This window comes from Kordia aestuariivivens, from assembly GCF_014397005.1.
GTDB classification, from domain to species: Bacteria; Bacteroidota; Bacteroidia; order Flavobacteriales; family Flavobacteriaceae; genus Kordia; species Kordia aestuariivivens.
In genome coordinates, this window is record NZ_JACGWS010000009.1 from 57,672 (window position 1) to 115,342 (window position 57,671).

Annotated in this window: 55 protein-coding genes and 1 other RNA gene (2 of these 56 cut by a window edge); 44 read left to right on the forward strand and 12 right to left on the reverse strand. The window is 30.5% G+C overall.

Annotated features, from left to right (window positions below; all coding sequences use genetic code 11):
- The 20 genes from H2O64_RS14820 to H2O64_RS14910 form a co-directional block, all read left to right on the forward strand.
- Positions 1–1,451, forward strand: partial view of a hypothetical protein gene (locus tag H2O64_RS14820; RefSeq protein ID WP_187562990.1) — the 3' portion only. Its footprint begins 7 nt before the window's first position; only the last 1,451 of its 1,458 coding nucleotides appear in the window; its start codon lies beyond the left edge, outside the window; it ends in the stop codon at positions 1,449–1,451.
- A gap of 172 nt (positions 1,452–1,623) precedes the next feature.
- Positions 1,624–2,085 carry a hypothetical protein gene (locus H2O64_RS14825; RefSeq protein ID WP_187562991.1) on the forward strand — a complete coding sequence of 154 codons (462 nt, stop codon included), beginning with the start codon at positions 1,624–1,626 and terminating at the stop codon, positions 2,083–2,085.
- Between the two features lie 12 nt (positions 2,086–2,097).
- Positions 2,098–2,304, forward strand: coding sequence for a helix-turn-helix transcriptional regulator (locus H2O64_RS14830; protein WP_187562992.1), 207 nt, complete (start codon positions 2,098–2,100; stop codon positions 2,302–2,304).
- A gap of 77 nt (positions 2,305–2,381) precedes the next feature.
- Positions 2,382–3,500 carry an alpha/beta hydrolase gene (locus H2O64_RS14835; protein WP_187562993.1) on the forward strand — a complete coding sequence of 373 codons (1,119 nt, stop codon included), beginning with the start codon at positions 2,382–2,384 and terminating at the stop codon, positions 3,498–3,500.
- Positions 3,501–3,860: 360 nt separating this feature from the next.
- A complete protein-coding gene (locus H2O64_RS14840) occupies positions 3,861–4,865 on the forward strand; it encodes an SMP-30/gluconolactonase/LRE family protein (protein ID WP_187562994.1) in 1,005 nt (334 codons plus the stop codon).
- Positions 4,866–4,882: 17 nt separating this feature from the next.
- Positions 4,883–5,182, forward strand: a complete 300-nt coding sequence (locus tag H2O64_RS14845) for a DUF1330 domain-containing protein (protein WP_187562995.1) — start codon at positions 4,883–4,885, stop codon at positions 5,180–5,182.
- 70 nt (positions 5,183–5,252) lie between these two features.
- Positions 5,253–6,026, forward strand: coding sequence for an SDR family NAD(P)-dependent oxidoreductase (locus H2O64_RS14850; RefSeq protein WP_187562996.1), 774 nt, complete (start codon positions 5,253–5,255; stop codon positions 6,024–6,026).
- A 317-nt stretch (positions 6,027–6,343) separates the two neighbouring features.
- Complete coding sequence (locus H2O64_RS14855) at positions 6,344–7,075, forward strand: DUF4386 domain-containing protein (protein WP_187562997.1); 732 nt, start codon at positions 6,344–6,346, stop codon at positions 7,073–7,075.
- Positions 7,076–7,133: 58 nt separating this feature from the next.
- Positions 7,134–8,006: a helix-turn-helix transcriptional regulator gene (locus tag H2O64_RS14860; protein ID WP_187562998.1), complete on the forward strand. Its 873-nt coding sequence runs from the start codon at positions 7,134–7,136 to the stop codon at positions 8,004–8,006.
- A 154-nt stretch (positions 8,007–8,160) separates the two neighbouring features.
- Complete coding sequence (locus H2O64_RS23965; RefSeq protein ID WP_215907175.1) at positions 8,161–8,304, forward strand: hypothetical protein; 144 nt, start codon at positions 8,161–8,163, stop codon at positions 8,302–8,304.
- 43 nt (positions 8,305–8,347) lie between these two features.
- Positions 8,348–8,716 carry a carboxymuconolactone decarboxylase family protein gene (locus tag H2O64_RS14865; RefSeq protein ID WP_317173835.1) on the forward strand — a complete coding sequence of 123 codons (369 nt, stop codon included), beginning with the start codon at positions 8,348–8,350 and terminating at the stop codon, positions 8,714–8,716.
- Positions 8,717–8,991: 275 nt separating this feature from the next.
- The gene (locus H2O64_RS14870) at positions 8,992–9,318 is read left to right on the forward strand and encodes a cupin domain-containing protein (protein ID WP_187562999.1); all 327 of its coding nucleotides are present in this window, start codon (positions 8,992–8,994) and stop codon (positions 9,316–9,318) included.
- A gap of 46 nt (positions 9,319–9,364) precedes the next feature.
- Positions 9,365–10,117, forward strand: a complete 753-nt coding sequence (locus H2O64_RS14875) for an HD domain-containing protein (RefSeq protein ID WP_187563000.1) — start codon at positions 9,365–9,367, stop codon at positions 10,115–10,117.
- Positions 10,118–10,299: 182 nt separating this feature from the next.
- Positions 10,300–10,869 carry a Crp/Fnr family transcriptional regulator gene (locus H2O64_RS14880; protein WP_187563001.1) on the forward strand — a complete coding sequence of 190 codons (570 nt, stop codon included), beginning with the start codon at positions 10,300–10,302 and terminating at the stop codon, positions 10,867–10,869.
- A gap of 10 nt (positions 10,870–10,879) precedes the next feature.
- On the forward strand, positions 10,880–11,767 hold the full coding sequence (locus H2O64_RS14885; RefSeq protein WP_187563002.1) for a DMT family transporter: 888 nt from the start codon (positions 10,880–10,882) through the stop codon (positions 11,765–11,767).
- An 82-nt stretch (positions 11,768–11,849) separates the two neighbouring features.
- Positions 11,850–12,266, forward strand: coding sequence for a 4-oxalocrotonate tautomerase (locus H2O64_RS14890; RefSeq protein WP_187563003.1), 417 nt, complete (start codon positions 11,850–11,852; stop codon positions 12,264–12,266).
- 69 nt (positions 12,267–12,335) lie between these two features.
- Entirely contained in the window at positions 12,336–13,136 is an 801-nt protein-coding gene (locus H2O64_RS14895; protein ID WP_187563004.1) for an alpha/beta fold hydrolase, read from the forward strand.
- Positions 13,137–13,237: 101 nt separating this feature from the next.
- Positions 13,238–13,921: a type 1 glutamine amidotransferase domain-containing protein gene (locus tag H2O64_RS14900; protein ID WP_187563005.1), complete on the forward strand. Its 684-nt coding sequence runs from the start codon at positions 13,238–13,240 to the stop codon at positions 13,919–13,921.
- A gap of 3 nt (positions 13,922–13,924) precedes the next feature.
- A complete protein-coding gene (locus H2O64_RS14905) occupies positions 13,925–14,617 on the forward strand; it encodes a type 1 glutamine amidotransferase domain-containing protein (RefSeq protein WP_187563006.1) in 693 nt (230 codons plus the stop codon).
- Between the two features lie 214 nt (positions 14,618–14,831).
- Positions 14,832–15,575, forward strand: coding sequence for an SDR family NAD(P)-dependent oxidoreductase (locus tag H2O64_RS14910; protein WP_187563007.1), 744 nt, complete (start codon positions 14,832–14,834; stop codon positions 15,573–15,575).
- Positions 15,576–15,760: 185 nt separating this feature from the next.
- On the opposite strand, the gene H2O64_RS14915 is transcribed toward H2O64_RS14910, so the two are convergent.
- From H2O64_RS14915 to H2O64_RS14930, 4 genes are read right to left on the reverse strand one after another with little or no spacing between them, the layout of a single operon-like run.
- Positions 15,761–16,603 carry a DUF2306 domain-containing protein gene (locus tag H2O64_RS14915; RefSeq protein WP_187563008.1) on the reverse strand — a complete coding sequence of 281 codons (843 nt, stop codon included), beginning with the start codon at positions 16,601–16,603 and terminating at the stop codon, positions 15,761–15,763.
- A 44-nt stretch (positions 16,604–16,647) separates the two neighbouring features.
- The gene (locus H2O64_RS14920) at positions 16,648–17,508 is read right to left on the reverse strand and encodes a helix-turn-helix domain-containing protein (RefSeq protein ID WP_187563009.1); all 861 of its coding nucleotides are present in this window, start codon (positions 17,506–17,508) and stop codon (positions 16,648–16,650) included.
- Between the two features lie 53 nt (positions 17,509–17,561).
- On the reverse strand, positions 17,562–18,044 hold the full coding sequence (locus tag H2O64_RS14925) for an acyl-CoA thioesterase (RefSeq protein WP_187563010.1): 483 nt from the start codon (positions 18,042–18,044) through the stop codon (positions 17,562–17,564).
- A 24-nt stretch (positions 18,045–18,068) separates the two neighbouring features.
- On the reverse strand, positions 18,069–18,848 hold the full coding sequence (locus H2O64_RS14930) for an MBL fold metallo-hydrolase (protein ID WP_187563011.1): 780 nt from the start codon (positions 18,846–18,848) through the stop codon (positions 18,069–18,071).
- A 91-nt stretch (positions 18,849–18,939) separates the two neighbouring features.
- Here H2O64_RS14930 and H2O64_RS14935 point away from each other — a divergent pair, with 91 nt between their 5' ends.
- The 6 genes from H2O64_RS14935 to H2O64_RS14960 all read left to right on the forward strand — a co-directional run bounded on the left by H2O64_RS14935 (position 18,940) and on the right by H2O64_RS14960 (position 27,014).
- Complete coding sequence (locus H2O64_RS14935) at positions 18,940–19,335, forward strand: winged helix-turn-helix transcriptional regulator (RefSeq protein WP_187563012.1); 396 nt, start codon at positions 18,940–18,942, stop codon at positions 19,333–19,335.
- 611 nt (positions 19,336–19,946) lie between these two features.
- Complete coding sequence (locus H2O64_RS14940; RefSeq protein ID WP_187563013.1) at positions 19,947–21,212, forward strand: tyrosine-type recombinase/integrase; 1,266 nt, start codon at positions 19,947–19,949, stop codon at positions 21,210–21,212.
- Positions 21,213–22,244, forward strand: a complete 1,032-nt coding sequence (locus H2O64_RS14945) for a hypothetical protein (RefSeq protein ID WP_187563014.1) — start codon at positions 21,213–21,215, stop codon at positions 22,242–22,244.
- A gap of 79 nt (positions 22,245–22,323) precedes the next feature.
- Positions 22,324–22,602: a helix-turn-helix domain-containing protein gene (locus H2O64_RS14950; protein ID WP_187563015.1), complete on the forward strand. Its 279-nt coding sequence runs from the start codon at positions 22,324–22,326 to the stop codon at positions 22,600–22,602.
- A 21-nt stretch (positions 22,603–22,623) separates the two neighbouring features.
- Entirely contained in the window at positions 22,624–23,676 is a 1,053-nt protein-coding gene (locus H2O64_RS14955) for a protein rep (protein ID WP_187563016.1), read from the forward strand.
- Between the two features lie 77 nt (positions 23,677–23,753).
- On the forward strand, positions 23,754–27,014 hold the full coding sequence (locus tag H2O64_RS14960) for an Eco57I restriction-modification methylase domain-containing protein (protein WP_187563017.1): 3,261 nt from the start codon (positions 23,754–23,756) through the stop codon (positions 27,012–27,014).
- Positions 27,015–27,028: 14 nt separating this feature from the next.
- Here H2O64_RS14960 and H2O64_RS14965 read toward each other — a convergent pair whose 3' ends face one another.
- The 4 genes from H2O64_RS14965 to H2O64_RS14980 all read right to left on the reverse strand — a co-directional run bounded on the left by H2O64_RS14965 (position 27,029) and on the right by H2O64_RS14980 (position 30,854).
- Complete coding sequence (locus H2O64_RS14965; RefSeq protein ID WP_187563018.1) at positions 27,029–27,649, reverse strand: JAB domain-containing protein; 621 nt, start codon at positions 27,647–27,649, stop codon at positions 27,029–27,031.
- A 272-nt stretch (positions 27,650–27,921) separates the two neighbouring features.
- A complete protein-coding gene (locus H2O64_RS14970; protein ID WP_187563019.1) occupies positions 27,922–28,596 on the reverse strand; it encodes a response regulator in 675 nt (224 codons plus the stop codon).
- A 33-nt stretch (positions 28,597–28,629) separates the two neighbouring features.
- Positions 28,630–30,579 (reverse strand): sensor histidine kinase, encoded by a 1,950-nt coding sequence (locus H2O64_RS14975; protein WP_187563020.1) that lies wholly within the window; start codon positions 30,577–30,579, stop codon positions 28,630–28,632.
- 86 nt (positions 30,580–30,665) lie between these two features.
- Positions 30,666–30,854 carry a hypothetical protein gene (locus H2O64_RS14980; RefSeq protein ID WP_187563021.1) on the reverse strand — a complete coding sequence of 63 codons (189 nt, stop codon included), beginning with the start codon at positions 30,852–30,854 and terminating at the stop codon, positions 30,666–30,668.
- 317 nt (positions 30,855–31,171) lie between these two features.
- Here H2O64_RS14980 and H2O64_RS14985 point away from each other — a divergent pair, with 317 nt between their 5' ends.
- The 16 genes from H2O64_RS14985 to H2O64_RS15060 all read left to right on the forward strand — a co-directional run bounded on the left by H2O64_RS14985 (position 31,172) and on the right by H2O64_RS15060 (position 50,328).
- Complete coding sequence (locus H2O64_RS14985; protein WP_187563022.1) at positions 31,172–32,113, forward strand: tetratricopeptide repeat protein; 942 nt, start codon at positions 31,172–31,174, stop codon at positions 32,111–32,113.
- Positions 32,114–32,723: 610 nt separating this feature from the next.
- Positions 32,724–33,689, forward strand: a complete 966-nt coding sequence (locus tag H2O64_RS14990; RefSeq protein WP_187563023.1) for a tetratricopeptide repeat protein — start codon at positions 32,724–32,726, stop codon at positions 33,687–33,689.
- A gap of 21 nt (positions 33,690–33,710) precedes the next feature.
- Positions 33,711–34,382 carry a hypothetical protein gene (locus tag H2O64_RS14995; protein WP_187563024.1) on the forward strand — a complete coding sequence of 224 codons (672 nt, stop codon included), beginning with the start codon at positions 33,711–33,713 and terminating at the stop codon, positions 34,380–34,382.
- A 168-nt stretch (positions 34,383–34,550) separates the two neighbouring features.
- Positions 34,551–35,453 carry a hypothetical protein gene (locus H2O64_RS15000; RefSeq protein WP_187563025.1) on the forward strand — a complete coding sequence of 301 codons (903 nt, stop codon included), beginning with the start codon at positions 34,551–34,553 and terminating at the stop codon, positions 35,451–35,453.
- A complete protein-coding gene (locus tag H2O64_RS15005) occupies positions 35,453–36,340 on the forward strand; it encodes a hypothetical protein (protein ID WP_187563026.1) in 888 nt (295 codons plus the stop codon). The genes H2O64_RS15000 and H2O64_RS15005 overlap by 1 nt, the downstream gene beginning before the upstream one ends.
- Positions 36,340–36,915 (forward strand): 4Fe-4S single cluster domain-containing protein, encoded by a 576-nt coding sequence (locus tag H2O64_RS15010; protein WP_187563027.1) that lies wholly within the window; start codon positions 36,340–36,342, stop codon positions 36,913–36,915. Before H2O64_RS15005 ends, H2O64_RS15010 begins: the two co-directional genes overlap by 1 nt.
- A gap of 10 nt (positions 36,916–36,925) precedes the next feature.
- Positions 36,926–38,350, forward strand: coding sequence for a hypothetical protein (locus tag H2O64_RS15015; protein ID WP_187563028.1), 1,425 nt, complete (start codon positions 36,926–36,928; stop codon positions 38,348–38,350).
- Between the two features lie 11 nt (positions 38,351–38,361).
- Positions 38,362–41,601, forward strand: coding sequence for an AAA family ATPase (locus H2O64_RS15020; RefSeq protein ID WP_187563029.1), 3,240 nt, complete (start codon positions 38,362–38,364; stop codon positions 41,599–41,601).
- A complete protein-coding gene (locus H2O64_RS15025) occupies positions 41,598–41,951 on the forward strand; it encodes a hypothetical protein (RefSeq protein ID WP_187563030.1) in 354 nt (117 codons plus the stop codon). Before H2O64_RS15020 ends, H2O64_RS15025 begins: the two co-directional genes overlap by 4 nt.
- On the forward strand, positions 41,944–43,167 hold the full coding sequence (locus tag H2O64_RS15030; protein WP_187563031.1) for a DUF4407 domain-containing protein: 1,224 nt from the start codon (positions 41,944–41,946) through the stop codon (positions 43,165–43,167). The genes H2O64_RS15025 and H2O64_RS15030 overlap by 8 nt, the downstream gene beginning before the upstream one ends.
- A 67-nt stretch (positions 43,168–43,234) precedes the next feature.
- Complete coding sequence (locus tag H2O64_RS15035; RefSeq protein WP_187563032.1) at positions 43,235–43,873, forward strand: hypothetical protein; 639 nt, start codon at positions 43,235–43,237, stop codon at positions 43,871–43,873.
- Positions 43,873–44,982: a TRAFAC clade GTPase domain-containing protein gene (locus H2O64_RS15040; protein ID WP_187563033.1), complete on the forward strand. Its 1,110-nt coding sequence runs from the start codon at positions 43,873–43,875 to the stop codon at positions 44,980–44,982. The genes H2O64_RS15035 and H2O64_RS15040 overlap by 1 nt, the downstream gene beginning before the upstream one ends.
- Positions 44,979–46,919: a GAP1-N2 domain-containing protein gene (locus tag H2O64_RS15045; RefSeq protein WP_187563034.1), complete on the forward strand. Its 1,941-nt coding sequence runs from the start codon at positions 44,979–44,981 to the stop codon at positions 46,917–46,919. The genes H2O64_RS15040 and H2O64_RS15045 overlap by 4 nt, the downstream gene beginning before the upstream one ends.
- Before the next feature lie 935 nt (positions 46,920–47,854).
- Positions 47,855–48,865, forward strand: coding sequence for a helix-turn-helix transcriptional regulator (locus H2O64_RS15050; RefSeq protein ID WP_187563035.1), 1,011 nt, complete (start codon positions 47,855–47,857; stop codon positions 48,863–48,865).
- Positions 48,866–49,133: 268 nt separating this feature from the next.
- Positions 49,134–50,138, forward strand: coding sequence for an N-6 DNA methylase (locus H2O64_RS15055; protein WP_187563036.1), 1,005 nt, complete (start codon positions 49,134–49,136; stop codon positions 50,136–50,138).
- Positions 50,104–50,328 carry a hypothetical protein gene (locus H2O64_RS15060; RefSeq protein WP_187563037.1) on the forward strand — a complete coding sequence of 75 codons (225 nt, stop codon included), beginning with the start codon at positions 50,104–50,106 and terminating at the stop codon, positions 50,326–50,328. Before H2O64_RS15055 ends, H2O64_RS15060 begins: the two co-directional genes overlap by 35 nt.
- Before the next feature lie 23 nt (positions 50,329–50,351).
- Here H2O64_RS15060 and H2O64_RS15065 read toward each other — a convergent pair whose 3' ends face one another.
- Both H2O64_RS15065 and ssrA read right to left on the reverse strand, forming a co-directional pair.
- Positions 50,352–50,972, reverse strand: coding sequence for a JAB domain-containing protein (locus H2O64_RS15065; RefSeq protein WP_187563038.1), 621 nt, complete (start codon positions 50,970–50,972; stop codon positions 50,352–50,354).
- A 138-nt stretch (positions 50,973–51,110) separates the two neighbouring features.
- Positions 51,111–51,508, reverse strand: a transfer-messenger RNA (tmRNA) gene (ssrA, locus tag H2O64_RS15070).
- 340 nt (positions 51,509–51,848) lie between these two features.
- On the opposite strand from ssrA, the gene H2O64_RS15075 reads away from it, so the two are divergent.
- Entirely contained in the window at positions 51,849–53,051 is a 1,203-nt protein-coding gene (locus H2O64_RS15075) for an NAD(P)-dependent oxidoreductase (protein ID WP_187563039.1), read from the forward strand.
- 90 nt (positions 53,052–53,141) lie between these two features.
- Positions 53,142–56,054 carry a Calx-beta domain-containing protein gene (locus H2O64_RS15080; protein ID WP_187563040.1) on the forward strand — a complete coding sequence of 971 codons (2,913 nt, stop codon included), beginning with the start codon at positions 53,142–53,144 and terminating at the stop codon, positions 56,052–56,054.
- A 31-nt stretch (positions 56,055–56,085) separates the two neighbouring features.
- Here H2O64_RS15080 and H2O64_RS15085 read toward each other — a convergent pair whose 3' ends face one another.
- Positions 56,086–56,748 (reverse strand): DUF1361 domain-containing protein, encoded by a 663-nt coding sequence (locus tag H2O64_RS15085; RefSeq protein WP_187563041.1) that lies wholly within the window; start codon positions 56,746–56,748, stop codon positions 56,086–56,088.
- Positions 56,745–57,671 carry the 3' portion of an MSEP-CTERM sorting domain-containing protein gene (locus H2O64_RS15090; RefSeq protein ID WP_187563042.1) on the reverse strand. The gene runs 1,743 nt beyond the window's last position, so the window shows 927 of its 2,670 coding nt (coding positions 1,744–2,670); its start codon lies beyond the right edge, outside the window; it ends in the stop codon at positions 56,745–56,747. Before H2O64_RS15090 ends, H2O64_RS15085 begins: the two co-directional genes overlap by 4 nt.

The window sequence follows — 57,671 nt, forward strand, 5'->3', positions numbered from 1 at the left end:
AAATAAATCTATTTGTCATTTTCATTATAGGTATTGCGCTTACCTCTTGTGAGAAGGAAAACTTTATACCTGAAAATCAAACCAGGTTAGCTAAAGTACTACCTACAGAAGTATACGGTTACTCAATTGAGCAGCATGGTATTACTTGGAGTTTTGCTAGTGAACAACAATATGGACAATTCGCTAATGGAGACTATTGGGTTGTAGGTCCAGTTAAAATTATAAACATCAGTAATACCTATCATAACGAAGGGTTTACTCCATCTAAAAAGCAAGATGGATCTATGATTAACCCTGGTACAAATAGCAATCAAGGATATGATGGAACATTAAATTCATATAATTCAGTTCTAAATGTGAATTACCCAAATGATCAAATTATTTCCAGAGATAATGTCTTGCTTTTAGGAGTAAATGAATCTTTGGTTACTTCAGTGAGTTGGCTTTATAATTCTGAAACAGATAAAGAAACTGGTACTCCAAGATTTAATAGAGGTACCAATACACCAAGACCTGTTTTAAGAACTGCAGCTATACTAACGTGCTTGAGTGAAGCTCCTCCTGAAGGAAGTTTTAGACCTCCATATTGTGGTTCTGATAAATCAATTAAGTATAATAAGAATAAGATCAAAATGTCTTTGTTGAAGAACTTAAGTCCTTCAAATATTACAAGTATTCCTGATGTAGTACAAATTGAAAGGCAATTTCAACGAGTGTGGTTAGATCATGTTTATCAATCATTTGGAGCTTACTTACATCCTAGTGAAAACATGAGGCATTATGGACGAGATCTTGCAAAGGAAATAGGTGATGCTGCCTTAATTTTAAACCTTGACTTTTCATCTTTACCAGGAAGTCCGTCTAAAGATGTATTATTATATGAATTCATACAATTGGGTATTGATTTTGCAGGAATTGCAGACAATGGAGGAAGTTGGCCACCGAATGGAGGATTTCATATGGGAAGAAAATGGCCTATCCTTTTTGCTGGAATAATACTTGAAGATGACCACATGAAAAATGTTGGAAATTGGTCAACAGTATTTCAAGAAGATGCACAAACCTTTTATATATCGCAAGCAGAAATAGATATTACCAATAGCAATTCATGGAACCCTGATTCACGAATTAATAACCCTCAGCCATATTCACAGTTAAACTTAGATTTGCCTGAATGGGGAATTAGACATGCTACACAGCCTACACGCGATGCGCTTAATTGGGATGCAACCTATAGACATATTAATGGAGTCGCAAACAGTGGTTTTGTATTAGCAGCACATATAATGGAGCAAACTCCTACTTGGAATCATCAACCTTTATTTGATTATATGGATCGTTGGTGGGAACTAACCAATGGAACTTACACTTCACAGAGAACAACTCCTTTTACGAAAAGTATGTGGGAAGAATATAGATCAACCTATACTCCAATTTGGGTTTCTGAATAAAACAAAAGTATGAAATCATAAGAGCGAGCAAATTTATCTTTTGTTCGCTCTTATTTTTTTAAATAATACTGGAAATCATTTTTTTTTGATATATTTGTAACCTAAAGGTATCAAAAAGATAGCTTAAGGTTTCTTTTTGATAAACAAAAGTTTCAATTAAATTTAGATAAATATGAAAAAAGTATCAGGAGCTAACCAAATAGATAACCATAGAATTCTTCTTTTTGTATCTATGTTTCTATTGTCATTAGTTTTTTTAGTCAAATCAAGCTATCATTTATTAAGTGAGGAGTTTAGAAGTTATTTACCAATAATTGGGAATGTTGTATTCGTATTGTTTTTAATAGTTTTGGTAGTTTTAATTTTTTGGAGGATTAAGTATGTTCCAAAAGGGAAACAATATCAACTACTTTCTATGGGAAGTTTCGTTAATGAGAAATTTGATCAAGCATGTAGAACTTCATGGGTTTTAACTTTTTTATTGCTTCTGTTTGTTACGAATATAAAAGATGGTAACGACAATCTCTTTCCAGTACGATTTTATATCGATTTAACATTGTTCTGTATGCTTGCTGTATTTAGTGTAAGCTTCTTTTATTATTTCCGATTGTGGGAAAAGGAATCTAATATATAAAACTTTTAAGTTATGAATCCATTATTAGAGAACCGCATCCGTGTGCTGAGAGCAGAGCATAGGTTAAGTCAAAGTGATTTAGCTGAGTTAATAGGTGTATCAAGAAAAACGATTAGTACAATAGAAGTTGGGAAATTTATTCCTTCTACTGTTATTGCTTTGAGAATTGCACGTCATTTTAAAGTTCCTGTTGAAGACATCTTCATGTTAACGGACTAAATTAATTGGTTGTTACAAACATGGAGCAATCATTCTGTATTTCATATAAAAGCAATTAATTATCAAAAACTATTCTAATGAAAAACTATTCATTCATTTTATATGTTACATTTTTATTATTTTCATTTAATAAATCTATTGCCCAAGAGTTTGATTATAGCGATCAAATTACGGCAATTGAGCAAGCATTTCATGCAAAGAAAGTCGGTGGTTTGCTTAAGTTTTTAAGTGATGACTTAAAATTTCCGCCTTTACCAGCTAATAAGACACAATTTTTACTATCTAAAGTTTTTGAAAACTTCCCTAAACTCAATTCACTTCAAACTATTAAAATGAAGGAAAAATATGCGCTAGTAAAATACTATTTTGAAGGTTCTAGAGGAACAGAATCAAAACTTTATTTTGATACAGCAGGAAAAATCACTAGAATCGAATTAATTGAAAAAGTCCTTGAGAGAGAAATGGAGAATGGGCGCAGTGTGCCAAAACCAAGCCTAGGAGTTCTAGCCGAAAAATTTCCTTTTAAACCTGTAACAATTATAGCTAAAGATGGTTTAACGATTTATGGTAACTTATTTGAGGTTGATCCTGAACTTCTTGTAATATTACTTTGCCATCAAGGCTCGTTTAATAAATTTGAGTATGCAGATATAGCACCAAAGTTGAATAAGTTAGGTTTTAATTGTTTGGCAATTGATCAAAGATCTGGCGGTTTTTTTGCAAATCATAATAATGAAACTCATAATCTTGCAGTCAAAAAGAATTTTGACACTGATTTTTTAGAAGCTGAACAAGATATAGAAGCTGCTATAAATTACCTCAACAAACTATATAACAAAAAAGTCACTTTATGGGGAAGTTCTTACTCATCAATTCTCGCTTTATTTTTAGCAAATAATCCAAATGTAAATGCAGTAATAGCTTTTAGTCCGAGTGATTTTTTTAAAGACGAAAGACCAATGATTAGTGAAGTTATTTCGAAAATCGTAAAACCGTATTTCATAACTTCATCTAAAAGTGAAAGTAAAGTATTGATTGATATTATGAAAACAATTGAGCAAGAGAGTAATCAAGTTCACTTTGTTCCTAAGGCATTAGGTTTTCACGGTTCTCGTTCTTTATGGCAAAATCAATTGGGAGCAGAAGAATACTGGGGAAGTCTAAAAATATTTCTTGATAATATTAAGCAATTATAATAATATAATCAGTTCTGGATAACTTGTATTATAGTTATAGTATTCGCAAACCTGTAATAGTTTCTTTATTACAGGTTTTAGTATTGACAACTTTATTACCGAAGCAATTCGACTAAAAAGCTGCAAAAATATAGTTTAGAGCTCCGTTTTATCATTGCAACATGTAGTGTATTCTTTTTATACAACCTTCCATTAAACACTTAATTTCCAACTATTATCCTAACAATGAGAAATTAAATCTCAATATCTTCCAATTAGACTTTTCAGAATGTTTTTTGAACTTAATGAAATAGCAGCGTTGTGTGTTTGCGGGTATTTTTGTGCCATACAAATTATATAGATAATACAAATTTTAATGTTATGAAAATCGTGAAAAATGCGGGAAGAATGGTTCTTCTTTATTCAATTATTGGTTTATTGTCAACGAATGTCTTTGCTCAATTACCAAAAGAAGTATTAGTTAAAAGTCCTGGTTTATACCCTGAAGGTCTCGTTTATGATGCTACAACAGAAAGTTTCTTCACAACATCTGTTAGTCAAGGTAAAATTGTTAAGGTATCCAAAAAAGGTAAAGTAACTGTTTTTGCAGATGATGAAGATTTAGTTTCAACCATTGGGCTTGAAATTGATGTCAAAAGAAATCGTTTAATTGTCTGTAATAGTGATCCAGGTGCTAGTATAAAAAGTACTGAAGCTACAAAAGGAAAACTAGCAGCAATCGTTTTTTATAATCTTAAAACGGGAAAACGAGAAAAATATATTGACTTAGCGGCTATTGCACCACTAGGTGGTCATATGGCAAATGATGTGGTAGTTGATAACAAGGGCAATTTTTACATTACGGATAGTTTCTCTTCAATTATCTATAAAGTTACTAAAAGAGGTAAAGCTACTATATTAATAAATGATAAAAGGTTGGCTTCTCCCGCTGGAACGTTTGGACTTAATGGGTTAGCTTATCATCCTGACGGGTTTTTAATCGTTGCATTATACAATGGCGGAAGATTATTTAAAATTCCATTAAAAAAGCCTTCTAATTTTACAGAAATTAATCTGGGTAACAAACCATTTCCTACCATTGATGGCGTATTACTTTTAGATGATAATACTATTGCAGTGGCGTGTAACAATCTTACTGGAGCAAAATACCCAAGTGCGGTTTATAAAGTAAAGAGCACTAATAATTGGCAATCTGCTAATACTATTGGAGTTTTTGAAACAGGTGACACGTTTCCCACAACTTTAACTAAAGCAGATAATGATGTATTTGTAGTGTATGCTAAACTTCCAATGCTTTTTGGAGGTGTAAAACCAGTAGCTCAAGAATTTGAAATTACAAAAGTTGAATTCCAAAAAAAAAAGTAACTCAAAACAAGAATATTATGTTAGAAAAATCAATAATGATTGTTAATGCGGTGTTAGACCCAAATGAAAAAGAAGCATTTGCTTTATACTCTGAGCGTTCTGGACCCTTATTTAAAAATGTTGGAGCAAAACCTATTTCAAAATATAAGGTAGCGCAAAATATTGTTGGTGATAAAAAACTTCAAGTAGTTGCGATTATGGAATTTCCAAGCAAGAAAGCTATTTTGGATGTTTTTGAATCAGAAGCATATAAAGAATTACTTCCATTGAGAGCTAAGGCTTTTACTGAATTAGAAGTTTTTATAGGAAAGGAATAAATAAGAAATAATATGTTAATGTGTAGTCATCTTTTTGAAAAGGATTGCTACACATTTTTTAATTGATGTCATGGAATTATTAAAAGGAATTAAAGCGGTAATAACTGGAGGAAGTGAAGGAATCGGATTTGCTATAGCAATGGCATTTGTAAAGAATGGTGCAGATGTTATTATCATTTCAAGAAATAAAGATAAGCTTCAAAATGCCAAGGAAAAATTGTCTGTTAGTGGTCAAAATATCTATCCTATTTGTTATGACTTATCAAACCTTTCAGAAATACCAAATCTAGTTAAGGAAATACATTTAATTTTTGAGGAAGTAGATGTTTTGGTGAACAATGCAGCCATGACTTTATTTGATAAAGTAGAAAATATTAAGCCACAGGATTTAGCTAAAATTATTGAATTGAATGTACAATCTCCCTATGTATTAACTCAACAGTTACTTCCGTCTCTAGTTAATACAAAAGGAAATATTATTAATATATCATCCTACTTTTCTCATAGAATGATACCAGGAAGATACAGTACAGCTTATTCATTGACTAAAGGCGCCATAGATGCATTTACTAAGTCTTTAGCCTGTGAATTAGGTCCAAAAGGAGTACGAGTTAATGCAATTGCTCCGGGAAGCGTAAAAACGCCTCTTTTTAATGCAGCCATGAGAAAAATGAAAAAAGAGGAAAGGATAAAATTTGAGGAATCAGTAAAAACAATCTATCCTATTGGACATGTAGGAGAGCCGGATGATTTAGGTGGAATAGCCGTGTTTTTGGCTTCTAATCAAGCTAAATGGGTAACTGGTTCGATAATGAGTATTGATGGCGGACTGACAACTAATTGATTAACGTATATATAAATCACTATTTCATCTAATATAACTTCTTTCTGATGGCGTGAGGTAAAAGGTTAAGGTTGAAAAAAATGAACTAAATAGAACATTATTTGAACTAATATCTATAAACTAATAAATCTGACTTTTTTACTTTTGAACAGTAGTTTTATTGTGTGTTAAAACACACTATTTCAGTGCGCTAATATAATATTTCTGCTCTTAGCTGAGTAAAATTAATATAGGTTTAGGTGTAATTGAATTATTGCAAATTTAGAATTCTTAGGTGCAAATTGATGGTGACTTGCCTAATGTTAATTCTTAAAAATATGTTTAAAATTGAAAATAGTAATATGAATAAAAATAGTGATATGAAACAAAAAAAATTAGCGAGGCTAGCAGGCTTTTATTATTTAATTAATGTGATTTTAAGTGTTTTTTATATGGAATACTTACCATCTCAAATTGTAGTTTGGGGAGATGCAGAGGCAACTATGAGCAACTTGTTAAATAATGAAATGTTGTATAGATTTGGGGTTATAGCGGGTATTTTTGTCCATATAAGTTTTATTATGTTGCCCTTAACACTCTATAGGTTATTAAACCACATCAATAAGCAATATGCTATTGTAATGGTTCTATTTGCATTAATCAGTGTACCTATTTCCTTTACACTTTTAATTGATCAGATAGAATTGATTGGGATAGTAACCGATTATAGTTCTTTGGATATTACCGGACAGACAGGTGCAAATTTAAAGGCGATAACATTTTTTGAAAGACTAACAAATGGTTTTTTTCTATGTCAAACGTTTTGGGGACTTTGGTTATTTCCTTTTGGTTATTTAGTATTTAAGTCTGGCTTTCTTCCAAAATTTTTGGGTGTTGCCTTAATGCTGGGTTGTATTACATATATGATTGATGTTGTTGGAGGTGTTATGTTCTCAAACTATTATGAGTACTTCAATACAAGAATACTTATCATTCCGGCTGCAATAGGAGAAATTGGTATGTGTCTTTGGCTTTTAATTGTTGGCGTAAAGGCGAATATAAAATTTTAAAAATTGTACTGCTCGATTTTTATAAAGCAGGTTTTTCGAGGATAACAAAATAAAAGTGATGATAACAATTCCAAAATATTTTTCTGAATCGAATCTTAATAAAGATGTTGTACATAAAATGGGCGGTAATACTGTTGTTTTACTTAATAGACAAAACGAAACCGAAAGATCAAGAATTAACCTAACACAGCATTTGATAGCTTTTGGAATTGAAGGAAAAAAATACTTTCACTCTCTTTCGGATGATACGATACTATATAGAAATGAAGCTATTTTTCTGAAAAAAGGATTGTTTTTAACGACCGAGAAAGTTCTGGAAAGTAATAATTATAAAAGTATTTTATTTTTTGTAGATGATAATCTACTTCTTAATTTTTTCAACAAGAATGGTAAATATTTCCTACATCCAAGTTCTAATGAAGATTTACCCAATTATTTTAAATTTGAAAACACTCCAAATTTAAGCGCATATATAAATTCTTTATTACCTTATTTTGAAAATAGGAATGTCTTAAATGAACCGCTGTTTAAAGTGAAGTTTGAGGAGTTATTATTGAATTTTATACTGAATGATAGACAGCACTTCTTCAAAAAATTTCTAGTAAATTTAAATAAAAAGAACAGCTATAATCTGCGTGAATTTATGTTTCAAAATTATACAAGAAACTTAAGAATAGAAGATTTTGCTTATTTAAACGGAATGAGTCTCTCTTCTTTTAAAAGAAATTTTGAAAAAACTTTTGATTTGACTCCCGCAAAATGGTTAAAAGGAAAACGTTTAGAAAAAGCAGAATTTTTGCTTCAAACTTCTGATCATAATGTGGGTGAAATTGCATTGGAAGTAGGGTATGAAAACCTGTCTCATTTCATTAGAGTGTTTAAATCTCATTTTAATATAACACCAAAGAAGTACCAAGAAAAATTCACTTGATTGCTTTTGCCTTTTTTCGGAAGAAAATGTGTTTAAAACTTTAACTGACTCATAATAAATGTTAGTTGGTTTTTATCATAAATTAATTGGACTTTATTAAATATATAAATCTTAAAAAGATCTAGATATTAGAAATTAACAAAAAACGAACAGAATGAGTAAATTAAAATTAGGGAATGCAGTAGATTCTGTGGTTGCTAAGAAAATATTAGATAAGGCCAAAAAATCACTTGGTTTTGTTCCTAATATGTATAATAACATGGCACACAGCCCTGCTTTATTAGATATATATATATAATTATGCTTATGATAGCTTTAGATCCAACTCAGGATTTTCTCCTATTGAGCAAGAAGTTGTATTTCTATCAATTGCCTATCAAAATAATTGTGAGTATTGTATGGCAGCCCACAGTTTTGTTGCAGATGCTATGTCTAAAGTTCCAAAAGAGATTACACATTTAATTCGAATTGGAGGAACGATCCCTGTTTATAGACTTAATGAACTTTCAATACTAAGTCGATTGCTTACAGAAAACCGAGGTCATGCTACCCAAAAAGAAATAGATGATTTTTTATCAGCGGGATATGATGAATCTCATGTTTTAGATATAATAGCGGCGATTGGTGTTAAGACGATGAGTAACTATTCAAACCATTTAACACACCCAGAAGTTGACCCTGCTTTTGAAGGAAGAAGGTGGTCAAAATAAGGAATAGATTTAATTTAGTCCCGCACTAACCATAGTCGAGACTTTGTGCATAATTCTATTACAAAATCATATAATAAAACAACAAATTATGATTGGAATTAATCAATTAGTAATGCCAGAAATGAAATTAGAAATTGAAATAACTGGAGCACGCTAAAGGAAAAAACTATGCTCAACAACGCATAACGATTATAATGGTAGAAAAATCACAATGGAGCGGATTGTAAAATAAAAGACTTGGTAAAAAGTAAACTTTAAAAAAATAAGTTTTACGAATGAAAAATATAGTAAAAAAAGAAAATGCAACAAGAAGACGATTTTCAGGGGTTGACTTTGTAGTGCTCTCTATAGGAAAGGACACTATGGTTACTAAAATGTTATATAAATTGACTGATTTTGTTCCTTTTCACAAACATCCTAACGAACAAAGCGGTTATGTCATTTCAGGAAAATATAAATTGAAATTTGGTGGAAAAGAATATGACTTAAAGGAAGGAGATACCTATTCTATTCCAGCAGATATTAAACATTCAATAGAAATAATTGAGGCTGGAGAAGTTGTTGATGTGTTTTCACCAATTAGACAAGACTATCTACTATAAGAAAATGTTCAGCAAATTTTAATAAAGAACTAATTGAAAAAATAGTATGGAAAATAATAACATTCTGGGGAGTTACGCTTGGGGAATTAGAACCAAAGGAAATTTGAATACCCTCAATAAATTAAATTTATCCTTGAAAGCAATAGCAATGAAAATCAAGGGAAGGAAATCAGATTTAAAAATTGACTTTGATGTTGACCATTTGAGATTACCTGACAGTTCATTAGTTCAGCAGACGCTTGAATATATTAACGATGTTCATAAGGAACCTTTAAAAAATCATTGTTTGAGGTCCTTTGCATTCGGAGATATTTTTGGAAATGCAGAAAAAATAAAATACGATAGAGAATTGTATGCTCTTTCAGCACTTCTGCACGATTTAGGATTAGAGGATTCCCACTGCTGCCTGCACGATGATATTGATTGTTTTGCGATTGAAGGAGCGAAAGAAGCTGGATTTTTTCTAAGTAAGAATGGGTTGAACGAACAGAAAATTGCAATTGTACAAGATTCAATCGCCTTTCATTTGAACCTAAACATTCCAAAACCAATTGGAGAAGCTTATTTACTTAATAAAGCATCTGCAACAGATACTATAGGTCTTTATAAGCACGAATTATCTGAGAAAACAGTAAATCAAATTTTGGAAAAATACCCGAGGCTGAGCTTTAATTTAGATATTCATGAAATGTTAAAAAAACAATGCAAAATTAGGCCCAAATCGAGAATTACATTTCTTTATAAAAATGGTTTTGGAGGAATGTTAAAAGAGAATAGATTTAGTGAAAATGTGCTGTAATACTTTATATAAATTACGACTAAGGTATATCTCATTTTGAGAGGTTTATGTCAAACTGAAAAGGATATAATCATTAACTATATACAACTTAAGTATTTAAAAAATAAAAACCATTGTCATAAGACAATGATCATCTAACGTGATAATAATAACTTTGTGACTATCTCAATAAACTAATAAATATGTTTACCCAACTAGAAAATTACATTGAAAAACACGGAGAGATTGATCAAAAAGACTTGAAGAAAATCATTTCAAAATTCAAATCAAGAACTACGGTTAGAAAGGAAATGCTATGCAATATTGATCAGACATGTAAGCACTTTTATTTCATAAATAAAGGATGTTTAAGACTCTATGAAATCGACGATAAAGGAAATGAGGTTACGGGCTTCTTTGCTTTAGAAGATAGTATTATTTCGGCCAACACTAGTTTCATACTACAAAAACCATCTAGAGACTGTTTGGTATCATTAGAACCTTCCGAATTATTAGTAATACATCATAGTGATTTTTATGACTTGATTAAAACAGTTCCAGAGTTTGCGGCTGTTTTTCATAAATTTTTAGAATTTGCTTTCATTCACTCTCAAATGCGCATTTACAGCTTTTTGGGAATGGAAGGGATAGATAAATTGAGATGGGTTATGGAACATGAGCCTAAATTATTATCTCGTATTTCAAGTAAAGCTGTTGCTTCCTATTTAGGCATGACAAATTCTACGCTTAGTAAATTAAGAGCAAAGTTGTAGGCTAGTTTATATGAAAGCCACAAATTATTTGATAATTTCCGCCGTATTTTTGGGATTGAACTTTCACTTAGCTAAAATAATATTAAAAGAAGTTGATTTTTTAGAAGCTGGCTTTTGGAGATTCTTGTTTGGAGTTTTAACGTTAATTGTTTTTGGTTTTAAGAACTTACCGAAATTTAAAATCATTAGACTTAATTTAAAAGGTATTTTACTAACTGGTTTTATTGGTCTTTTCGGGTTTAATTTCTTTTTCTTTTTAGGATTGCTACATACGTCCGCATTAAACGCAGCACTTATTGTTAGTCTTAACCCTGCACTAACAATTGTATTTTCAAAACTGATCTTAAAAACGTCAATAGAAAAGATTCAAATAATTGGTATAATCATAGCACTTTTTGGAGTTACTTATTTGATCTTAAAGGGCAATATTATCAATCTTATTGACATCCAATTTAATTCAGGAGACATTCTAATTCTTATAGCAAATGTCTTTTTTGCATTGCATCATGTTTGGGTGAGAAAATATAATTCAACTATTTCAAATTTAAATTTTACGTTTTTAACTAGTTTATGCTGCCTCATAGGTTTTATCTTTTTATTGCCAATAAATGGTGTTCCTAAGGTAACGGTATATACTTCTAATTTTTGGTTGGCCGCAATTGGAATAGGAATTTTAGGGACAGCTTTAGCCTATTTTTTATGGCAAAAAGGAGTTCAGATTAAAGGTGCAGATAAAGCAGGTGTTTTTACAAATATTATTCCTTTATCTACAGCTTTATTTGCTGTTGTGTTTGGAGAGAATTTACATCAATTTCACTTAATAGGAGGTTTATGTATTGGATTTGGTTTACTTATTAGTAAAAAAACGTCTTCAAAATTATCTAAAGCGTTGTCATAGGACAACTTTTAAATCGTCTTCATATCTAATATTTGTGGTGTTGTATTGAACAATGATGTTCACAACTTAAAACACATATATTATGCCATTAACATTAACATTAACTGAGGGTGTTTTGCCTATCGGAAAGGAAAAAGATGCCGTTCAACAAATTACAGCATCACTATTAAAAACGCATGGTTTAACTGGGAATTCAGTTATGACGCCAAACGTAACTGCAAATGTACATATCGTTCAAAAAGGTCATTCGTTTTCAGGAGGAGAAGACTTCTCAGGAGCCTGGGCAGAGTGGAAGGTACCATCATTTGCATTGTCTGACAAAACGGTTATCAAACAACATTTTGCTGAAGTAACCGAGATAATTTATAAACTGTCTGGAGGTAAACAACCTAAAGATAACATTTACGTAAATGTATTGCACGCTGTAGATGGTGGATGGAATTTAGACGGAATTGCAATGAGCAACGACGAGTTACTAGATGCAATCTCAAAAGGGTAATTAAAACTTAGCAAGTGCGAATATATAAATATGTTTGAGCTTGTTTCTGTCTATTAAAAAGGTTGTTATATGACAACGTTTACATTTCAAATGTTTCTGACTTTTGAAATAAATCAAATCACTATAAAAATAAATAAAATGAAACATTCAAATAAAACTATATTATTAGTTCATGGTGCTTGGGAAGGTGCATGGTCATGGGGAGAAACAGTCCCTTTTTTAGAAGCTGAAGGGCATAAGGTAATTACCTTTGATTTACCTGGACACGGCGAAGATAAAACACCAATTTCAGAGATTTCACTTCAGCTATATGCGGATTCGGTTAGAGAGGAACTTGATAAAATTGCCGAGCCAGTTATAGTAGTGGGGCACAGTTTTGCAGGATATATAATTTCTCAAACTGCAGAAGATTCACCAGAGTATATAGAAAAACTTGTTTTTGTTGCATCAGCCGTGCCTTACGATGGAAAACCTGCGGTCCAAATTTTTAAGGAGGACCAAGGAAGTGAGTTATTGGCTAGTATGATAATGTCTGAAGATGAGAGTTATGCTACCTTGGGTAGACAAGCTATTAAAGACGTCATAATGACTGGAGCGACTGATGAGCAGGTAGATTATGCATTGCCAAAGTTTGTGAGGCAAGCTACCAAACCATTCTTTGAAGTCATCAATACTGGTGACAACTTCGAAGGAGTTCCTAAATCTTATGTTGAGACGACTAAAGATAGAGTTATTTCATTAACGGCTCAAAGACTTGTTCAAAATGAAACAGGTATTAGTGAAGTTGTTACTCTAGAAGATGGTCATGTCCCTCTGGTTACTGGTCCTGAAAACTTAGGAAAAGCACTCAATAAAATCGCTATAAGTTAAATCAAATTTGAGATATAAAAATTAATTGTAAATACAAAACATGAAAATTGATTTTCTGGTTAAATTTCATGTTTTGTGTTTTAAAAAAGAATATAATAATTATGAAACACATACTTTTTATTATTACAAGTACCAATGTGATTGGCAACAGTAACCGAAGTACAGGATATGAATTTTCTGAAGTGGCAGATCCATATTTTGAGTTTATTAACAAAGGCTATACCGTTGACTTCGCAAGTATATTAGGAGGGATTCCTCCAGAGACTGGTTATGATTCTGGAAATGAGAACAGCAAGGAGTTTAGAAATAGCAACGGTTTTAAGCGACTTAATTTTAGTCATAAACTTAGTGATATTACTATTGAAGCTTACGATGCCATTTTCTTTCCAGGTGGACTAGGTCCAATGGTAGATATGGTTAATAATTCTTTAGTAAAAAAAGTAATAAGAGATGTTTATGAAAGTGGTAGAGTTGTCGGTGCAGTATGCCACGGACCAGTTGCTTTTTTAAATGTTAATTTGTCTGATGGCAGTAACTTATTAAGTGGTAAAAAAGTTAACTCATTTACAAAGGCAGAGGAAGACAAAGATGGCCACACTTTAGTGGATGTCATTCCTTTCATGTTGGATGCAGAATTGAAGAATCAAGGGGCATTATTCTCAAGTACGACTCCATTTGAACCTTATGTAGTAGTTGATGATAATTTAATTACGGGACAAAATCCAGCATCAGCATCCGGAGTTGCTATCGAAATGATGAAATTAATTAATACAAAGTATAATTAAGAAATGAAGAAAGTCATATTTATTACTACGTCACACAATAAATTAGGGGAGTCAGGATTGCAAACTGGAGTTTGGTTAGAAGAAGTAGCTACTCCTTATTTTGAATTAATGAATGAGAATATTCATGTAGAAATTGCCTCTATTAAGGGTGGCGTTATTCCCATTGACCCAACAAGTGAATTAAAGGATTGGGAAACAGAAGACACTATTAAATTTAAAAATGATTCAACAGCAATTAGCCTTATGGAAAATAGCTTAAAGCTGAGTGATTTAATTGGGTCCGATTATGATTTGGTTTATTTTCCTGGTGGGCATGGTCCTATGTGGGATTTTGTAAACAATCAAATATTAAACCGATTTTTACAAGAAGTGATTGTTCTAGACAAGCCAATTGCGGCCATGTGTCATGGCGTTGCAGTTCTTATTGATGCTATAGATTTAGAGGGTAATGCTTTTGTAAAAGGAAAGAAACTTACCTCTTTTGCAGATTCTGAAGAAGTTGCTGTTAGAGCAGAAAATGTGGTTCCCTTTTCTTTAGAATCTAAGTTGAAAGAATTGGAGAGTATCTACAGTAAAGGAGATGATTTCACCCCTTATGTTGTAGTCGAAAAAAACCTTATTACAGGACAGAACCCCGCGTCTTCATATAGCGTTGCTCAAGAAATAATAAAATTATTATCTAATAAGAGAGACTGAACTTTATAAAATAATTTTTGAACTTCTTTAGCATATAAAGGTTAGTGTTTAAACCTAGTTTTACAAAATGTAATAGGTTTTAAAAATAAAAGAACAAGCAACTTATTCAACTTAGTAATTTTGATTGATAGTAGAGAATTATTTTTTTTATTAATTGATAAGTTGGTTTCTTTTTCGAATATGTTATTCTTAATAACTTAAAATCCCCAAAAAAATGAATAAATTAAACAATAAAGTAGCTTTAGTTACTGGTGCTTCAAAAGGTATAGGTGCTGAAATAGCCAAATCAATAGCTGCAGAAGGCGCTAAAGTTATAGTTAATTATTTTTTCGATGACATTGGGGCAAATAAAACTGTAAAGTATATAACCGAAAATGGAGGAAATGCAATTGCTGTAAAGGCAAATATTACTAAGCTTTCAGACATCAAAAATCTCTTTAATAAATCCATCGAATCATATGGAAAGATAGATTTACTTATAAATAATGCTGGTGTATACAGTTTTGAGCCTGTCGAGTCGGTAACCGAAGAAGAATATCATCGCCAATTTGATCACAATGTCTTGAGTGTAATTTTGACAATTCAGGAAGCTCTGAAATATTTTGATAGTAGGGTAGGCGGTAATATTATAAATATTAGTTCTGTGGCAAGTGTAAAAGCCACTCCAATGTCAATTGTATATTCTGCTACTAAAAGTGCAGTAGATTCAATAACAAAAACACTAGCAAAAGAGCTTGGTTCAAGGAACATAAGGATTAACTCAATTCTACCTGGTCCTACACAAACAGAAGGTAATCAAATTATTGGTACAGAAATGGAAGATTACATTATATCTAATACCTCTTTTGGGAGAATAGGCCAACCAAAGGACATTGCATCATTGGCTGTGTTTTTAGCTTCTGAGGAATCATCATGGATTACGGGACAACAAATTGTAGTTTCAGGTGGATTTGATTAATTGTTATAGGTCTTATTCAACTCAATAACATGGATAATGATACTTAATTTATAAACCCTGACGGTAGGTAGTAGTGGTGAGTTTGGTATTACATATTAATTTTCGAAAAGACTATTCTGATTTTTTTACCTAATTGAGAATGTTGATCTAATACAAATTATTTTATCTTTAAATGAAATGTGAAATTAATTAGGAATAGACAAGGTTGGTAGCCACATTCCAAATAGAGTTGCATAAATTCCAATCAGTGTTGCAAGTGTCAATAAAACTAAAAGGCTTGCCATAACAATTTTTCCATAAACTTTGGAGCTATTTTGAGCTAGGAAATATAACTCAAGTATACTAAGAGGAAATATCCCTAAAAAAGAAGCATAGCCAAGAATCGTCAGGAAAGGACCTTGAAATGTTTCCATATCAAAACCAACAGGACCCCCCATTAACATTAACCATAAATTTAGGCCAATTCGAAAAAACCAAACACCGTTCACGATTAGAAAAAGTCTAAGAGCCCAGCGCCGGTGAGCTTTGAAATTACGCTTTAAAGCAGTATATAACGTAAAGAAACCAAAAATTAAAATAAGAAATCCACTTAATAAAAAAGGGAGCTGTTGAGAAGGGTCTCCAGCAAGTTTCCTTCCTGACATGCTTAAATAAAGCCCGGTTGCACCCATAATTAAAGTCGTAAAAAGATAAATACGACCGTTTATTCTGTGAAAAGAGGGAAAGCGCCCTCTAATTGATGACATAAACTGCAAAGGACCAGCTACTGTTATAATAAAGGCAAAAAGAATATGGAGTATTAGAAAAAAATTACCAATGTCTTCACCAACAACAAAACCATGAGTCAGTGCTCTGTTCCAAGCTTTAAAATCTGTATTCAAAGCATGACCTCCATAAAAAGCAGCAATGTAATAGGCAAAGATAAATTGTCCTAAAACTGCAGAGATGAACCAAGATTTTGCCGATAAAACTAAAATGTTATTAGCCTTCGGGTAACTCATTTTCGATAAATTTACTTTGTCTTTCATTACATGTGTTAAATAGATACTGCATTAAGGTTTTCTTGAAATTTTTAATTTGAAGTTTCTAATAAGCATTCCAAGCGATATTGCGAGGGAGTTTTGTTATATTTTATTTTAAAAAGTCTTGATAATTGAGTTGGAGTGCTAAAACCACAGTCATAGGCAATAGAACCTATTGCATCATCAGATACTCTCAAAATGGAAGCTACTTTTTCAATTCTCCTATTAAGAATATATCGATGCGGTGTGTCCTTATAAATTTTAGTGAATTTTCTTTTAAAGGTTGATATACTTGTATTTGTTAAACTGGCCAAATCAGGTATTGAAGTATGTTCATATAGGTGTGCCTCCACAGTTTCTTTAAAGTCAAATGTTCTTTCTGAGAAAAGGCTTCTTATAATTTGAGTAACTTCAGGAAGGTTGTCTGTTTGCAATAATAAAAGAATAATTTCCTTTAATTTTAAAATAAGGATACCCTCTGTTAAAACTTGTCTATTATCAAATAACTGCTTTATGCCTTCAATATAGTGTTGAATTAAATTAGAGGCAGCCAATTGAATAATGTTTTGGGAAACTGGTCGTGATAACTCTTTCCAAAAGGGAGGCTTTGTTTCTTTATAAACTTTTTTTAGAGTTTCTGGGTGAAGATGGACTATAATTGATTTTACAATACCTTTTTTTTGATTCGCTAATTTGTTACTTAATAAATCACCAGATACTGATAGAACAATATGTTTAGATTTTACTGATACACAATATTGTTTTGATATAACTTTAACATTCTCTTGCATAAAATAACTAAAGCATGCTTCAGATGGAATAGATAAACTACCAGACATTGGAGTGTAAATGTCAATCCAAGAAAACAAAGGTCTCCCAAATAATTCTATTGACTTATGTTTGTTAATCATGACTAATAAATTTTATTTAAAAATTGTGAAACTAATTTTAAGAGTTATATGCGTTATACTAATTTTGTGTTTTTGATTATTTGGTAACACCTTTCTTCAAACGTCTGATTTTCAATTGGATTAACTATTTTTGTGAATAAATTTATCAATTCGCCATTATGTTCTGCCTTTCTCTTGTTTTGGATATCTATATATGTAAATTTGCTCCATAATAGAGATTTTAAGACTGTTTTAGTTTTATCATACATCCTCATTTCAACTCTTAAATCACTGCTTGAAAAATGAAGTAATTGAGATATAATCACAATTTCTTCATTAAGCATTGCTGGTTTTAAATAAGCAATTTGATGACCTGTTACCACCCAACTTTTTCTGTAAGAATTAGCATGACCGAATGCATCTAAATTGTAATGCTTTAATATTTTATCTTCCCTTGCATTAACAAAATAGTCAATGTACTTTGAATTGTTAAGATGATTAAAAGGGTTACAATCTTGAAACCTGACTTTTGTTTTAATTTCTAATATTTTTTTCATTTGTGACATTGTTTAACATGAGATTTATTTGACTTCCAAAGTATCTCCTTCGTCAAATTTCAATACCCTATTATCATTATATGCATAGAGCTTTTCAATAGGCTCTTTGTAAAGTGAAAATGTTTTATGATGTACTGGCAATATAATTTTTGGATTTACTGTTTTCTCAAAATCCATAAATTGGTTTGCTGTAAATGTATATGGTCCTCCAAATTTATCTAGCCCGCCAGCACCAATATTTGGAATCATTATATCGGCATTTCTACCTTTTAAAAAAGTTTTTACTTTTTGATGATTAACTGTATCACCTGTAACATATATCTGAATTTTTGATTTATTTTTTTCTACAGTTAGCCAATAACCATTTACACTACCAGCGAGTTTAGCTGCTATATAGTTACTAGCATGAACACATGGAATTGCTTCAATAGTTATTTTTAAATTTTCTTTCTCGAATATTTTTTTCTCTCCCCATTTCAAATAATCTACATTGGTTGCATAAATTAATTTGAGCCATTTTTTTAGATTGGAATTGGCATAAACTTTAGACTCAGGCTCAATTTTTGTTACGCCATAAGCATCAATATGATCTTCATGTTCGTGTGTCAATAACCAAAAATCTATATTTTCAAAATCTTTTGATTCATAGTTTGGTTCTGTACGTCTTTTAGTTTTAAAAAACCTGTAATGTTGTAAAGTATCTTTTTGGCAAAGAACAGGATCACTACCTATTTTTAGGTTGTCTATACTTAATATCCAAGTAGAAGCACCAATCCATTTAAATTTTATATCAAAATCTTTCATATATTTGTTTTTTTAGTTACTTTAAGTAACCAAAAGTATACCTTTATACACAGATAAACAATAACTTACAAATAGATAACTAAGTAACAAAATGGTAACTAAAACTGATTTACAGCAAGTTAGGCTCAAGAAAAAAATAGAAAAATTTTATATTTCAACTCAGCCATATTTAAAACAAGGGTTTTGCCCAACCAAAAAACTATTATCAGCTTCTTTTGATAAATGGGGATTATTTTGCATTTTCAATTTAGGTTATCACGAAGTTTTACGATTTTCTGAGCTTAAAAAGAGTATAGACGGTATTTCGGCAAGAATGTTAACCGTAACTTTGAAAAAGTTAGAAGCGCATGACATAGTTAAAAGAAGTGTATTCTCAGAAGTGCCTCCCAAAGTTGAATATTCCCTCACCGAATTTGGTTTTGCGTTGTCTAATAAATTAATAGATATTAGTTCTTGGTTTGTTGAAAACTCTAAAGTGTTGAAGTGAAATCGTCAAATAAGAGATTAATTAAATTTTTAATAAAGTACTAAGGTGAAAATTTTGAGTTATTTGTGTGATATGAATAAAATCAGAATCCTTACAGATGAGTTCTATTAAGGAAACAGTTACCACTTTTTTAAAATACATTAGCACAAAGCAGGACAAACTTTGAGGCTAAAAAACCTCACCGAGTAGCAATAACAAGCTATGAGGTAGAAATTATAGGCAACGAAATACTACACAATATAACAAAGCGAATAATGATCAAAAAGAAGACTACTAGATCAAATTGTTAGATTATTTGATCGATAATTTAAAATGGAAATTGGAAAAAGAATATTTAGAGAAAAATAGTCATATAAAGTTACATTGAAAACAAAGCTTAGAAACACAACTTCTGTCAACGATACTGATACTAAAAAAAAACGCCCTAAAATCAATGCTTTAGAGCGTTTATTGTGGAGCCGGGGAGTATTGAACCTTTATATTTCGATATATTCTAAAAATGTTAAAAGTACTGATAATTAGTGTTTTAGTGAAAAGTTCATGTTTTGTTATTGGTTTAGAATAGTATTTAATCGTATATTTACTTACACCTAAACTTACACCCGTTAAAAATGCGTAGCACATTAAATTTAAAGGATAAAAAGAAAAACGGCGAAACATTAATTTATCTAATAGCCTTTTTTAAGGATGAAGATAAAAAGTTTGTTTATTCGACAGGCGAAACGATTCACCCAAATGAATGGGATTTTAAAAATCGACAGCCAAAAAGTCTAACTGGACGATCTCAAAAAACGGATAGACATAGAGCCATAAAATTACAGTTAGATAGATATTCTAACTTTTTCCTTAAAATTACTGAATTATACAAGAATACAAATCAAGAAATTACGATTGAGAATATAAGAGCTGAATTTGATATTGAATTCAAAAAAGTAACCGTAGGAAAGGATATATTCTATGAAGCTTATGACGAATTTATGTCAAGAAAAATAAAAAATCAAGAGTGGGCGGATGCTACAATAAAGCGATACAAAAATATTAAGAACATACTGCAAGAGTTTGAAATTGTCCGAAACTATAAAATCACATTTAGTAAAATAAATGATAAATTTTATTCTGAGTTTACGGACTTCTGCATGACAGACAAACAGCATATAAATAATACATATTCACGTAATCTAGGTTTATTCAAAACGTTTATGTTGTGGGCGTTAAATAACGGATATACTTATAATGCAAAATTCAGAAATTTTAAGAAAAAGAAACGTGTTATTACAAATCAAATAGCACTCAAAATTGAAGATTTACAGAAACTAATTGCACAAGATTTTGACACAGCAAGATTGGAAGGAATACGCGATGTATTCGTGTTTTCATGCGTTACAGGGATGAGGTTTGGAGAATTAAAGCTTATATCTAAAAATAATATAATTAACGGTTCTGTACAGCTAAAAGAAGAAAAAGGAGCAGAAAAAGAAATGCGTGAAGTTCCGCTAAATGAAATAGCTTTGTATATTTTGCGTAAGTATGATTATAAATTGCCATTGAAAGCAAACCAAAAACATAACGATTATATAAAAGAGGTTTTCAAGATCGCAGGATATACGGAAAACGTTGAAAAGACCACAACCAAAGGAAAAGAAGTCATAAGAGAAACAATGCCGTTTTATGAGCGTGTAAGTACACATACAGCGCGACGTACTTTCATAACAATGATGAAGCAAAAAGGTAAAAGTGATAAACTTATTTCTAAAATCACAGGACATAAAGACATGAAAACTTTGAATCAATATTATCAAGTTAATGACGAAGCCAAAAAAGATGCGGTAAATGATACTTTTGATATTGAATTACCATCATTAAAAAAAGTGAATTAAATGAATAAAAAGTTAGTAGGTTTTGAGTTGCCAAATAAAATGGCATATATCAAAACGGATGTTGGAGAAGAATTATTCAAACCGTATAAAAAAGCGAATCAAAAAGGTGTTAATGAATGGCTCAAGGAATTTTTATTAACTGAGCAAAACTATAAAGATTTCAAGAAAGAATTTGAGGAATTAAAAATAAAATCTTTCCCCGAAAACATAGAAAAAGGATGTGCTTTTTGTAGAGGAGAGAAAAAAGGAGAAGGAGAAAAAAATTGTGAAAACCATCATGTTCAGATAGATACAACATTCAGTTTTTTTGCATATAAATTTGTAAATATAGTTCTTTCAAATACACATATATATAATTCAAAAAAGGAGTTATATAAGTTAACTAAAAAATTTTACGAATGTTTTTACTTTTTCAAAGGGAAAGGAGTTGTCTACTTTGATTTAGATTCTTTGATAAAACATTGTTTAAATGCTGGGTTTTTATCAATATCTGAACACCTCAAAAGTATTGAGTTAATTGAAGGTATTGAAATAATTAATTATACTTTAGATACGTTAGATCAAGAAGAAATAGAAAACGATATATATGAGCGTGAAGACTATAATTTCGTTATGCTTCAAAAAAAGTTTTTATTGAATAAGCATAATTCTATAATGCGAGATATTGAATATAAAAAAATAGAAAAAGAAGTTTTAAAGAGTAAAAAAACAGATGATTCAAAAATAACGATACCACACTATGCACTTTATTATTATTATCTACAAGAAAGTGATTACATAGATTATTTTGAGAATCACCCGCAAGGAAAATTATATGCGATTGAAGAACTAATTGAGAATGATAGTATCAAAACTACAAAAAATTATTTTCAGAAAGTTTACAACAAATTCCGTCACTACAAAACAAATAGAATTGCACACAATCAAGTTGCTAATATTAGTTTCGTTGTAAATACAATGCTTTCCGACTATCCAAAAGCCAAAGAATTAGCACTATTAGAACTAAAAGAAGCTAAAACAAAGAATAGGTAACCATAAGATGTAACCGTTACTTTATGGTTACCTCATCAATTTCAAAATAAGTTTGTAACAGATTATAAAACAATTTGTTATGAACAACAATCCATTCGAGATAATCAACGAACGATTATCAAGCATTGAAAACCTTCTTTTGGACATTAAGCAAAAGCCAGTAGAAGAAGAAAAAAGCGAAAACCTCACCGTAAAAGAAACGGCGGAATTTCTAAAAATTTCTACACAATCCGTATACGCCTACATCAAAAGAGGATTGTTTACAGCGCAAAAAGTTGGACGTCTATTACTTATAAATCGTGCAGACTTGGAAGCGTCTTTGAAAGATGTAAAATCACTCAAATACAAACGAAGCTAACCGCTAATAATACGACAAATTATGAAGCAGTTAGCGAAGCAAATCTATACATTAGCACAAAGCGTGACAGCTAATGAAAGTAAAAAACCTCAACATGTAGCAATAGCGGGTGATGGAACGGAAATAATAGGCAATGAATCTCTAATCAATAGAGCGCAAAGAAAAACCATTTCACGCGCAATGATTTTGAGCCTTTTAGATGTAGCAAAAGGAAAAGGACACATGGAGCGCGTGCAATCATATTGGAACGCATACCATTGTTATACACGTCTTATTGATTCGAATAATAGAATCCATGCAAATTATTGTAAAACTAGATTTTGTACAGTGTGCAATTCCATACGCAAAGCGGATATTATAAATAGATATTATCCTGTATTGAAAAATTGGGAAAATCCGTATTTCGTGACTTTAACCGTAAAATCTGTAAAAGCGGATAAACTCAATAAGTGGATTTTTGGAATGAAAAAAGCCTTTAAAAAAATAAACGACCGATGCAGGCAAAGACATGCAAGAGGGAACGGAATGAAAATCATAGGTGTTAAGTCGTTAGAATGTAATTTCAATCCTAAAAATAAAACATACAATCCGCATTATCATTTAATTGTACCAAACAGACAAACCGCAATTTTACTAAAACAGGAATGGCTTAAACAATGGAACAGAAACGGAAAATTTCATTGCTCCAACAAAGCACAACATTTTAGAGAAATAGAAAACTTAGAGCGCGATTTGATTGAAACCATTAAATATGGAAGTAAAGTTTTTACAGAGCCGAACCCAAACGATAAAAAGCAATTAAAAAAAGATGTGAAAATATATGCGTACGCCTTAGACAATATATACGCCGCTATGAAAGGAATTCGTCTGTTCGATCGCTTCGGGTTTGACTTACCGTCAAAGGAAACCAAAGAAGCCAATATAAGACTGGTTGAAGATTACAAACTTTGGGAGTTCGCACCAAGCGCAACCGATTGGATAAACACCGATACAGGCGAATGCTTAACAGGCTATTCAATGCCTATTGATCTAAAATATTTATTAAAGGAATGCATCGACAAAGAACTCCATTAAAAAAAATACGTATTTCCGTAAGCTAGTTATAAAAGAAGTTACTATTTTTAAAATTCTTACAAACTTAGCAGCGTAGCATGGCATTATATCAAAGATCAGTATTAAGTAAGTACCTCAATCAACAAGACAAAGAACAGCTTCACAAAGCGTATAAGAAGTATACAAAATACTTTTTATCGCCTGCTATACAGGAAAATATACGCAATACAAAAGAAGAACAATATCAAGGTTTATTCCTTACGGAACTGTTTGTAAAAGTGTTGGGATATACCCTAAAACCGAATACAGATTTTAACCTCGTTGCTGAATATAAAAACCAAAATAACGCACGCAAAGCGGATGGAGCGATCCTAAAAGAAGATAATGCCATTGGTGTTATAGAACTCAAAGGAACAAAAACCAAAGATTTAGAAAGCATACGCCGACAAGCTTTTGACTATAAAGCAAACCAAAAAGGATGCGTATATGTCATAACGTCCAACTTTGAAAAGTTGAGGTTTTATATAAATGATGCAACGGAATTTGAAGAATTCAATTTATTTGAATTGACTGAAGAACGTTTTGCTTTATTGTATTTATGCCTGCAAAAAGATAACATACTCACAAATGTACCGCTTCAAATCAAAGAAGCTTCGATCATAGAAGAAGATCAAATTACAAAGAATTTTTACAAAGATTATTCATTATTCAAACGTGAGTTGTATCGCGATTTGGTAAAGCGTAACGGTAAGCGACTCAAAAATGTATCATACGCGGAATTTACAGCGACAACGAACGCAACCGAAGAAGATACCGCCGCCGAATACATACGACTGGAAAAGAATGTAAAACTTACATTATTCAAAAAGTCACAAAAATTAATAGATCGGTTTCTGTTTATATTCTTTGCAGAAGATAGAGACCTCTTACCTGCAAATAGCACAATTCAAATACTAAACAAATGGAAGGCGGATATTGATTTTGGCGACGAACGACCTTTATTCGACCTATTTAAGCAATACTTTCGTTTTTTAGATAAAGGAAGACAAGGCACAACGAGTAGAGCCGAAATATACGCTTACAATGGCGGATTATTCAAAGAAGATACCATCATTGATAGTTTAGAAATTGATAACGATTTACTATATACGTACGCCTACAAATTAGCGAAGTACGATTTTGAAAGTCAAGTTGATGTCAACATACTAGGACACATATTTGAAAACTCATTAAATGAGATAGAAAGTGTCAATGCCGAAATACAAGGCGCGGACTTTGACAAGCAAACAAGCAAGCGTAAAAAAGATGGTGTATTTTATACGCCCAAATACATTACAAAATACATTGTAGAAAACACTATTGGGAAACTATGCGAGGAACAAAAAGCGGCGTTAGGACTCAAAGAGGAAGAATATTACAAAGGACGTAAAAACCGCCAAAAAAGCACGATTAAAAACCTCATCGCTATTTTAGATGAATATCGTGAATGGCTATTGCAACTCACTATCTGTGATCCTGCCTGCGGAAGTGGCGCATTCTTAAACCAAGCCTTAGATTTCTTAATTAGTGAACACAACTATATAGACGAACTCAAAGCTAAAATATTGGGCGGTGCTATTGTATTTAGTGACATTGAAAATACGGTACTAGAAAACAATATTTACGGTGTAGACCTCAACGAAGAATCCGTAGAAATTGCAAAGTTGTCTTTATGGCTTCGTACGGCACAACCACGACGTAAACTAAACGATTTAAGTAGTAATATAAAATGCGGTAACAGTCTTATTGATAGTAAAACCGTAGCAGGCGATAAAGCGTTTCATTGGGAAACTGAGTTTCCGCACATATTTGAAAAAGGCGGTTTTGATGTTGTGATTGGGAATCCACCTTATGTAAACATAAATACCTTATCGAAAGATGTTCATCAGTACTTTAAAAAAGAATACAAAACAATACATACAGGATACAATGACCTAATGTATTATTTTATGTATAGAGGTATTGATATGTTAAAAAAAGAAGGGGTTTTTGGAGTAATAACCTCTAATTATTTCATTGGTAATGAATATGCAAAAACATTAAGAGAGTTTTTATCTGTTTATGTTTCTGAGATATTAAATTTTGGGGACTATCTCGTTTTTGAAGATGCTAATGTTCATACAGCAATAGTTTTTGCAGAAAAAGATCAAAAGAAAAAGTCCATAAAATACAGTACTTTAAAAAATACTAAGGAAAGTTTATTAAGTATTGAATCTAATAGGTTTGACAAAATAACTAAAGATAGAGAAGCATTAAATCAGTACTGGATTTTTGCTTCAAATGATAAGAATGAAATAATTAAAAAAATTACTTCTAAAGGTAAACTTCTCGGTGAAATAGCAGAGATTGAAAAAGGATCTACTTCAGGTAAGAATGATGTTTTTACAGTTTCTAAAGAAATCATTTCTAAGTATAATTTAGAAAAAGAAGTTTTGCGGAAAAATGTAAAAAATGGTGATATATCAAAATATAGCATACACGATAGAGAAACATTTTTGATATATACTGATAATGACACCATTATTGAAAAATATCCTAATATCCTTAATTATTTCAATCTGCATAAGGAAGTATTATCTAATAGAAATGAGGTTAAAAAAGGTAGTTATGATTGGTGGAGAATGGAGAGACCAAGAAGAAAAGAAGTGTATGATGCAAATGAAAAAATAATTGTTCCATACAGAGCTACTAATAATCGTTTTGCATACGATAATGAAAGGCGATTTAATGATGGTGGAGATATAAGAGTCCTTCTAATTAACTATGAAAAGCTTCAAGTTAAATATGTTCTAGGTGTCCTGAATTCTAATTTAATTGATTGGTATTATGGGTTTATTGGTAAGCCAAAAGGGAATGCAAGGGAATACTTTAATGAACCATTATCTAAAATCCCTATTTTTTTAGCTAATGATGAAATACAAGTTTCAATTGTTCAATTTGTTGATTCCATTTCTGGAAAATTAGAGAAGCAACAAAGTTTAAGTATTAAATTTTCAGGTTATTTGAAATTAAAATTTTCATTAGAAAAACTACCTAAAAAACTTCAAAACTGGTATGAGTTATCTTTTGGTGAATTCATCAAAGAACTCAATAAAGCCATCAAGGAAACCAATAAAGTACATGTAATCGAAGAAAAAGAACTTGTTGAGGTACTAACCAAAAAAGATGAATTTGAATGGTTAGAACTCTTTGAGGAAAAGAAAAAAGAAGCACAAGAACTACAAACACAAATAAACGCCACCGACAAACAAATAGATACAATGGTATATGAACTCTACGGACTTACCGAAGATGAAATTGCTATTGTTGAAGCTTCTTAAATGAAAGTAAAAAATTAAGCTTTATCAATCTCACGTTTATTCAATCCAGTAAGTTTTTTTATAGTGTCAACGTCGTAACCAACGTTTTTCATACGGCGTGCAATATCAATTGAATTTTCTTTTTTGGCTTTGTCTTTTTCAATCTGAAGTTTAAAAGCTTTCATTTCTTCTGATTCCTGTTCTACCAATTCGTAAAAGCCACTTTTGCGGAGTTCTTCCATAATGTCTTTATCTCTAAAACTGGTAAAGCCGCTTTCAGTTATAATCAAATGATCTATAACATCAATATTAATTATTTGACCAACTTTCAAAAGTCTATCCGTAATGTTTTTGTCTGCTTGCGAAACTTTGAGGTTTCCGCTTGGGTGGTTATGCACTAAGATAATGCGCACCGCAAGCTTATAAATTGCCATACGGAAAACATCGGGCGGCGATACATTCACTCTATTTTGCGCACCAATGGCAACAAGTTCAATAAAAAGTATAGTATTATCCGCTTTTAGTCCAACAATCCAAAAATGTTCCTGCGCTCTACGTATTTTGTTTTGACGCAAAAGAATTTGTTGCATCACGCTATACACGTCATGCGCATTAAGAATTGTTATTTTTTGTTCTTCGGTAAGTCTTACATTCATACAGTAAATATAAAAGATAAAATTAAAATGTAAGTTAATGAATTAAGAATAATAAAAGGAGTTTAAAAGGGAGCTACTTACACCTAATCTTACACCTAAAAAAATAAACCCTTGTAAATCAATGAATTACAAGGGTATTTGTGGAGTCGGAGAGAAGGAATTCGAACTTTTTGGAGGCAGATATTGAGTTGATTAATACCTTATGTTTATAAGTTATCAATAGGAATTGCTAATTTGATTATGGATATGACTTTTTTAAATAGGAAAGTATATTATATGAGTCCGAAATCTTTAAGAATTGCTACAAGATGAGGAATGCTTTTTGCTTCGAAATCGAGTTTTAATTTTTCTAATCTCTTTTCAATAATGCTTTTACTATAAGGTTTAATATTATGTTTTACAAAATATTCTCGTATCTCTTTTTGCGTATAACCTTCAACTAATTTATCAATAAGTAGTTGATGATAATCATCTAATTGAATTGAATTTTTTTTATTCATACTTTTCAATAACTGAGTTGATCTGTATTTGTTTCCTTGATAAATCTCTTTTATTGCAGCAATTAATTCTTTTGCATCGTATCCATCTTTTACAATATACCCATTGATTTTTTGTTTTTCAAACAATGTATTTATTTTCAAGGGTATATCCTCAATGGAGTAAACTATTATTTTTGTATTGGGTTCAATCTTTCTAAGCTCTTTAATCAATTCAATTCCTGAAATTATTTTTTCGTCTTTATAATTTTTTTCAAAAGATAAGTCTGTAATTACTAAGTCAAAAGGATTTTTTTCCTGAATAGCTTTCTTAAATAATAGCAATGCTTTATCACAAGATTGTGTTTGATAAATATCTTCTTCAATAATTATTTGCTTGTCAGTTAGTGTTTTTATAATGCCATAATTTGCAATTTCCATATCTTCAACAACTAGAATTTTTTTAAACATAATAAAAAGTATTTGAAATTTTGTAATTATTAATTAACAGGGAATCTTTATGCTTACTTTGATCCCATAATCTCTATTTAAGTCAAAATTAATAGTTCCGTTACAACTTTCAGTAAGGTTTTCCATAATTGAAATACCATTTCTACTCTTTATGTTATTTGAAGAAAAGCCAATGCCATTATCAGTATACGTGATTAGAACTTTCTTTTTTTCTACTTTAAAAATCACACTTACAATACTCGCATTACTATGTTTATACATATTTACCATGAGTTCTTTGATGACTTGGTAGATAACCGATTTCTTGTATTCATTTATTTTATCCCATCTAATATCATCAATACCTTTTTCAAAGATATTTACATTTTGAGAAATATAGCTGTTGATTATTTCTTTCAAATATTCTTTATATTTTTGAAAATCAATATCATTGTTTTCTCTTGATATATTTCTCGCTTTATCGTAAACGATATTCAATTTTTGAATAATTTTAGCATCTTCAGCATTTCTATTGATAAGAATTTTGATAAAATATAAATCGTTTGCAATACTATCATGAACCTTTTTAGATAGCTTTTTTTCAGTATCAATTCGGGCTTTTAGTTTTTCGGCTTTGGTTCGTTCTTTCTGAATTTTTTGACGCTGTACATAATAGAGGATGATTAAAGAGAAAATTGATAAAGCAATAGCAGTCATCCAAAAAATTGTTTTTCTTTTTTCCTCTTTCTCAATTTTTAGTTGCTTTTCTTTTTTTGTAGTTTCAGCAGTTAATCGTTCATTTTCAAAACGAGTTGGTGCATAAATTTGACGTATTTTTTTTCGTGTTTCTTCAAGCGATTTGCTAATCGTTTTATATTCCTGTAATTTTTCAATTGTAGTTGAGTCAATGGAAGTAATCAAATCCAATGCAGCAAGAATTTCTACTTTATTATTAATTTTTTTTGCATTTTTATAAGCTTGATTTGCGTGAAAAACTGCTTTTTGACTATCAATTTTTATATAGTAGTTTGCTAAATGAATATTACTAGCTATGAGTCCTAAATAATTTTTCTTTGACTCTCTTATAGAAAGTGCTGTTAATAATAGTTTTTCACTTTCAGAATTATCTTGATTTTCTACCCATTTACAGTAAGCATAATTACTCAATATCTGTGCATATTTCAATGGATTATTGATAACTAAGGTATCCTTTAATAAATTTTTGAATATATCAGTACTTTGTTTATATTTTTTTAAGTCTTTAAAAATATTAGCTCTTGTGTTTTTATATACAATCACATTTCCTGAATCAGTATACTTATCAATTGTTGAAATAATTTTGTTACTCCATAATAATGCTTCTTTATAATTACCTTGTTCTCTGAAAGAAATAGAAATTTCTTGATACAATCCAAGTTTTGTGTTTGATGTAACAAGATTATTTATGTATTTTAATCCATCTGTAGCAGTAATTGAGTTACCAATGTAATCACCAAAGTTTCTTTGCATCTTTGACATGGATAACAATCTTTTAGGGGCTAATAAACTATCTTTTAAATCTCGATGAATGGCAAAAGATCTATTATAATAATCGAATGCTTCTTGATAGTTGAATAGTTTTTCATTGTACAACGCAATTTTATAGTTAGCTTTTCCAATATATACACTATCATTTTTCTCTGTCGATAGTCTTAATAATTCTTTGGAATCAGATAATGCCTCGAGCTGTTTTCCTAAGTTAGATAGTAACCTGGTTTTAACCATGTAGCTTTTAAAGGTTAAGCGGTCTAGTTTATTTTTACTTGTTACTTTTATAAAACTATCAATATGTTTTATTGCTACTGGATTTGTACTCAAGATTCTAATTGTATTTACATAATAATTATGTAAACTATCCGCTTTTGAAGAAGTATTAACAGATTTTTTTTCTTTGTTATTTAATAAGCTAAAACCTATTAAAATAAAAAGGAAGAGGAATGATAAAATGTAATAATATTTTTTCATTCCTCTAAGATACAGTTTTTTGTAAAATGTAAGGTTTTGTTTTAAATTTAGAATAGTAAATACTACAAACTCAACCTTGCTGAGATCTACTCTTCTGTATCTGTGTCTTTATTCCCAGAATCTTCTCCCGTAGTTTTTGTTGTTTCATTTTCAACTTTTACGTTACCCTCATCTTCAATTGGATAAGGAGTACATGAAAATATCATTAATACTATAAAAGTGATTAATACTTTAACTACAACTCTAATGCTACGTGTTCTTTTTAAATTTTTCATTTTTTTGAAATTTTAAAGTTTGCGTAGGCATTGTTTTCGGTAACCGGTATTCGTTTTTTAACACCTACTTAAATTTGTTATTGTAGATTTCTCGAGTTCTACAATGCAAATGTTAGAAGAGTGCGTCAATGTCAAAAAACGCCTGATAACACCTGTTTAAAAATCAATTTAAGTTATTGATTTTTAACATTTTATGTTTTTTAAAAAATTAAATACAAAGCGATATTATTTGAAATAAATAGGTGAAATGTGTTATGGAAACTCATAAAATAGATGAATCAAAGTGAAATACATTTGTATTGTAATAAGCAAACAATATGGAGTATTCAAACTCAGACATAAGCGAAAAGCAGCGATTAGTATTTATATCTTTTATGGAAGAAATTGCGAAAACTTATGGGAAACGTAAGATTATGGATTACAGTCCAAAGGATATAAAAAATCTTTGTTCAGGAATAAATAATTTCTTAGAGAAAAATAAAAACGTCGATGAAAATAAAGCAAAGACTATAGGTTTTACAACATTAAAGGGATATGTTGAAATATGTCAGGATGAAAATAAAGAATTAAAGTATCGAGAATATATTCTCAATATATGCTCAAAGTATATAGGTGTTTTTCCAAAATATAAAGATTTTAGAAATTATATTGAGAGATCTAAGAATGTTTTAAAATTATCGAATTATAAAACTAATCATTTAATCTACCCTTACCAAAATCATAATGAGAGTAAAAGTATAGAGATAAAAGTATTCGATTTCAATGAGATTTCTTACGAATTGATTGAGAATTTAAATGAAAATGGTATAAAAGCACATATTAAATATTACTTAAAGAAAGTAGATGAAAAAGAGTTTGATGATAAAGTGAATTTTTGGCTTGGTGTACTTTTACTTCATAATAAACAATACAGACGTGCTATAAAACATTTAGAAGAAAGTATTGACTTAAATCCTGACAATGAAGAGTATCATTACAATCTAGCTTTAGCTAAATTTAAAGGGAAGAGACCTTCTAATTTAAATAAAGAGACAGCAAATAGTGTTGAGAATGATATAAAGAATGCGATTAATTTAAATCCCCACAAAAGAAAGTTTCAAATACTTGCAGCAATTATTCGAGAGGACTATCATAATAGACGACTGTATTATTACCAGTGGAAGGAGGTAAGATTAGAAGATTTAGATTATTTAGAGAAAGATGAAATAGAGTTTAACAGGCTTTTACGCTTAATTAATCTTCCAGATTACTACAAGTAAGAGTATATGGTATACAATTAATAAAAAAGTCTTTTTTCAAAATTGTTGCTTTATTTATTGAATCTACACATTGATAAGTTAATGAATAAATATTTTGATGATTAAATATATATTAAAACAATATCATATGTAAAGAAGAATGCTAATTTAAATTAGAAGGATTTTGTCTTTGTGTTTTACAAAACAACAGAAACCTTATAGAATTAAAGTTTATGGGGTGTATTTCAATAAAGAAATGACATCAATAAAAATTAAAGAAGAAGTAAAGTGCAGGAAAATTTCTAAATCCTATGAAATATACCTTACCCAAAGTTTCCATTATATAATTACTAGTAAAAGGAAAGTAAAAATATATAAGTGTATACAAAAGTTCATCTTAGCAACCCTTAACTCTTGGAAGTTCGGCTTACAGCGTAAAATTATCAGGTTGTGAAATGTTAGAGGGAAATTTTAAGTTACAAAAAATACAATCAAGAAAATTTTAAGTGTACTATACAATAATCTATTAAAAAATCAACGAACTGTAATTGTGTTTTCTTATCGGTTTATGGAAATCCATAAAATACTTATGTGATTACAAAATATATTCGTAGTGCAAAATGGATAGTACATGAGGTATTCAGATTTAGAAATAGGGAAAGCGCAGAGGGATGTTTTTATATCTTTTATGCAAGAAATCGTAAGAACACATGCGAAGCGTAAGAAAGTTACAGATTACACGGAAGACGATATAAAAGATCTTCATAAGGAATTAAATAAGTTTCTTAAGGATAATAAAGTTCCAGAGATAGATCGACCAAAAACTGTAGGTTTTACAACCTTAAAAGGTTATGTAGATATTTGTAAAGACGAAAATAAAATACTTAAATACAGAGAGTATGTTTTAAACCTATGTTCAAAATACATTGACAATTTTCCAAAATACAAGGATTTTAGAAATTATATAGCTAGAAGAAAGGATAGTTTAGGTTTCTCCAAATATGAGATTAGAGAGTTAACATATCCTTATAAACCTCCAATTAATGAATCTAAACAATTTATTTCAGCTTCATCATCTAGTTATGAGGAGCTATCCCTTGAATTGCGTTCAAAATTGAATGAAAATGAAATCAGTATACATATTCAATATCATTCTAATGAAATTAAAAAAAATCCTAATGATGATATTCATCATTACTGGCTAGGCGTATTGTTATTACAAATTAAACAATATGATGCAGCTATAAATCATTTAAATAAAAGTATTGAAATCAATTCTACAAATGAAGAATATTATTACAATCTAGCTTTGGCAAAGTTTAAAGGAAAAAGACCTTCTCGTTTAAAGATGGACGAAATTATGGACATACTACAAAGCTTGAATACAGCAATACGTATGAATAATAAAAAAGCAAAATTTTATCGATTGAAACAAATCATTAACAAAGATTATTTTGAAAAAAAAGGGCTTAAAGTACCAGCAAAAGTTATTGAACTCAAAGCTATTAAAAGATTAGATCAAGATCCTTTTGAATTAAAAAGACTAATGGTCTTGCTAAACTTACCGTATAAAAAATTTACGGACTCAAAGTACTAATTTATTTATAACAATATCACGATGACAACAAACGGTAAAAAAATTGAAAACTATTTTTCAAAATCTATTTTTTCAAAAAGTATAACTGATACGGAATTTGATGATTTGATCTGGAAGTCTATTCAGCCATTATATAGAAGAGCATTAGAAAAAACATCATTAGATGAGAGTGACTGTATACGAGAGTCAAAACTTATTATTGGGATAAAAGGAGCTGGTAAATATGAAGATATAGAGTTTAATTTCAAGAAAGGGAAAGATGGCTTTATAAGATATATTCCAAAAGTAATTACCATTATAAATTTTACCCAACATGAATTAGTAATTTATCAATGTGTATTTGATCCAACTACGGGTCAACCATTAAATGAATCCACCAAGACTTATTTTTATGATGATATAGTTTCTATAGAAACAGAGACAAAATCAAAGTCCAAACAAATATTTTCACCCACAGAAAAAGTGTTCAAAAAAATACCCATTGCCAAACTATTTGTTGAAGGAGAAAAGAAAACGTATAACGTATCAGAAACATTTACTCTTACAACAAGAGGAACTTCCAGGGTTGAAGTCACACTATCTGATTATAAAATTGTAGAACAGGTAGGAGGAGAGTTTAATACTACAGAGGCTCAAAATATTATTAGATCGGTAGATGCAATGGTAAAAGAAAAGAAAAGAAATAAATATTGATTATTGAATTTAATAACTATGAACATACTAATCAATAACGATCATATCATTTATTTATCAGAAAACAGGATTGTTGCTAAGAGTATCTCGTCTATCTGTTCGATCGATTGTTCTAACTATAATTCTCAAGATGTATATAAAAATTTAGTTACTGGTATTTCAAAATTCATGAAGAATATACCTGATATCTCATCAATAATTATAGGAAATGATTACTTAAACCATTTCTGTTTAATGGATAATTTTTCTGCTAAATATGCTATTACTTCAACGCTAGAGTTATTAGATTCAGATAATAAGAGTTATGTATTCCTTGATTTTTCTTTTAGGACTTTAAATATATTTTACAACAAGGTAGATTCTATAACAGATAAAAAATCGCTTAATATATCTTTTAAATCAATCCTTAATGAAAGGTTTAAGGGTTTCACTCAGAAACAGGCAACGGAAGATTTTGTTGAACAACTATTTAAGTATACTACAAATATTGAAATATATAATTGGATGCTTTCAGATCAACTTAATACAGTTGATTTTGAAGAATTGGAATATTATAATATTAATGTAGGGATCAATAATGTCTTAAAAATCAGTTTGTATGATTACTTTGAAACAATAGTTAGTGTAGTAAATCAGTTTGTTAAAAAACATTTTAAAGATCAAAAAATATTTTTTAAATCACCGTTTACTAATTTTCAACATATTTCTGCTTTTAATAAAAATACAGATATAACGTTTTTGAATGAATTTGAATTTTTATCTCAAAAAGTTTCTAAAAGTAACTCACACCTTTTAAAAGTTTCCGATTACAATCTAAATCTAAACCAAAAAACACTTTCCAAGTCTTGGGTTTTGTTGAATCAAATTCAAAATAGAATTTCTTTGACAGGAAAAAAAGATGTTGTAGAAATACCTTTTTTAAACATTTTTGAGGAGTTGAAAGATTCATATTTCCAAATTAAACAGAGCACTTATTTAAAATTGTTTATAGAAACCCAAACAAATTTTCTAAATCAGTCATGCTTAAAAATAACAACAATCAATAACAAAATCTTTTACAAAGTTATATAATGAAAAATATAGAAAATGAAATAAAAGATATTCTTGAAAGTAATTATACTCCTCAAAAAAAAGCAATCCAATTGCAAAAAGGAATACGATTACTATTTGATTGTTTTGAAAACAAAGAAATTAAAGATGAATTCAATTCTTTTTCAGAAAAACTAATACAAGAAATAACATCTTTAAAGCAAAGAACTGAGGAAGTACATAATTGTATAAAAAGGAATGAAAACCTCTTAGAAGAAAAAGAATCTACTGAATCAAAATTTGTAGTCCTCGAAGAAAAATATGAAGAATTAAATATACTTAAAAAGAAGCAAGCATTTTTAAATCAGCATAATCTTCAAAGTATTAATTCCGAGTGTATCAACATTTCTAAGGACATTCATAAAACAAAAGAGCAGTACATCAATACTCTAGAAGAGTTAAATAAATTTCTTTTAGATGAGAAAGAAGAACAAAGTGAATGCTTAAAAGAAAATATTAATAAAACAATTAAAAATATTGAGCTACTTGCTAGCCAACAAAATGATCAATTAGAAGAATTAAGTTCAATATTCCTAAACACCAAGTATGATCAATTTAAGAATGAAGTTGAAACGCTAACAGCTGATTACAATCAACGAGTTGAGAAAATTAATTCTATAAAGCTTGATTTGAATGAAATTAAAGAAAAGCATGCTGAGATAATGCAAGTTTTCAATCTTCATCATTTAGAAAACAATGCTATTTATGGAGTATTATCCAGTAGAGAAGGAGTATTAGAATATGTGAAGAAAATCAGAGATGATATTGAACATAAATTGAATGCTTATGATAAAGAAATAAAATCAATAATGGAAAACAGAGAACAACTTCCCTTGTTTGAATTAGCAGAAATTAAAACATATAACTAATGAAAGACACCATCAATATTTTAGATTTATGTGAATCTGGCACTAATGTTTTAGGACCAGGTAAGAGATATGTTATTTGGGTTCAAGGATGTCCTTTTAATTGTGAAAAATGTACTACTCCAGAAGGGATTCCTATAAGATTAAACAAACTAACACCTATTAAGTCGATTGTTGAATCTATACTCAATAATCATGAGATTGAAGGTATAACAATTTCGGGAGGAGAGCCATTCTTACAAGCGAGTAAATTATCAAAATTATTAGCGGATGTATTACAAATAAAACCAGAACTGAGTGTGTTGGTGTTTACGGGCTATACATATAAACGTTTAGACTGGGCTAAAGCAAAAGACTTTCTACGGTATATAGATGTTCTTATTGATGGTCAATACATAGACAAGTTAAATAATGGGAAAGAACTTAAAGGATCCTCAAATCAAAAAATTATTTTTCTAACAGATAAGTTAAGAGATGAAGAAGATTATTTCTACACAAAAGGTCGAAACTTAGAAGTCATCGTAGAAGCTTCTTCTCAAACTATTATTGGAATCCCAAGTCGACAACTAAATCATTAAAAAAATCATTATGAGCAGAACATTTAAAGTAGCATCTTTTGATCAGACAGAGCGCTATATCAATGAGTTGAAAACACAACAGCGCAATTTACAATCTCAAATGAATTCGGTTGAGAAAAACGCAAAAAATGCAGCAAGAAAAGAAGCGGAAAAAAGAGCTCAAGAATTACGTCACGAAATTGATTTAATGGAACGCAATTTAGAGAATCAATTAGGAAATCTTAGTGCCGAAATGAAATCTAATTACTTAGAACATAAGCGTGATTTAAATACTAAAACAAAAGAATTTCAAAGAAACATTTCTGATCTTAAAAATTGGACAAAGCAATCACTTCATATACTTAAAACAGAAGTAGATAGTAAATTTCAAGAACAACAATCTCAAATAAATCATAACAGAGGTAAACTAAATGAAATTTTTCAGAAAGAAGCAAATGCAAAAGAGCAAGCAGAAAAAAACCTTAAAGATTTAGTAGCATTAGTTAAAATAATTGAAGGAAATACAAATCATCAAAAATTTGCTGAGGGAGAATTACATAAAATCAATAGTAGAATAAAACATCTTTTTGAATCAGATATACCTTCTGAGTCAGTCATCAGTAATGCATTTTCAATTACAAATGATTTATACGATTTAGAGACAGATATTATTAAAAAAGAGAACCTTTTCAATGTTAGACATACTATGATTCTTAATCAGGCTCAAGAATTATTAAAGATAATGAATCATAATCGGAATGAATTATACTTTAAAGATGAAGAAGGTAATGAATTGAGAGACGATAATGATGAGAAGATTCAGGTTGAAGTTAATTTTTGGACAGAAAATGAATATCAAAAAACCGAAGATTTAGTAAAGGAATTAGAAACTGAGTTGATCGAAAAAAAGAAGGCTCCTGAGTTAGATAATGCTAGATTAGATGAAATTACTGATACACTTGAAATATTTAAAAAAAAGCAAGAAACATTAGTTATTACAGCATGTGAAAGAGGATTAGCTTCTGAAGAACGCATTGTGATAAGTGATGATTTAATACAGGCATTTCTAGAACAAGGTTTTGAACTGAAAGATGGAATAGCATCACATAATTTTATGGGAAATGAAGAAAATAATACCGAAACGGATCAACGTGAAGGTGTGGTTGCTGTATTAAAAAATGGAGTAGGAACGGAGATCACATTAATTATTCAACCTGATCGAACTAAGAAAAAAAATAAGATCATTTTTCATAGGAATGATGAACATGATTTAAGTGAAAGAGAATATACTGAATACTTACAAAAAATCAATGATTATATAGAAAGTAAAGGATATGATATGGGAGAACTTAGTGCTCCAAAAGGTATAGGAGATGTTCGACTAGAAGCATTAGCTGATGTCAATGCACTAAAAAAAGTTGGATTGGGTAAAAAATTAAAGGAACAACTAAGTTAAATCATTATTCAATGGCAGTTAAAAGAATTTCGGAGATAGATATTGAAAATAGGGGATTGTTTACAGCAATATATGGTAATACTACAGGAAGTGAATTTTTTGTAGATGCTGATCTGAAAAAATATAATCTATGGCAACAGTTATTTATATTTTTTAAAGAATTAAAATATGATCTTGTCATGTTTTATGATACAACACATTATTTTCATTCGTATTCACAACATGATTTAAACAGGCTTTTAAACCTCAAGAATACTGATAAAAAACAACAACTGAATGAAGAATATCTTTCAAAACATATAAAATCTACGTTAGGTTCTAATAGGTTCAAAAAATCGATGGAAAAATCTCAAAAAACTAATTCAACTCCAAGTCCTGCCCTAAAATTATCGAAATCTGATGGTCATAAACATAGTTTTTATAAAACACAAACAACACTAGATTTTAAAGAGTACTTACGACAAAATCTCACAAAAAAAAATCAAAAAACAGCTATTATTATAAAAACACCAGAAAATGCACATTTTGAAAAAGTTGATGATTACATCACTCTTTTTAAAGCGTTAGATAATAATTACGATATAGATAAATCTCAAAACAAAGTAATTATTGCGTATGAAAGTAGTTCATCAAGATCTTTTGTTAACAACTTAACCGATGCAAGTAAAAAAGGATATCTTTTTCTAAATAGTTATTTCGAAAGTCTTTTCCTTAAATCTGATGGAGAAAGTCATACCATGAATAAAGACAATGTTTTTAACATAATGAGTCCTGATGAAAATGAAATCAGAAATGTGATAAACCTAAAAAGGCTTGAAGAAAATTTCATTGATTTTTTTCAAAAAATTGATTTACCAAAGACAACAGCTTCTCTATACCTTGATCAATTTAATATATCAGAAATATATAAACAGGATTTAAACCAATTAGCATCAAAAGCAATAAATGGCAAGTCAGGGATGTCACAACTCCAGAATTTGATTGGATTAAAAAAAGTTAAAGAGAGTGTCAATACATTTATAGAAAGATCACAATTTAATAAGGGAAATCAACTAGATGATGATTCTAGGTATCATTTAATGTTTACTGGAAATCCTGGAACAGGAAAAACTATAGTTGCTAAAATTGTAGCTAAAATATTTAAAGAAAACCAAATCATAAAAGGCGGAAAGTTTACAGAAACAAAAGCTTCCGATTTAATCGCAGGTTATGTTGGACAAACTGCAATTAAAACTAGAGAAGTTTGTGAACAAGCACTCGGAGGTGTTCTATTTATTGATGAAGCTTATGAACTTGCTTCTAATCAATTTGGCAAAGAATGTGTAGGAGAACTTATCCAATTCATGGAGAATGAAAGAGACCAGTTTGCAGTGATCTTTGCGGGATATGAAGATGATATGCAAGAGTTACTAGCATTAAATGAAGGACTCAATAGTCGAATCGGTGAGGTTATTCATTTCCTTGATTATAGCCCAGAGGAACTAATAGACATATTGAAATTGAAAATTAAAAAACTTCCATTAAAAATTGAAGAAGGCGCACTAGCACATATAAAAGATTGGATAACACAAAAGATAGCAGAAGATGCTAAAAAATTTGGAAATGGAAGAGGAATCGATAAGCTAAAAACTAGTTTGTTAGACATAAGGATTAAGAAAAAAAACGAAACTATTTCAAAAGAAGATTTAGACACAATTCATAAAATAGAAAAATCTAATGTGGAATCACAACTTCAAGAGTTAATAGGACTGAAAGATGTGAAACATAACATTAAAAAGTTTATAAAAAGAGGCAAATTCTTAAAAGATAATGAACTAAGTGGAAAAAGAGTTCCTAGATACCACTTAATGTTTACGGGGAACCCTGGGACTGGGAAAACTATAGTTGCTAGGATCGTAGCACAAATATTTAAAGAAAATCAAATTATAAAAGGAGGGAAGTTTACGGAAGTTAAGGCTTCTGATTTGATCAGTAAATTTAGAGGCGATACTGCTGATAAAACCAAAAAAATATGTAAAGATGCTTTGGGAGGAATTCTCTTTATAGATGAAGCTTATGCTCTAGCTTCAGATAAAGAATTGGGACAACAAAGTATGGGAGAACTTATTCAGTTTATGGAAAACGAACGTGACAAATTAGTTGTCATATTCGCTGGATATAAAAAAGATATGGAAGCACTTTACAAATTAAACATAGGACTAAAAAGGAGAATTGGAAAAGTGATACACTTTCCAGATTATTCAAGTCAAGAGCTGATTGAAATTTTTAATTTAAAAACAAAAGACTTGCCTTTTACATTAGAAGATGATGGACTTGATTTCTTCCAGGACTTAGTAGAACAAAGAATAGCTGAAGATTCCGTAGGGTTTGGAAATGCTGGAGGTATTGATAAGCTTATAGATGATATTATAGATATCGTAGCAGAAAATGAAAAACAAACTATTTCAAAAGAAGATTTAAGCAATGCATTCGGAATAGAAACAATCAATAGTACTGATGAACTTACCAAATTAATTGGTCTAAAAGAAGTTAAAGATAAGATTAAGACATTTATAATGAGGTCAAAATTTAGCAAAGAGAATCAATTAGAAGATAATTCCAGATATCATTTAATGTTTACTGGAAACCCAGGAACTGGGAAAACCATAGTAGCTAAAATTGTAGCTAAAATATTTAAGGAAAATCAAATCATAAAAGGTGGAAAATTTACAGAAGTAAAGGCTTCAGACTTAATTGCAGGTTATCTTGGACAAACAGCAATTAAGACGAGAGAAGTTTGCGAAAAAGCACTTGGAGGTGTCTTGTTTATTGATGAAGCCTATACACTTGCATCCAATAAATACGGAAATGAATATGGAAAAGAATGTATAGGAGAGCTTATTCAGTTTATGGAAAATGAAAGAGATCGATTAGTAGTAATATTTGCAGGATATGAAGAAGATATGCAAGAGTTATTAAAATTAAATGAAGGATTGGATAGTAGAATTAGTGAAATCATACATTTTCCTGATTATAGTCCAGAGGAACTGATAGCCATATTGAAATTGAAAATTAAAAAACTTGCATTAAAAATTGAAGAAACTACATTAATGTACATAAAAGATTGGATAACACAAAAGACAGCAGAAGATGCTAAAAAATTTGGAAACGGAAGAGGAATTGATAAACTAAAAACTAGTTTATTGGACATAAGGATTAAGAAAAAAAATGAAATTATTACCACAGATGACTTAAAAAATATATTCAAATGATAAAGCTTCCATACTTACTTACGGGATATTTAAAGCCTATACGATTAAGACTGTTAAATTCTAAAAATGTAATCAAAATAGATTTTAAAAAGACATTGAATCTAAACTTTACTACGCATAAAAACGCAGTACAAATTCTTATGGATCTTCCTACTATAAAGATGAAAAGAAATCATCTTCATACAAAACCTCATTTAAATATTAGGTTATCCACAAAGTTAGAAGTGTTTTCTGTGAATCAAGTATTGAAAAATCAATCATCGCGCTTATTAGAATTTCTAGAAGAGCACAAAGAAGTAACTAAACAACAAACCATTAATAATTATAAAAACTACCGAAATAATGTATAAACTACTACGAAATTTCTTTTGGTTTTGCTCTGGAGCAAACAAACGGTTATTAGAAGAAAATGATATTGATCATAATAAATACTTTGCTATAGGAGCTACCATATTCTTTACTGCAATATTTGCTGGGTTTTCAGGAGGTTATGCTATGTATTTTGTGTTTTCAGGATCTGAATATGCAGTAAGTTTGGCTATAGCATTAGGTGTACTTTGGGGATTGACTATCTTTAATATAGATCGCTTTTTAGTGATGAGTATTAAAAAAGAAAACAACTTTTTTAAAGAATTCTTTTTTGCATTGCCTAGAATTGTTTTAGCGATTATGATAGGTGTTGTTATTGCAAGACCTCTAGAGCTAAGAATATTTGAAAAGGAAATCAATGAAGGATTGAAACAATTCTATTTAGAAAATCAACAAGAAATTATTGGAACCAAGTTAACTAATTTTCAAGCTGAAATTAAAGAAGATGTGGATAAGTTAAATAGGAAAAGAATAGAGAGAGATAATGCTGATACTGATTATAGAAATCATATTAAACTAAGAGACACAGAGTATTATGGAGATAAAACTGGAAGTACTACAGGAATACCTGGTTGGGGACCACATGCTAAAAAAAGACAGGAAGAAGTTGATGCTAAAAAAGTAGTTTTAGATAATCTAACAAAAAAGATAGAAGAACTTGAAAATGAAATCAACACTAAACGTGCAAATGCAGGGTTAGACAATGTAGCCAATTATGATAATAAAACATTAGATTCTTTAGTGTCAAAATCGGGATTTTATGATAGAAATAAGATACTTGGGCAAATATCTTCATGGACGCCTTTTAGCTCAAGCGATACTAAAGTAAATACAGAAAACATATCTCAGGGATCTTCTCTTGAAGTCAGAAAAACAAAAAACAGGTTTAGTGGTGAAGATGATCCCACGGTGTTTTTTATTTCACTCTTATTTATCATTATAGAAACACTTCCAATACTCGTTAAGTTATTGACTAAAAGAAGTACTTACGATATGGTATTAGAACATGAAGAAGAAAGAATTGATTTTACAAAAAGGCACGAAACAACATCTCATAAACAATTGATACGCAATATGTCAGTTTCTCAACGAGCTGTACTTAATGAAGCAATAAATAAATGGGAAGCGAATGAATTGGAAAGTGATACGCTTAATGAAAGATATATAAACACTGATAACGAAGATCATTATGCTTAGTTGTCCAATATGTAGTGAATCAAATAGTGTAGAAGATGTTTTTTGTAAAAAATGTTCATGGGAATTAATGGACATTCCTAAAAATGCAAACGATGAATTGAATAATTATTTTACAAAAAAAATAAATATTCATACTTCACTTTATCTTACCAAGAGAGAGCAAAAAAGAACGATAGAAAAACTCAATCAAGAAGCTTCTCAAAACCAAACAACATTAAAGATTCAAAATGAAAAAATAAAGAATCTAGATGAAAAGTTACGAAAAACATCATCTGAATTGAAAAATAAAATTGAGTTAGAAAATCAATTAAAAATATATAAGGAACGCTACGGAGATTCTTTTACATTCTCGGATCATTCTAAAAAAGAGAGTTTTATTGTGTATTGGCAAATTGAAAATAACATTATTAAATTACATTCTAAAGAAAAGGAATTTGAGAAATATTTACCTAAAAAGATTGCTTTGCTATTAAAATCTCAAGGAAGACCACAAGTAGGTAATTTTGAATTGGCAATACTAGTGAATCGGGTAAAAATAAAAGATACTTATGGATTAAAAATCGATACAACCAATATAACGAGCGGTTCTTACTTTATAAAACCAATAGTCTTAGCGAATAAAACTAAGAATATACATTTTTTTCATCATCAGCAATCATTGTCTTCTGAAGATTTTGATTGGAATCAAACTAAAATCAATATATAATGTCATATAAATGTCCACGCTGTTTACATACTTTTCAGAAAAGGGAAGCCAATGTAGAAATAATTAATACGACAAATTATTATTCATGCCCTAACCCTGAAGAAGAAGACAACGGTAGAAAAATATGTGGTAAGCGATTGCCTCTTAAATTCTTTAATGCCGACGCTACAACAATTGCAATTGTTGGTGGTACTGGAGTAGGAAAAACTTATTATTTTTTAGCATTGATTTATGAGTTAGTGTTTAAAAAATCTTTAAAACGTTTTGGTATTCAAGGAGATGTTTTAGGAGGTAGAAAAGAAAATACACTTCTGTATCAGTTTTTAGATGATATATATAAAGGGAGAAAATTACAATCTACTGTAGGAATGAAAGAAGCAATAAATGTAGTTTTAGACATCGTCATAACAAGCAATAATAAGACTAGAACTATTTACTTATCATTTTTTGACAATCCAGGAGAAAAATTTTCAGATGAAGAATATATGATAAGAAACTTCACAAATGTTTTTAAAGCCGACGGATTAATTTTTTTAGTTGAGCCAAAACAAATAAGTTCCTTTCAAGAAATTATTTTCGAAAATTATGAGTATGAAAGATTACGTCAATCTACAGAATTTTATACAGTTGTAAATAACACGATCAATCTATTAAATTATATAAGAACCAATACTAATTCAAACAATCTTTTTCCAGAAAGTTCTTGGGATAGATATGTGCAAAGTATAAAAAAAATATCAACTACATTTTCTAATAAGCATCCGATTCCTATAGCTTTTACCATATCTAAATATGATCAACTGGCTAATTATCTTCATGTTGATATTCCGTTAGACGAAACAGAAATGGAAGATTTGATCATGAAAAACAGAAAAATAGACATAGAAGCTCTTAATGCGATTTCTAATGAGTTAAAAGATTTAATCTTAAATGAAGAAAATGGTGAAATTGGAGTGGAGAATTTGTTGAAATCAAATTTGAAAAGTCATGCTTATTTTGGAGCAAAATCAATAAGCGTAGATAGTGAAGGAGCTCCAGAGCGACTTGATCCGAAAGGTGTTAGTTTGCCATTATTATGGTTGTTAATAAAATTAAAAAAAATCTTATGAATTACTTTGAAACTTACCATACAGCCTCAAAACACAAAAATGGCTTCTTTGTATTTGATGCTTCACCTGAACTTAGCAGAGATGAAATAGATGAGATTGAAAAACTTGGAACATATCATACTATTTCAAATATTGATAATTCAAGTATTGAACATACACAGAACAACTATCCTGAAAACATTAGCTACTATAAATTAAAAACGAAGCCTTGCAGAAAAATTTTTATTTGTTCAAATTATACAGGGCGAACTAATCATACACCAGACAGATTTGGAAATTTTTTTTCGCATGGTATCATTTTTGAAGCATCGGAACTTCACTTTTCATTCAGAAATTTTTTCAATCATTTTAATTTTAAAAAAGAATTCTCTTTAGAGGAAGATATTAATTATTCACCTAAGTTAAGTGTCGGTAATTATTTTCATAATAGTGATGTTATAGTAGCTAAAGAAGATTTTAATCATTTTTGTGATTTTTTAAATACTGACTTAAATCGAAAACGGCATTTTAGTGCAATTATAGATGAAATATTTACTTTTAAAATATTAGAGAAAGGGAAAAATATCTCTATAATAGCTGACAAAGAACAATTACAAGACTGGATATTGTCCATTAATTTCTTTCTTCCGAAGGATCTTTCTGATCAAATAACGTTTGCAACTTATGTTAATACACCTAAGAACTACCCTTTTAAACTAACGGGAATTCTGCCAGAAAGTAATACTTCTATACTTGAAGAATTATATTTTCACATCTTCGATACAAGAGTAAATAAGGAGTATTCATTATGTTTTAATTATACAGAGTTAATATCAAAAATAATACAAGAGAGTAATTATGATGAATGGAAGTCATTAAATGAGGAGTTAAGAAATGTAAAATTCTCATTAGTAAATTCTCATTTGAAGAAATATAAGTTTATTCAAAATGCTCATTTAGAACCGGATCTTGAAAATTATAAAGAATTAAAGGATTCTTTTACGGAAATTGACACTACAAAATATTATCAAAACTTATATAATAAACAACTTGATATTTATTTAAAATCTTCAAATTTTGATTTAGAAAAACAACTAAATACTGCCAGAAATTATAAAGAAGCTCTTTCTATTTTTTTTAGTCATTTTACCTTCTTTTACGAAGAGAAAATAAAAGTTTCCAACGATGTCATTCCACTTATTGATTTCTTTATTAAAACACTTCCAAAACATGATAAAATTAAAGCCCTTAAAGAAATTCTTCTAAGTGATCAAATAAAAATAGAAGATCAGGTATGGCTTCATAAAACATTTAAAGTTGTAGATATTGGTTTAGAAAATTTTATCGAAAATAATGATGAAAATATATTACTAATACCAGAGTTGGTAGAGAAATATGATTTAAAAAATCCCAAAATTGAAAATGAAAATATAAAAAGGTTTATGACATTCAAAACATTAATCAAAGCAGCTCAAGAGAATGATTTGTTATCGCAAATAAAAAAAGTTGAAAAAGAACTTGATAGTCTAAAGGATAAAGAAAAGATTAGGTTATTTATGGTAGCATTCAATCATGATACTTCTTTTTTAAAATCAAATTTCAAAAATTTCAAAGAGCAACGTAAACTTATATCACAATATTTACATAAGGAAGAAGGCATGTTTTGGAGTGCTTTTTTTGAAAAAAATGAAGAGTTTAATGCCAAAGGTGATTATAATTATCATAGTCTGTCTTATTTGAAAAAAATATTCATTTCTGAATTTTTCTTACTACAACTTAAAGACTATGATTTGATTAAAAACTTGGATATAAGTGATGAATATTTTTTTAGATGGATTAGGGAAAGAATCAATGAATTTACTAACAATAAAATTATTTTGACCAATTATATCGATTATTACCAACAAAAAAAGAAGGAGAAAAGATCTTTTTTTGGCAACTTAAACCCATTTAAATAGTCTTTAATTTATTCTTTATGAAAAATATTAAAAACAGTTTACGAAAGTTAGGATCTGCAACAAATATTATTACGCTCATATGTGTAATTTTGATTTTTACCCGTTTGGTAGATTACAATTTAATACCACTAAAGTATGCTGTTTTTATTATAATAGGGATAGCAATTTTGATAGCTTCAGGGAATCATATTTCCAAGTTTGGACTAAGTATTATAGTACTAGTTTCTGGTATTCTATATTACCCTGATTTCCTTAATGGTAATCTTAAGGGTTTGTTAACTAGTACTATAGCGTTAATTATAGTTCTGGCAGTTATATATTTTATGATTAAGTCAATATTTAAATAATAACTGAATAAACCTTCAAACTACTAATTTAGAAAAAATTCATAATTAAGTAAATCTAAAAAATCAGCTTTGCCATTCATTTGTTTGAATAGTTTAATAATTTCTTTTTGTTGACTTTTAGTAGTTTTCATATGTAATAGAAGTCTTGAAAGCAACCGAAATTTTATATTCTTTCTTTATGTATAGATTGAATTTATACTAATAAAAATTAATAATAATATCTAATAAATATGTTAATGATATCTTACAATACCAATTTATGTGCTTTTATAAGGCTTACAAATAACATACTAAACATTTTGTTGTAGCGAACTACAACTATCTGCCGAATACAGCAGACCGACTATCCAAAGGATAGACAAATCAATATTTTAATTTCGGTTGTTTCAAAGAACTGTGCAAATATGTATAGTATTTGTGCATCCTATCTGCACGCATAAATATAAACTTCTAAAATGAGATAACGAAATCGTTTCTTACATAAATAACATTCTTTTCTTTTTCTTTTTAGAAATCGTTTAAAATAACAAGTGCACACCTACTGCACACATTTTATGTATCTTTAGCATTCCATTAAAAATCAAAAGTATGGCAACAAATAAACACGCTATTATAAGATATAATACATTAGATCGATGTTTTAGTAACTCAGGGAAACGATATTACATAGAAGATCTATTAAAAGCTTGTAATGACGCTTTATTTGAATTTGATCCAAAATCAGATGGAATAAAAAAGAGGCAACTATACGATGACATTCGCTTTATGGAATCTCCGCAAGGATTTTCTGCGCCAATAGAAAAAATAAAAGTTGGTAGACGTACCTATCATAGATATCAAGATCAATCATTTTCTATAAAAAAACAACCGTTAAATGATAGTGAAGCTGATCAAATAAAATCTGCGATGTTGGTATTGAGTAGATTCAAGGGATTACCACAATTTGAATGGGTAAACGAGTTGATTCCAAAGCTAGATCAAACATTCAAACTTTCAAATGAAAGTCAGGAAATCATAGGTTTTGATACCAATGAATATTTAGTTGGGACAGAACATATTTCACCTTTATTCAAGGCAATTCAACACAAACAAGCGTTAACTATAATGTATCAATCGTTTAAAGCTAAAGAATCACAAATACTACAATTTCATCCGTATTATTTAAAACAATACAACAATCGCTGGTTTCTATTTGGAAAGAATACTGAATATAATAATATAACAAACCTAGCTTTAGACAGAATAAAAAATATAGAGCATGCTTCCATTCCGTATGATGTAAGTGAAATGATCAATTTTGAAGAATATTTCGATGATATTATAGGAGTGACGATGCCTAAAGATCAGCCGCTGGAAAAAGTAGTTTTAAAAGTATCTTCAGGTTTAGCTCCTTATATTAAAACAAAACCGTTGCACGGTTCGCAAAAAAAAATAGAAGAAACTAATGACAGTTTTACATTCTCAATCGAAGTCATTCCAAACTTTGAATTAAACAAAAAAATACTTGCGTTTGGGAAAGACATAGAAGTAAAAGAACCTATTTTTTTGCGAAAACAAATACAGACAATTCTAAACAACTGTGCTGAAAATTATAACTAGTGCAGAATCATTGCACGCATTGAGCTTATATTTGTTGTATAATTATAAGAAAAAGAATTAATATAAAATTTGAATGAAAGATAACAGATTTTTACAAATAATAGCAACACTGCGAACGCTTAAAAATACCTCAGTTAGTAATCTCTCGGAGAAAGATTTACTAATGCTAGAATGTTTTCTTTTACTACTTAGAAAAGAAAATATCATAAATAGGGATAATATCAATTTGAACATTAACAATAGTAAGATAGAGATTAAAAATTCTATAATGATGCTGTTAAAGGATTCTTATCATTTAGAACTTGAGGAGTTGTTTGAGCGTCATCTTTATAGCTCAATAGAGACGGTTAAGAAGCATTATTTGAATCATCTAATTCAAGTATTTGTAGACATTAATAATGATTTCATAGAAGAAAAAGGAATTGAGTTATTCGAATACATATTAGCAGAAAATTTTAATTACAGAGATCAATATGCAGATGCTTTACAACCTGACGCAATTACCAAAATCATGAATCATTTCGTGCCAAAAACTGAAAAATACAGTTTTTACAACCCGTTCGCAGGATTGGCCTCTTTAGCTATTGATTTGCCAAAGAATGTTGAATATGTTGGTGAAGAAAAAAATTCAGTAATTCAAGTATTGGGAAAAATGCGTTTGTTGATGTATAATCGTCCTGCAAATTTCATATTTGAACAGAAGGATAGTTTGCAAAGTTTTTATGATGATAAAAAATATGATTTTGTAGCGTTTAATCCGCCGTTTCATTTCAGAGTAAAAAGTGATCATCATGAAAATAAATATTTTTCAAGAAGTAATGCAAATGCATTCATTATTTCAGAATGTTTTAAAAAGTTGAAAGAAGGAGGTAAAATGGTGTTTTTAACGCCTAATGGATTTCTCTTTAGAAGAAATCAAAAAGAAGTAGCACTAAAAAAATTTCTAGTAGACAATCAGTATTTAGAATCTATTATTGCGCTTCCTTCAAGTATTTTAAACTTTTCATCTATTCCTGTAAATATCATTACACTCAGCAAAGAGAAATCTCCAAGAAGTAGCGTTCGGTTTATTGATGCAACTGATATGTTTACAACGTCAAAAATGAAAAGAAATATAGTTGACGCAGAAAAGGTAATAACACTAATAGATGAGTATGCAAAAAATGAATTTGTTCAAGACGTATCATTTAAAGAAATCGCTAAAAATGATTATAACTTATCGGTAAACAGATATGTCTTTGAAGAGCTACAAATACCCGAAGTATCAAATTGAAGAAACCGAATATGAAAAAGTGGATGTAATGACATTCAGAGTTTTATACATGTATAAATTATTTAGATTACTTTTCAATCCGAAATTAAAAAAACACCTTTCAGAAGAACATATACAAAGTATTAAACAAAAAGTAAAAGAACAAATAGATGAAAGTTTAGATAGTCTTTCCTTTGATGATATAAAGTAACTATATATAACTTTAGTTAGGAACTAAGCCTTATCAATCTCACGTTTATTCAATCCAGTAAGTTTTTTTATAGTGTCAATGTCATAACCAACGTTTTTCATACGGCGTGCAATATCGAAACGTTCCTCTTTTTTGGCTTTATCTTTTTCAATTTGAAGTTTAAAAGCTTTCATTTCTTCTGATTCCTGTTCTACCAATTCGTAAAAGCCACTTTTGCGGAGTTCTTCCATAATGTCTTTATCTCTAAAACTCGTAAAACCACTTTCAGTTATAATCAAATGATCTATAACATCGATATTAATTATTTGACCAACTTTCAAAAGTCTATCCGTAATGTTTTTGTCTGCTTGCGAAATTTTGAGGTTTCCGCTTGGGTGGTTATGCACTAAGATAATGCGCACCGCAAGCTTATAAATTGCCATACGGAAAACATCGGGCGGTGATACATTCACTCTATTTTGCGCACCAATGGCAACCAGTTCAATAAAAAGTATCGTATTATCCGCTTTTAGTCCAACAATCCAAAAATGTTCCTGCGCTCTACGTATTTTGTTTTGACGCAAAAGAATTTGTTGCATAATACTATACACATCATGCGCATTAAGAATTGTTATTTTTTGTTCTTCGGTAAGTCTTACATTCATACAGTAAATATAAAAGATAAAATTAAAATGTAAGTTAATGAATTAAGAATAATAAAAGGAGTTTAAAAGGGAGCTACTTACACCTAATCTTACACCTAAAAAAATAAACCCTTGTAAATCAATGAATTACAAGGGTATTTGTGGAGCCGGGGAGAATCGAACTCCCGTCCAAACAAGCAATTAAAATGCTTTCTACACGTTTAGTTTTTGTTTAGTTTTCGACAAATAGCTGACCAAAAACCGCCCACTATATGCTTATCTTCTTAGTTGTAAAAACTACGGCGAAGTTACGTAGTCTCGATGTTGACTTTTATGGTGTCTCAGATATGATCGCCATCAACAAGGGCTATCAGGAGACATTCAGCTTTCCCGTCTAACGGGAACTGAGGCTTATCCTACTATAATTCGGATTAGGCAGCTAAAGCGTAGTTATTCTCGCCATTTAAAAAATGTGAAATATGAGATTTACGAGCTATTTCTCAGCGCTCGACGTGCTTACACTCCAATTCGACTCGCTGTCAAAACCAGGCGACCCCAATGTATTTAATAACTTTTCCTTTAAATAGAAAAGGATTGCGAAATTACTAATTCTTTTCTATTTACATACAAAATAAGTATCAAAAAGTATACCGAGTACACTTTTTAATACGTATGATGTCATTCTGGCACTCATTGTATTGGTGAAATGCTATAAATTCAAATTTAAGAAACTACCATATTTAGATACGAAATTCTACAAGTTTCTCCTTTTTCAAAATACATATTTCATGAAATATAAGTGTACTAGAAAATAAAGTTTTAATCATATTAAAAATCAGTTGTAAAAACTTTCAAAATCTAATATCTTCGGAGAAAAATAAATAAGGCACAAAACCTATGAAATTCGCTATCATAAAAGAACGTAAAAATCCGCCAGACAGACGTGTGGTATTCTCTCCAAAAAAATTAGCCGAAGCCAAAACACAATTTCCAGCAGCAACTTTCAAAGTGGAAGCTTCAGATATTCGTGTGTTTTCTGATGAAGCGTACGCGAAAGAAGGACTTGAAGTTGCTGCCGATATCTCAGATTGTGATGTGATGATAGGCGTAAAAGAAGTGCCACTTGATTATTTAATACCAAATAAAAAATACTTTTTCTTTTCACATACAATCAAAAAGCAACCGTACAATCGTAAATTACTACAAGCAATACTCGCTAAAAATATCGAAATGTACGATCATGAAGTCATTACAAAAGCAAATGGCGGACGCTTAATTGGTTTTGGACGTTACGCTGGTTTAGTTGGTGCATACAATGGTTTTAGAGCGTTAGGTTTGCGTGATGGTTTATTCAACTTGCCAAAAGTGGAAAACCTTCCAGACTTAGATGCTGTCAAAAAAGAATTAGACAAAATAAAACTACCAAACATTAAAATTCTACTCTCTGGAACAGGAAAAGTAGCGTATGGAGCCAAAGAAATCTTAGATCATCTAGGCATCAAAGAAGTTTCGGATGCTTTATATCTTACATCTGACTTTACAGAACCTGTATATTGTATGGTAGATGTAATGGAATATAGCAAACGCGTAGATGGAAAAGTAGGCGATAAGTATAAATTTTACGATGATCCTAGTGGATATGAAAGCAACTTTATGCCGTATGCAAAAATGACAGATTTCTTTATTGCTGGACATTTTTATGGCGATGGCGCCCCTTATTTATTCACACGAGAAGATGCCAAACATCCCGATTTTAAAATCAATCTAGTTGCTGATATTTCTTGTGATATTGATGGACCAGTTGCAAGTACCATTCGTCCTTCTACCATTGCTGATCCTTTCTACGGCTATGACCCGAAAACGGAAAAAGAAGTCGCTTTTGATGCAGAAGGCGCAATTACAGTCATGGCAGTAGATAACTTACCATGCGAATTGCCAAAAGATGCTAGTGAAGGTTTTGGAGAAATGTTTTTAGAACATGTAATTCCAGCTTTTTACAATGGTGACAAAGATGGTGTATTAGCCAGAGCTAAAATGACAGAAAACGGAAAGCTTACGGAGCGTTACGTGTATCTTCAAGAGTATGTAGACGGTAACTAATTTTAGTCATTTACTTACATTTTACAGATGTGCAGGTAGGAATATTGAAGCTTAGGTTGTTCTATTTATGAAACAATCAAATTAAAACCGATGAAAAAAATACTACTATTTCTATCCTGCTTATTAGTGTTGAGTTTTTTCTCTTGCGAGAATGATGACAACTCCACAGTACCAGTAAATGAAGAACCGCCAATAAATATCAACTTCGAAGAAAACTTCGGAACTACAATCTCAGCACGCTTTTTAGGACGTGTGGTAAACGAACAAAACGAACCAATTCAAGGAGCAACTATTCGTATTGGAAATGCAGTCACTTCTACAGATATTTTCGGAATATTTTCTGTATCGGATGTTACTGCTTTTGAGAAATTCGCATACATCACCGCAGAAAAAGACGGATACATTATTGGTTCAAGAGCATTAGCTCCTTCTGCATCAGAAGTGAATCGTGTTGAAATTATGTTGCTGAAAGAAGATGTAATTGCAACGATTAATACAGGGCAACAAGCAACGGTAAACTTATCAAACGGAACAGAAGTTACATTTGATGGAAACTTCACAAAAGAAGATGGTTCCGCCTATAATGGTGATGTAAACGTAATTTTAAAACACCTAAGTCCAGATGATGAAAATATGGACACCATGATGCCAGGAATGTTATTTGCACAAGATGCAAGTGGTGGTGCTGTAGCATTAGAAACGTATGGAATGTTAGCAGTTGAACTTAGAAGTGGTTCAGGAGAAGAATTACAACTAGCAGACGGAAGTACATCACAAATATCAATGCCGTTAGCTGCAAATGTTACCAATCCGCCAGCTACAATTCCACTTTGGCACTTTGATGAAGTTGCAGGATATTGGATTGAAGAAGGAGAAGCAACCTTACAAGGAAACATGTATGTTGGAGACGTAAGCCACTTTTCTTTTTGGAATTACGATTATCCGTATCCATCAGTCTACTTATGTATTGAATTACAAGACGAAAATGGAAACCCAATGTCGTATACACCTTTAGATTTATACTCTACCTTACTAAACTCAACAGGAACTTACGGATATACAAATGCTAACGGAGTTGAATGCGGATTAGTTCCGGCTGGAGAAGAACTTACAGTTATTGTTCCAGGAGTTTCTTGTAACAATGATCCATTTACTACAACGATTGGACCATTTACAACGAGTACAACAACGACAGTAACGGTAGTTGCAAACAATCAAAATACATCAACGATCACAGGAACATTTGTTAGTTGTGACGGAAACAATGTAACTGACGGATACATTCAACTATTCATAAACAATCAAACTCAAATAATTCCTGTAACAGACGGAACAATAAACTACACAATATCGTATTGTGGCACATTAGACTATTCTCTCAAAGGAATCGATGTTGCAAATAATCAAGTTACTGATGTTATATCGGGAACATTAAACGGAGCTGCTACCTTAGATTTAGCAACACTAAGTTCATGTACAGGATTTGTAGACTCAGACGGCGATGGTATTTTTGATTCATTTGAAGATTTAAATGGAGATAATGACCTTACCAATGATGATACAGACCAAGATGGAGTTCCAAACTATTTAGATGCTGATGATGATGGCGATGGAATCGATACTGCTGATGAAGACTATGACGGTGATAACGACCCAACAAATGACGACAGTGACGGCGATCAAATTCCTGATTACTTAGATGCACAAGATGTAGTAGTATTTACAGTAGAAGTACTTGGAACTGGGTGTGATCCTGTATCATTTGATTTAGATGCAACTGTTACTCAATTTGGAAATAACTTACATACATACGCGTTCTATTTAACACAAGCAGATGCAGCAGCAGGTACAAGTCCATTAAGTTCACCTTTTGGAGTTCCAATTGTGGATTTAGTTGGAAATACGCAAATGATTTTTATAGTAGCAACCAATATCGCTTCGGGACAATCAGCTACTGGAATAATTTATTTATACTGGAGTTATGTAGATAGTGATGGTGATGGACTTACAGATTGTGAAGAAACTACAGGAATTGATAATCCAAGTACAGGTTTAACACCAAATGGAATAAGTGATCCAAACGATCCGAATGATCCTTACCAACAACCAATAGATATTACTTTAAGTGTTGATAATAATGTAACTGCTTCTGAAGGAGATGGTGCTGCTGTCATAAATATATATTTAAGCCAAACAAGTACTGTAGACACAACTATTGATGTAACTACAATTGACGGATCTGCAATAGATCCAGATGATTATGTATCAACTGTATCAGTAATTACAATTCCAGCTGGAGGAACACTAGTTACACTCTCAATTCCAATAGTTGATGACACTTTAGTTGAACCAAATGAAACCTTCACGTTTGTTGCAACAGTCACCTCTGGAAATACGCTAAATAACGTCGCAGATAGTATTATAACAATTATTGATAATGATGGTACAGGAGGTAACTTTCCACAATCTGGCGATTTAGCAACTTGTGATGATAACGGAAATGGTGTAGGTGTTTTTGATTTAACTTCTATGGATGCTTATTATCTAAATGGAAATTCAGGAACAGTGACTTATCATCAAACACAAGCGGATGCTAATGCAAACATAGCTCCATTATCTTCACCAGCAACTGTTGGAAATGGCTTTACTCTTTTTGTTAGAATAGACAGTCTAGGAATTGTGCAAATATCTATCTTAAATTTAGTAGTAAACTCAATCCCAACAGCTCCAACCGGATTGAGTTTAACAGCTTGTGACGGAAATGGAGATGGCATTGCAACTTTTGATCTTTCGCAATTAAATGTGCAAATTGTACAAACACAACCAAGTTTGCAAGTTACATATCATGAAACGCAAGCGGATGCCGATAACAATATAAATGCTATTCCGACAACATATACAAATACAACCTCACCACAAACAATCTTTTATAGAGTAGAAGACCCGCAAACGGGTTGTTTCAATACGGGAACAATTGATCTTATTGTAGATCCTAGTTGTTAATATAAAAATCCGAAAAAATAAGAAAAGCATCTCAATTCCGAGATGCTTTTTTTGTGGGTAAAAAGTTTTCTACTGTCAAAAATAAGATCCACAAGAAAAATCCAAAACTTAAGGTAATTCCTAAAGTGCGCGTTCTATACATTGGATTGGAAATACTATCTACACAATCTTTCAATAAAATAATTGGATCACTAAACAATTCCCAAGAGTTCCAACGTTGAAATCTTCCTAGATAAATACCAAATCCGCATAAAAATACAGTGATAAACAATATTCGTTTGGCAATCGTTCTATTCCATTTTTCAGTCAAAATAAGATACACTTGATGCATTGATAACAACCCTAACACCAATCCATTCCAAGCAAAAGCAAACAACATAAAAGGATCGAGCCAAGGAAGTGATGATAGCGAATGGCGTAAATGCATTAAATCTGTGATGAGGTATGGCGCATTTGGTAAAAATAGCAACCAAATTCCTAAAATTAGCAACAACGGAAACGTTTGTTTCTTTAACCAAACAGTCTTAGAAAGTGATGAAGAAATTAAAAAAGGAAGCGTTGCTAAAAACAAATTCCAAACTAAAAAACCATAAAACAAACTTCCGGTAACGTATACGCGTAAAAGTAACAGCGCAATGCAAAACAAGCCGTTCAGTAGTAAAAACTGATATACTTTAAAAGTATTTGAATTCATGATAGTTTCTGTTTTAAAAATTGTTGCCTCAAAACATACATCAAAAAGAAAAACAGCAATACCCAAAAATACGGTTCGCTCATGCGGCGTGTCTCCAAACCTGCTTTTTCAGAATAATCGGCATTCATAATTTCTTCTTGTTTTCGCAACAAACGTTCTTCTTGTACTTTTGTTTCTAGTGAAATATATGTGGTGCTGTGCGTCAAGATATTTTGCGAAAAACTCTCACGTAAAGCACGCAACCAATGGTCTTTCTTTCGTGTCGGATTCAAATCGTTCAAATCGTGAAATAATCGTAATTGCAAGGCATTCAAATACGGATTTCCTGAAAAATTGGGATTCAATGTTGCGGTGTCATCAAAACTTACCAATGAAGGTTGATCGTTATTTTGGAGAAAACTCGATTGCCCATTTCTTGAGAATTCTACCAATTCTATCGTGGACGGAAGCTTCTTTTTCCAATGCGAATGTTCAATTAAATTATGATACGGAAATGCTTTTTCTGTTTCCCATGAACTATACTTTCCCGTAAAACGATTGGCTAATGGCGCATACACAACGACATACGGAACGCGCCGTTGATCGCGATGTGCATACTGAATTTGTGCAATTGCTTTTCGGTAATTAAACCCAGATTCTTTCGGGTTCGTTTTGGTACCCCAATTGACATCAGCATCAACATACAAAATAGTTGCTTGCTGTTTAACATCAAATGATAATTGTGAAAAATCTTCTTCAAATTGCGCTCTGAACGGTTCGCCTATGGTTGTATTATCGACTAAAAAATAATACGTTACTGGAGCTTCTATTTTTGGCAACGTTTCCTTAATATTACTCGGAACATAAAACGTATTCGGACTCAATTCGGTTACGTTTTGCGCTAGCGGTTCTACATCAATTGCAATAGGCGTATGATTGATAGA

Bases quoted from the DNA above. Each gene is read 5' to 3' on its own strand.
- H2O64_RS14825 (WP_187562991.1), top strand. From the start codon at position 1,624: ATGAAAAAAGTATCAGGAGCTAACCAAATAGATAACCATAGAATTCTT.
- H2O64_RS14830 (WP_187562992.1), top strand. From the start codon at position 2,098: ATGAATCCATTATTAGAGAACCGCATCCGTGTGCTGAGAGCAGAGCAT.
- H2O64_RS14835 (WP_187562993.1), top strand. From the start codon at position 2,382: ATGAAAAACTATTCATTCATTTTATATGTTACATTTTTATTATTTTCA.
- H2O64_RS14840 (WP_187562994.1), top strand. From the start codon at position 3,861: ATGAAAATCGTGAAAAATGCGGGAAGAATGGTTCTTCTTTATTCAATT.
- H2O64_RS14845 (WP_187562995.1), top strand. From the start codon at position 4,883: ATGTTAGAAAAATCAATAATGATTGTTAATGCGGTGTTAGACCCAAAT.
- H2O64_RS14850 (WP_187562996.1), top strand. From the start codon at position 5,253: ATGGAATTATTAAAAGGAATTAAAGCGGTAATAACTGGAGGAAGTGAA.
- H2O64_RS14855 (WP_187562997.1), top strand. From the start codon at position 6,344: ATGTTTAAAATTGAAAATAGTAATATGAATAAAAATAGTGATATGAAA.
- H2O64_RS14860 (WP_187562998.1), top strand. From the start codon at position 7,134: ATGATAACAATTCCAAAATATTTTTCTGAATCGAATCTTAATAAAGAT.
- H2O64_RS23965 (WP_215907175.1), top strand. From the start codon at position 8,161: ATGAGTAAATTAAAATTAGGGAATGCAGTAGATTCTGTGGTTGCTAAG.
- H2O64_RS14870 (WP_187562999.1), top strand. From the start codon at position 8,992: ATGAAAAATATAGTAAAAAAAGAAAATGCAACAAGAAGACGATTTTCA.
- H2O64_RS14875 (WP_187563000.1), top strand. From the start codon at position 9,365: ATGGAAAATAATAACATTCTGGGGAGTTACGCTTGGGGAATTAGAACC.
- H2O64_RS14880 (WP_187563001.1), top strand. From the start codon at position 10,300: ATGTTTACCCAACTAGAAAATTACATTGAAAAACACGGAGAGATTGAT.
- H2O64_RS14885 (WP_187563002.1), top strand. From the start codon at position 10,880: ATGAAAGCCACAAATTATTTGATAATTTCCGCCGTATTTTTGGGATTG.
- H2O64_RS14890 (WP_187563003.1), top strand. From the start codon at position 11,850: ATGCCATTAACATTAACATTAACTGAGGGTGTTTTGCCTATCGGAAAG.
- H2O64_RS14895 (WP_187563004.1), top strand. From the start codon at position 12,336: ATGACAACGTTTACATTTCAAATGTTTCTGACTTTTGAAATAAATCAA.
- H2O64_RS14900 (WP_187563005.1), top strand. From the start codon at position 13,238: ATGAAACACATACTTTTTATTATTACAAGTACCAATGTGATTGGCAAC.
- H2O64_RS14905 (WP_187563006.1), top strand. From the start codon at position 13,925: ATGAAGAAAGTCATATTTATTACTACGTCACACAATAAATTAGGGGAG.
- H2O64_RS14910 (WP_187563007.1), top strand. From the start codon at position 14,832: ATGAATAAATTAAACAATAAAGTAGCTTTAGTTACTGGTGCTTCAAAA.
- H2O64_RS14915 (WP_187563008.1), bottom strand. From the start codon at position 16,603: ATGAAAGACAAAGTAAATTTATCGAAAATGAGTTACCCGAAGGCTAAT.
- H2O64_RS14920 (WP_187563009.1), bottom strand. From the start codon at position 17,508: ATGATTAACAAACATAAGTCAATAGAATTATTTGGGAGACCTTTGTTT.
- H2O64_RS14925 (WP_187563010.1), bottom strand. From the start codon at position 18,044: ATGAAAAAAATATTAGAAATTAAAACAAAAGTCAGGTTTCAAGATTGT.
- H2O64_RS14930 (WP_187563011.1), bottom strand. From the start codon at position 18,848: ATGAAAGATTTTGATATAAAATTTAAATGGATTGGTGCTTCTACTTGG.
- H2O64_RS14935 (WP_187563012.1), top strand. From the start codon at position 18,940: ATGGTAACTAAAACTGATTTACAGCAAGTTAGGCTCAAGAAAAAAATA.
- H2O64_RS14940 (WP_187563013.1), top strand. From the start codon at position 19,947: ATGCGTAGCACATTAAATTTAAAGGATAAAAAGAAAAACGGCGAAACA.
- H2O64_RS14945 (WP_187563014.1), top strand. From the start codon at position 21,213: ATGAATAAAAAGTTAGTAGGTTTTGAGTTGCCAAATAAAATGGCATAT.
- H2O64_RS14950 (WP_187563015.1), top strand. From the start codon at position 22,324: ATGAACAACAATCCATTCGAGATAATCAACGAACGATTATCAAGCATT.
- H2O64_RS14955 (WP_187563016.1), top strand. From the start codon at position 22,624: ATGAAGCAGTTAGCGAAGCAAATCTATACATTAGCACAAAGCGTGACA.
- H2O64_RS14960 (WP_187563017.1), top strand. From the start codon at position 23,754: ATGGCATTATATCAAAGATCAGTATTAAGTAAGTACCTCAATCAACAA.
- H2O64_RS14965 (WP_187563018.1), bottom strand. From the start codon at position 27,649: ATGAATGTAAGACTTACCGAAGAACAAAAAATAACAATTCTTAATGCG.
- H2O64_RS14970 (WP_187563019.1), bottom strand. From the start codon at position 28,596: ATGTTTAAAAAAATTCTAGTTGTTGAAGATATGGAAATTGCAAATTAT.
- H2O64_RS14975 (WP_187563020.1), bottom strand. From the start codon at position 30,579: ATGAAAAAATATTATTACATTTTATCATTCCTCTTCCTTTTTATTTTA.
- H2O64_RS14980 (WP_187563021.1), bottom strand. From the start codon at position 30,854: ATGAAAAATTTAAAAAGAACACGTAGCATTAGAGTTGTAGTTAAAGTA.
- H2O64_RS14985 (WP_187563022.1), top strand. From the start codon at position 31,172: ATGGAGTATTCAAACTCAGACATAAGCGAAAAGCAGCGATTAGTATTT.
- H2O64_RS14990 (WP_187563023.1), top strand. From the start codon at position 32,724: ATGAGGTATTCAGATTTAGAAATAGGGAAAGCGCAGAGGGATGTTTTT.
- H2O64_RS14995 (WP_187563024.1), top strand. From the start codon at position 33,711: ATGACAACAAACGGTAAAAAAATTGAAAACTATTTTTCAAAATCTATT.
- H2O64_RS15000 (WP_187563025.1), top strand. From the start codon at position 34,551: ATGAAGAATATACCTGATATCTCATCAATAATTATAGGAAATGATTAC.
- H2O64_RS15005 (WP_187563026.1), top strand. From the start codon at position 35,453: ATGAAAAATATAGAAAATGAAATAAAAGATATTCTTGAAAGTAATTAT.
- H2O64_RS15010 (WP_187563027.1), top strand. From the start codon at position 36,340: ATGAAAGACACCATCAATATTTTAGATTTATGTGAATCTGGCACTAAT.
- H2O64_RS15015 (WP_187563028.1), top strand. From the start codon at position 36,926: ATGAGCAGAACATTTAAAGTAGCATCTTTTGATCAGACAGAGCGCTAT.
- H2O64_RS15020 (WP_187563029.1), top strand. From the start codon at position 38,362: ATGGCAGTTAAAAGAATTTCGGAGATAGATATTGAAAATAGGGGATTG.
- H2O64_RS15025 (WP_187563030.1), top strand. From the start codon at position 41,598: ATGATAAAGCTTCCATACTTACTTACGGGATATTTAAAGCCTATACGA.
- H2O64_RS15030 (WP_187563031.1), top strand. From the start codon at position 41,944: ATGTATAAACTACTACGAAATTTCTTTTGGTTTTGCTCTGGAGCAAAC.
- H2O64_RS15035 (WP_187563032.1), top strand. From the start codon at position 43,235: ATGGACATTCCTAAAAATGCAAACGATGAATTGAATAATTATTTTACA.
- H2O64_RS15040 (WP_187563033.1), top strand. From the start codon at position 43,873: ATGTCATATAAATGTCCACGCTGTTTACATACTTTTCAGAAAAGGGAA.
- H2O64_RS15045 (WP_187563034.1), top strand. From the start codon at position 44,979: ATGAATTACTTTGAAACTTACCATACAGCCTCAAAACACAAAAATGGC.
- H2O64_RS15050 (WP_187563035.1), top strand. From the start codon at position 47,855: ATGGCAACAAATAAACACGCTATTATAAGATATAATACATTAGATCGA.
- H2O64_RS15055 (WP_187563036.1), top strand. From the start codon at position 49,134: ATGATGCTGTTAAAGGATTCTTATCATTTAGAACTTGAGGAGTTGTTT.
- H2O64_RS15065 (WP_187563038.1), bottom strand. From the start codon at position 50,972: ATGAATGTAAGACTTACCGAAGAACAAAAAATAACAATTCTTAATGCG.
- H2O64_RS15075 (WP_187563039.1), top strand. From the start codon at position 51,849: ATGAAATTCGCTATCATAAAAGAACGTAAAAATCCGCCAGACAGACGT.
- H2O64_RS15080 (WP_187563040.1), top strand. From the start codon at position 53,142: ATGAAAAAAATACTACTATTTCTATCCTGCTTATTAGTGTTGAGTTTT.
- H2O64_RS15085 (WP_187563041.1), bottom strand. From the start codon at position 56,748: ATGAATTCAAATACTTTTAAAGTATATCAGTTTTTACTACTGAACGGC.